Raw genomic sequence first — 52,095 nt, forward strand, 5'->3', positions numbered from 1 at the left:
GCGAGAGATTTCAACCCGTCAGCGGCGAGCTTGAAAGCTTCGGACGCGGTTTTCAGGACGCCGCTTTCTGCAATCGACACAAATAGATTTTCGACCGACGCTTCGAACTCGGCCCAATCGCCTACGATGCCTTTCATCATCGTTTTAGCCATGCGGTCGGTTGCGCCCTTCGAATTCTTCTCGACGTCGGACAGGGCCTTATCGAGATCGCCCGCGAGAAGCGTAATCAGTCGCGAACCCTGTCGAGCGTCAAAAATGCGGGCAATGTCGCCAAGGTCAGCACCCTTTTCGCGTAGCGCGCGGATGAAGCCGAAAAAGTCCACTTCCGAACCGGCGGCCGTGAGAACGTCCGTAATCGTTTCGGCGAGCTTCGACTTGTCGACGGCCGTGCCGTCGCCGCCGATGATTTCGGCAAGTTTGGCCGATAACTTGCTTAAAGACTTATTGAGGCTCGGATCGTTTAGAACCTGCTCGATTTGCTTCGCGTAGGAACTCGCGTCGATACCGTCAACGGCGAGCGATCCAATAATATCCTTCGCGCTGATCTGTCGGCCGCCCTTCACGAACTTGTTGATATCGACGTTGATCCGATCGAGGGCTTGAAGCATAGGCTTCGTCGGTCGGACCATGCGGACGAGAGCGGATCGCATCGCGACGCCGGCTTCGCTTGCCCGAATGCCGTTACGGGCCATGACCATTGAAGCGGCGGCAACCTGTTCAATCGACATTCCCGCAGCGGCGGCCATCGGGCCGACGTACTTGAATGTTTCGCCCATCATTCGAACGTCGGTGTTCGAATTCGACGCGGAATAGGCGAGGGCGTCATTGACGCGGGTCAGGCTGTCCGAAGCTTGCTCGACCGTCTTCATTGGTAGGCGCATCGCGGTCAGAATATTGGTGGCGATATCGGAGCTTTCTTTGATCGCAATGTCGCCAGCCAGCGCAAGGTTAAGCATGCCCTTCATGGAACCCATGATCTGGTCATACTTGAACCCGGCTCGGCCGAGTTCGTAAGCGCCTTTCATGATTTCGGAGTTCGTGGCCGGGAAAAGCTCGTTGAGTTCCTTCGCGTAGCTCTGGATCGACTTGCGCTGTTCGTCGGTTATGTCCGTAACAGCTTGCAGAGAGTTCGACGTCTTTTCGAAGTCATAGACCGCGCGCGCGCCAAAGAACGTCAGGAAACCAGCGGGCATTGAAAGCCCGGTGGTCATGTTGTGAAGGTTTCTCTTTAGGACTTGTGTTTGCTTGCCGACGTCGGAAACCATCGTGCTAACCGCCCCGCCAATGGCGAGGCGGCGCGCATTCGTGCTGTCAACGGCATTGCCGATACCCCGAATGGAGTTTGCCGCCGCGCGGGCGGGGCCTGCAACGGCATCGATCAGCCGAACCGTGAGAACGGAAGTAAGATTTGCCATTTAAATACGCCTCGGGGGTAGCTGCGATGCCGTTTCAAGCCAGTCGAGGAGTTCACCGACTGGCAGGTCGAGAAAGAACGTTAGGGGCGTGTTGGTAGCGTTGGCGACGAGGGCTATTGCTCGTCGCCATTCGTCGCCGCCCCACGCCCCGGAGCTTCCCCCGTGTTGAGGGCCTTTGCAGCGATATCTTGGAGGTCGGCGACGTCCAGTTCCGCGGCGGCCTCACCGATCCCGGTCAAACGACCGACGATGGAAATCATTGCCGTATAGACGCGACTGTCTGGCGGCGTCATCTTCGATGCGATCTTTTCGAAATCAGGCTCGGAACCGGCAAGCTCTGCCGCGACTTGCGCATTGTTGATTTCTTGGGCGGCCTTCGCGTTCGACGAATAGAAGCGCATCAGGTCTGCCACGTCGTCACCAATAACGACCATGTCGCCGCCCTTCGGCCTGCGGATCGTAACCGACGACACGGTCGAGCCGTTGATTTCGATCGGGTATTGAAGCGTGTGCTTTGTCATTTGGGAACCTGAAACAGAAAAAAGGCCCGCATGAGAGCGGGCCGGGAAGGAGAGCTATTCAGCGGTTAGCCGCCGTTGCTGATACGAAGGATATTGTTGAAGTCGGGGTCGGGATCGACCCCGCCTTGACGAAGCGTGTTCGTGAAGAAATCCCAATAGAATTCTTCCTTGCCATCGAAGAAAACTTCGTAATGCAGCACCTCATTGATGGAATAATCGTGTCCCATCGTTTCGCCGCGCTTGAAGGCTTCGGGTGCGACCTTGGAAAGACGGCCTTCGATAATGGCTTTTGCTTCCAGAGCGTCGCCCGTCTTTTTGTCCCGCACGACGCCGTAAGCGGTAAATACTTTCCGCTTTGTCGTTCCGAGGCCGAAGTCCCGCAGGAGCGGGGCGTCCCAACCCTTAAGCTTGAACGTCGGCTCAAGCTTCTGAACGCCGACGGCGAACTCGACGCCAACCTTGCCGCCGCCCGGAGTGTGGTCGACAAGCGTTTCCTGCAAGTCGGGTAGCTTCAATTCCTCAAGAGTGAGGAATTTCGAGTTCTTCGGATCGTGGTCGCCGACGAAAAGGTTCGCAGCCTCCATGATATAAATGTTCGACATGATTGATTTCTCCGAAATCGAGGAACAAGAGGAAGCGACGGCGGCCTAAGCCGCCGCGCGAACCGGGTTAAGCTGCGACGTCGAGGCTCGTAAGCAGGTCGTCGAGGAGGGCATCAAGCGCCGGGCGGTAGCGCGCCGACTGGATGCCGATGTAGCGCAGGACGGGCGGCTCCTCGGCCTGAAACGCCACGGTAAAGCGACCAAGGCGAAGCTGTTCGGGGCTGTTCGTGTCCTTACTGAACCCGACCCGGAAACCGAGAAGGTCGCCGGTTGCCTGAATGTCGCGAAGGCCGCCCTTCATCGTCGCGAGAATGTCTTCGATAGTCCCACGGTCGATATTGCGGCGGCCGAGGAAATAACGAAGCGTTTTGATAAACATCAGGTGGATATAATCGCGGCCGCGCACCTGATTGTAGAAGCGCCAAAGCGTGTCTTCGGAGCACGTGTCAGTGCCAACGTATACATATCCGCCATCCGCGATCGCGCCATCGGAGCTTTCGCCCCGGACGATAACGCCGATGTTCTTCGCGAGTAGCTGTTGACCTTCTGTCGCCCCGTCGAGGATCGAGAATTCGATCGGACGCGACGGCCCGACGATCCCGTAAATCGGCTGGTTGGCCCACGAGTGGAACGGACGTCCCTGAAACTCATGATCCCGACGAACGGCACCACCGATAATTGCAGGGGAGGCAGGAACGACGACGACTTCGCCGTCATCGTTCATGTACTTGACGCCGCCGTCGACCGCAATGATGCGCTCCGATTGAATGCTCTCGCGCCAAGCAATAGCGGCCGCCTGATTGGTCGACGGGCCATCGACAACCGCCACGGCGAGGAGACGGTCGAGAAGTGTCGGCAGTCCCGCAACGATGGCATTCGCGCTTGCGCCTTCCGCAATCTGTGACGTGTAGCCAGGCACGCAAATCAGGCGGGGCGTGAGGCCAAGTTCCGCACCGGAATTAAGAAGCGCATACATGCCAGTTCGGTCGTTGATGTTGCCGCGAAGGTTCGCAATCGTCGCGGCGACGTCTGCGCCTTCCTCAACGCGAACGCCGATGATCGTCGCGGCCGCCTGAAACTCCCCGAGTTGCTGATTGATAAGCTCAACCGCAATCGGGCCGGTGCCCGTCTTCCCCATCTTCGACAACATGGCAATGTCGTCAGAATAGAACTGCACGACGCGGTCATAAGGAAAGGCGTCTGCATCCGCTGCCGGCGCAGTGAACACCATTCCGACAATTGACATGTTGGTCAGGATCGCGGGCCGTGGCTCGTTATCTATGCGAGTAATCGAAAGGCCGAAGGTAGGGTCGCTCATTCCATTTCTCCTTTGTGAGCAATCCAGAAAACGAAAAAGCCCGGCGCGATGGCCGGGCTTCGGTGGTTCTTAAAAGTAAAAAGCCGATTACGGGCGGCTTTTAATGGCGTCAGCGGCGGTTGACATTTTCCCCGACACGATGGAATACGAGGCTTTATGGTCTAAATTTTAGATCGCGGGGGCCACATGACCAGACCAACGGTAGTGACGCTATCGTCTATTCCTTCACGCTTTCATTTGCTTGAGCCAACATTGAGGTCGTTGCTGTCGCAAAGCGTCAAGCCTCATGAAGTCCGCGTCTATATCCCGAAGACGTATCGGCGCTTCCCAAATTGGGACGGTACGTTGCCGGTGGTTCCAGCCGGAGTTCGCATTGTGCGATGCGACATGGACTACGGGCCTGCAACGAAGGTTTTACCTGCTGCTCACGACCTGAAGCACCAGAATGTTGACCTCATCTTTTGTGATGATGATGTGCTTTATGACCGGCATTGGCACCGGAGACTGAAAGAAGCCAGCGAGCTGCACCCGAATGCGTGTATCGTCGAGAAAGGCGATAGCTTCCCCGATATCGCTGACGAATGTAGGTCGCCGGAACGCTTGCCGCGCGGAAAGTCTCGCCCGAAGGACTGGCGGTATAGGTTGCAGCGTGCGCTTTATCTATACCGGTATAGGCCAAATCGAACGACTCCCGGTTTTGTGGATATGATTGCTGGATTTGCTGGCGTGCTAGTCCGTCCTGAATGGTTCGATGAAGCCTTTTACGAAATCCCCGATGTAATGTGGACTGTAGATGATGCGTGGCTGTCAGGACATTTGGAGCGGGTCGGTGTTCCAATCTGGATGACAGGCAAGGGTCTCCATGTTGTGGACAACGGCGCAGCCGGGATTGATGCTCTCACAGACTTGGTCGAAGGCGCGCATGACCGAACAAATGCCGATCTGCTTGTCATCGAATATTTCCGTACCCATTACGGAATTTGGAAGAAAGACGGGGCTATTGACCCAAAAGCTGTCCATCGAACCCGTTCAATGGCCGAAATGGCGAGAAGACGGGTACAGGAGTTGAGTGCTGATGTGTCAAAGTAAAAAGGTCTTCTCCAATTTAATTTGTAGTTGACAGCAAGGATTTAGTCCTAGTCTTCAAACCGAGCCATTTGTTTTGCGTTCTACCAGCAAAAAGCTTGTAAACTCCTCTCAACAATCTTTATGCGCTTCATTTAAGACAGTGCGGGCGGCAGCGCCGCTCCCGCAGTCCACATTATATCGATATCGTCCGGAGACTTACCCACTCCGGGTTCGGCCCCCAATTCATCAAAAAGTGGGTCGAGGCGGGAAAATTGGGTGACGCTTGCAAGCTTGTTCTTCGCAATTGTACTTTTTGGGTCGGGCCAATTGGCAATAGCGATATTAATTGCATCCCGAAGCCCCGGTTCAAGGTCGATGATCGTATCTACGCGCCACTTTTCAAGCAGAGGCATTTCGGCCCGCAATTGTTCCGGCGTTGGTTTCGGAGGCGCGACATATTCGAAGATCGAACCGTATTTACCGGCATGGGCGTCCTCCCAAAGCTTCCGGCCGTATTCCAAATCGTAATTCTCACGAACGCAAACTGGAACCGGGCCAAATTCTGTGGTGACTGCTGTCCCGCCAAGCATTGTGTGTTCAGGGTCGAGCCATTTTAGACCGATTACGTCGATAATTTTCATTTACCCTATCCTTTGGAACATTCCTGACGTTTTGCCGCCCGTAGCATGAGCGACGGAACGCCATGTGCCATAATTGACAAAGCTTCCCGGATAACTCCCTGACGAAGCCCATCGCATCACATTGCCACCGAACGTGTCGCCGGGGCCGTAGCCACCGTAGGGGTCTAGGAAAGCGTAGCCGCCGACTGGCACAAGTTCTGCCAACATGTAATCACGGGTGCGCCAGTAGGAACGGTCTTCAATGACCCCATTGATATGCGCCCAGCTTGCACCCCCCACAGTATTTGCGTTGCCTGCACTAGTTGCGTAATTCACGCTGAAGTTGGCGGGGTTCCATACGCGATAAATACCGGCATCGCCTTCGGCACCAGTGCCGCCCCAAACCCACGTAGGCTGACCGGGCTGACCGCTCCATTGAAATTGAACAGGGTGGCCGTCGGAGCGACGAGGAAAAGCGGAAGCACCTAGCCTTGCGGTGTTCAAGAAATCAGAAAGCTTGCCTCCCCATGCAGACCCGAAGACGTTGCCGTCGGTCTGCAAGTTGGCTTCACCGGCATATATCCAAGCGGTAGCACGAACATCACCCTCCACCTTTACGCCGGACGGATCATTCGTATTTCTGATAAATCTGATCGGGGACTTCAACCAAGTGCCCGTATCCGGGTTGTAGCCAGCCAGAAGCAAAGAACCATCTGTTTCGATAACGAATTTCCAGAGGGGGAAATCTTTATTGCTCCAACCCAATCCAAGAACATGCGCGCCACTGGCGTTGGTGCCGTTTCGAAAATGGGTTTCGCCGTTCACCTTTCCGCCAGTGATCGGAAGATATTCCATAGCGGGCAACTGGGCGGCTGGAACCTTGCCCGTGCCGTCGAGACTGGCGACACCGTTCGCCTTACCCTTGTCGACCGTCCCGAGAGCATCAAGGTTTCCGCGCCCTTGCGCCTTTTGTGCGAGCGAAAAGCTTTGCGCAGCATCGACCCGAACTCGCACTCCCAATGCGTTGCTAACTGTGGTCGCGAAATGGGGGTCGTTGCCAAGGGCGTCAGCAAGTTCTTTCAACGTATCGAGGGCAGCGCCAGAACCGTTTACCACCCCGTCAATTGCGGCCTTAATCGCGGCGGCAATTTCTGCGGCCGTCATGCCGTCAGTAATGCCGTAGCCTTCAAGCGTCGTCGGCTTGTCCAGCAAATCAGCAAATGAATGCTTGTGCGTGGATAGCGCCGTTTCCGCTTCCTTTACCTTTTTATCGATAGCAATAAGGGAGGCCGCAATTTTTGCGACCTCCTCCATTTGGATGCCTTTAGGGGACGGCAAAGGCCATTCGTAGTTTGCCGTGTTGGCCATTTATCACACCTTTGAAAGTAACATGCGCACCGCCGACAACTCCGGCCGCGCCGCTGGCGTGCCGGTAATCGTAATCAGCGTGCGCGCATCGAGGTTGGCCGCCGGGTAGGCGGATCGGATAAAGGTTTGCTCGACGAGGCCGTCGCCGAGTTGGGTTGCACTGGAAACCGGGATGTTCGGGTAGTCTCCCGGCATTCCAATTTGGACAGTCGCAGATGAACCGGCAGGCAAGCGGGCGTCGAGCGTCACCAAAACCCGATTTGCGTCGGTGGCGTCGATAGCTCGCGTTGCATAGTTCGCGGTCGGCTGTAACTCGCCCTCGATAATCTGGATATCGGGGAACAAGAATGGCGTAATGCGTTCGGTTCCGCGCAATACTGCCTCGACTTGGATATCCTCGTTCTGGATATACTCGTCGAACCGGATCGTTTGCGAAGGTGCCGAAGTGATGACCTCTCCGCTTGGACGGCGGAGCCGGATCGAAATGTCGACCGACGGGTCGGGGTATTCGACGCCAGCACGGATAATCACGTCGGACATTTTGTTCGCTTTGAACGTGCCAATCGGGATAACCCGTTCGACAGGATCAAACCGGCAGCCGAGCATTTCAAACCAGAGATCGGCCTCATTATGGACCGTCCAAGTCGAAGCGTTCGACGACGAAAGAAGTACGCCGACCGTGAACGGCTGTTCCGAAATCACCGCGTTAGTGTCGAGGTCGATCTTGCCAATCTCGGCCACAAACAACGAATGCTCCGCATCGTCTGTCAGTGCAACGAAAGCAAATTCCCGGCCGCCTTGCAGGAAAACCGGGAAGTTGAAACGAGCCGTAAAGACTTCGCCTTCGACAAGGTCAGTACCGGGAACGAATGCTTCGGCGAGAACGGTTTGCGTCGGCATGCCGACCTCAACCGTTCGAAGCTGCACCGCAATCGAGTTGCTTCGCGATCCCACTTTTGCGCACATCAACCGAATGCCCGAGAGGCACCACGATTGAGCGAGCGTAAAAGTCTGTGCAAGCGGATCGTGCCCGGCCCCGCCATCGCTACCGCCCTCGCGGCGGATTGGCGTGGAATTGTTCGCCGCAACGTTCGTCACGTTGGTGACATTCGTCACGTTATTGATAACGGTGTTGTTGACGACGGGTTGGGGCATCGTGTCGGTCGTCGTTTCGAGCGACGACGTGAGGCGATACTCTTCAACCGTGATCGATCCGCGGCCGACGTAAGTGCAGCCCGCTACCGTTCCGACAGAGCCTTCGAAGTAAATCGACTTTGAACCGGCCGGAACGTTGGGCGGCGTGGTGAAGTGCCCCGTAATCAAGCCGTCCTCGTCGGCCGGTCCCGACACAGTAGGCACAACGGGCACGCCGTCGAACTCGACAATCTCCAACGTTTCATTTTCGATAAAGCCTTCCAGCCGGAAGTTAACGTCGCGCTGCCGTATGAACTCGGCGTTGACCACACGCTCGCTGACTTTCTCGACCCTTTGTTCAAGCGAGATACCGCTAATGAACTCGCCTTCGCCGGCTTCAAAAGCCTGCGTTTCCGGTGACGTCCAAACGGTTTGTTTGTCGGTCCAAATGTCCGTTGAAGGCTCGACGCTCGCGCGCCCCGGCATTGGAGTGAACGTCTGATAAGGATTGATCTTCATCGCCTTGCTTCGCCGTGGCTGGCGAATGACGGCGACTTCGACGAAATCCAGATGACGGATGCCCACAAAGGCGGGGAATTCGTGCAGGCGAGCGTAGATCGGCAGCGTCATCTTGCCGCCGAACACGGCCGCCGTCTGTGCAATGCCCTGATCGCGCATAGCATCATTGCGCAGCGGATCGACAAACAGCCCTCGCTTTGCTCCAACATCGCGAGCCGACACATCGTTCTTAAGACGCTCCTGCGCGACAAGGTCGTACACGTCGAGGAGCATCGTTCGAATGTCCTGAATTTCGCTGTAGGGCACATTCCTGACGCCGGTTACCTCGACGAGAGGCTTTTGTCCCCAATCGTTCGATATCCGGGCAAGTTCGATCATGCTGTCCGATACAATCGGAGGGCGAGGGCGAGACACCGCAGAAGTGCCCGTCACGTAGACCATGGAGCCGGTCATATCCATGCAAACGGCATCAATGCGCGGTAGCTTGTACGCGTAATCAATAAGAACGTTCGTATCCTTGGCGGCCCCGGTCACAGTGACAGTGTCGCGAGTGACCTCGTCCGGCTGTACGTTCTCATTGTAGCGATATTTGACCGTGTAAGTCGTTCCCGGTGCGGGTTCCGGCCCGGATGGCGACCAGTCAATTTGCCCCTGCGAAAGCAACCAGCTTGCCGGCGAGGTGTAGACCGTATTTCCCTGTTTGATTTCAAGGATCGCGGTGACTGACGGGTGTTCCAGTGGGTCGACGACACCGGAGTAAGGCCCATGAAGAACGCTTTCGGTGACCTCCTTTTCCACCGTTACCCGACGAACGCTTGAAATCGGTGCTTTGGAAACCTTGAACGTCTGCGTTCCGCCGGTCGCCTCGGTAAAAGGGTGCGGCTCGGCGTCAACGTTGCGAAGGTCCGGCTTCTCCTCAACATCGAACGGGAATGATTGCCGCCGCACAATGCGGCGACCATTCACATAGGCCGTCCCCTCGGAAACAGAAAACGCCTGTTTGCCGTCGGGCTTCGGCCCGAGGGCGGTAATCAAGAAGCCGTTGAAGACATACGAGCCGTTGCTCTCGCGCGAATAGCCTTCGATCGCCTTGTAGATTTCCGAAAAGTCGATGTTTGTTGACGTTGTGAGGATAACGCCGTCCCGGACCTGATAAACCGAAACAAGCGGCTCGGGGTCGCCGTCCTGTGAATGCCCCCAAAGGACGGTAATTTCAATTCGGCTCGGCCCTTCCTCCATGTAGGCTTCTGTGCCGGGGATTGAACCTTTCAAATCCACGTCAACCACATCGGTTACGAGGACTTGCGAGCTTCTGACACCGATTGTCAGGTCGCCTTTGTTTGGAAGAACAAAGGTCGCGGCGGGCACGTCGTGGACGATACCTTCGATGTAAATCGGGCAGGCCGGGAGCCGCACGCGAATATGATCGTCATCCTCAATTTCGACGACCGGGTCTTGGCCGTCCATGACGCGGCCGTCTTGAAGGATATAGTCAAACCCACGGCGCATATGATCGATTTGCATCGACTGCAATTCGTTCAAATCGGTCGATTGAAGATAGATGCCCTTCTTGTCACGGCCGACGTCCTGAAACGCGATTGCGTGGCGACGTAGTGCGCGATCAAACCGATCGCCATAACCGGCGCGCTTAATGATGCTGTTCATGGCACCTCACATTGTCAGAACGAAAGTAAACGTTTGGCCGATCGAGCCATCGCGAATGATCGGCGAGAACCGGTCGACCTCGATCATTTTCCCAAGATCGACTACGTCGGCGAGGGGGACATACATCTGACCGGCTGGCACGCTTTCGGCCAATTTTGTACCGACATACATGCCCGTTTCGCGCAACGTGTTGCTGCTCGCGTCGTCGAGATCGAGTTGAAACCGTATGAAGACGTACCCGGTCGGCTCGGAGCTTTGCGAAAACTTCGCGCCGTCGGCCATGACGATTTCGCCGTTTGGATCAGGCACGACAAAAAACTTGTCGCGCGTCCTCGTCATGCCAACGGTATTTTCAAGGCCAGTCAGCACCGACCATGCGGCGTCTTGGGCCGCCTGTTCTTCTGGCGTAGACGGCCGGGGCTGATCGTCCCATTCCGGCAAGCCTTCGCCGACGGCAAGAAAGAGCGTCATGTCATAAAGCGCTTTCGCCAGTGCGACGCGCCCGTCTTGGGTAAAGACAGCCATTATTCAAATCCTGTTTGGACACGCGGCACCGGAGCGCCGAAAGGTTGATGAACAAACGGCGCATTCTGGAATGCGACCGTCGCGCGGTTGCGGTAATCGACCCGAACCGCCGCCAGCGACGCGAAGCGCGTCGAGTGCTGGCTCATTGGAATGATTGATTGGACGGTTCGAACCGTCTCAATGTGTTGAACGTCCTTGACGTCGACGCGCCCGCCAGTGGGGACAATCACCTGCTTGCGGTGATTGACGCGGATGGAAACAACTGGTCCGCCGGGTTCCTTTCGGGTGCCCGACCATGTGTTTAATCCTGCCCCGCCATTGAGCCGGTGCTCATTCAATCGGAACGCCCTTACGTCCCATCCCGCGGTCAGGCGGGCGAATTCCGAGCGCAAGGGCTTCGACGACTGGACTAGCTGCGTCGTCGGCCGCAAGAATTGGGTATTGGTCGGCTCAAATGGCAGGTGAATTTGAAACCACCACCATTTGCGCGCTGTCGCTGGAAACTCCTCGATATCGCCATCGTGGTTTATCCACCGCAAGGACTTATGGATCGCTGCGGGAGTTCCTATAATTCTCTGCCACTGGATGCCTTCGCGAATGACGTCGCGAAGGTTCGGAAGAAACTCGGCGACCTCCGACAAACCGTATTCCGCGACGAGGTAGGGAATAACCCTGTCGATCGGGTGGAACTTAAACCCGCGCAATTCGACGATGCCGGGTGACAGTTCCGGGGTTCGGTCAAGAGCCTCCGAAAATGCCTTTTCCAGCGCCGTCGCATTGCTCGGAAGCAATGCGATACGTTCGGACATCAGTAATCGCGCCCCATATAGTTGAGTTTTATCTCGCCGATGGCGATTGCGGTGCCCGGCGCGGCAATAAGAGGAGCGGTCGGACTAACCATTTCCACGCGCTGGACGCCTGACACGTGCAAGCGAGCCTCGATCCATGACGGCACGAGGTCGAACCCGATCCCGGTTTCCGTTGTCCAAGCCTTCCGAAGCGCATCTTGAAGCGGCGTCATATCCGCAATGGGAGCGGAAGGTAGTAGCCAGACATTCGCCTCGACGTTTGTCCGGTTCTGAACGGCCGCTTCGACGACGACGGTATCGTTTAGCGGACGAACGTCGTCGCTCGTGACGATTGCACGAACAGCGTCAAGCATGGCGTCGTCTGGAATGCCGTCATTGTCGCGTGAAAGCACGGCGACATGAATAATCGGCCAAAAATCCTCACGATAAACGGCGACGTCCCGGATACGGACGTCGGCGCGTCTGGCGGCCGCCTTGTACCAATTCGCGCCGCCCGCAGGCGAGCGCGCTTGAATAGCGAGAACGGTTCGGCTCCGAAGGGCTTCGTCATCTTCGCCTTGCAGGCGCTCCACATCGTAGAAGGCTGCGAGGTGGTCAAGATCGGCACCATTCGCAAACGCCAAAAGGTTCGCTCGCGCCGCATCATTCACGCGCGCGCGGAAAAGTGCTTCGCGGAACGATGCAACTTGCATCAACTTATTTGCGAGCGCGCTTTCGAGCGCCAGAGTTGGCGCGATGGCGGGAAACAATCGAATAAGCTCATTCTGCATGTCGGCGAGAATTTGCTCGAATGCAATTGTTTCGATCACGTCGGGCGAAGGGTAACTTTCGAGATTGATTGTCATATCAAAACCAGCCCCCGGCCCACGGCCCCGCTAATGGTTAAATGCTTCGGACTGCCCGACGTGAAATTGCCGATCAGCGCTAACGGGCGATAATCGCCCTCAATTCGAACCTGAAATTCTCCGCTTCGGTTTACGGAAAGCGGCGTTATCCTCGCGATCTTGAAGCGAGGCTCCCACTGGTCGATTGCTGACGTCACGGCCGCAAAGAACCGGACAATCGTTTCAGTGGTCAGATTTTCGCCCATCAACGGCGGAACGATCGATCCGTACCATTCCCGCATGACACGCTCGCCGAAGAATGTTGACAAGAAATCACCGATACATTGTTCAACATGCGCCCAACCTTCGATGATTTCCCCGGTTTGCCGATCAATATCGATGCCGAGGGCAGAGTTAAGCGACATGGCATATCTCCCGGCTATTTCTCGGCTTTTCGCCGCGGTTGCTTGCGTTCTTGTTCCGGCCGCTCGGCAGAGGGCGGGAGCGCGATTGTTCCTAAAGCCAACTCATAGGCGGCCTGACTGTCGGATAGGGCGATTTTGCCGTCCTTCGGCTTGCGCTGCCCGGCGATCCAGTCGCCCGCGCGTTCGGTCACAAGATAGGTCTTTTTCATGGCATCCTCTTTCTATGGAATGCGGAAGAACGTCCGCCCCGTTGTCGGGTGCCCGCACGTTGCAAGGTGCCCCTCCCGGCATACGGCAATGCCGCCCGCTCGAAAGGTTGGGGAACCTTCAGCCATGACCGGGCTGCTATGCGGGAAAATTCCATGCCCCGAAACCCGGTCGCCCTTGACCGCAATAGGTTGGCCGTTGATGCGAAACCAAGGCACTTGCAAGCCGAGTTGCACGCCCCCGGCCGTATCGACACCCACTAAAGCAATGCCCGGCATGGTTTACCCCTGACTAAAATCAAAATCGGGCGCGACAGCCTTTAGGCCCGCGCCCGTCAATTCCATTGTGGTGCCGTCGCACTCGATCAGCATTCGCGGCACTTTGACCACAAGCTCGTTTCCCCGAGCTTCGATCGTAAGCGCGCCGAAAGTGATGACGTTCTCGTCGCCCTTTTCGCTTGGTGACTTGTTGATGTCGCTCCATGTCATCGGAACGGCCAATCCTTGCCGGAAATCGCCAGCGCCACTTAGAACCGTCATTTGCTGCCCGACGGTTGGGGGAGCGTGAACCTTTAAGCCGCCGGCAACCTGCGCATACGGGATTGGAGGCGAAAGCATCGGCTCTTTGTCGCTTCCCCCAAGGCGAACGCGAACCGTCCCTCTTTTGGGGTCGACCTCCGCGACCGGGCCTTGCTTAATCATGCCGTCGAAGCGTCGCTCAATCTCGGCCGTTCGGCGAAGCACCTCGACGAGTAGCTTATCTATCCTCATTTCGGCTTCTCCGGCCCATCGACTTCGACGGCTTTTTGCTCGTCGACTGAAAAGCCGTCAGTCATTTCGACGGCAGCAAGCTGGACGATTTCGGATATCTCAACCGGCTTGCTGCCGATGATATCCGTCTCGTCGTTTGCAAGGCCAAGCTGGCCGCGTGCGAGTTCCCAAGGCAAATAGTCACCGCCTGTAATCTCGGCTTCGATTAGCTTCGCCATGTCAGCGAAATCGCGGTCGGCCTTCATGGCCGCAAGGACACGCCCCCAAGCGCTTCCCGGTGCGGGCGTTTCGCCCGGTGTCGGTTCGTTGATATGGTCGATTGAGTAAATGTATTGTCGGGCTGCATACCGTACGCCCTTTTCTTCGTCCGCACCGCGTCGGCTTGAAATGGAATGCACCTTTACGACCAACGTTCGCCAGAGGTCGCCCCATTCCCCGCCATCTGCGGAGAGGGCTTTTGCGATTTGCCAGCCAACAATGCCGACGGTCGCCTCAAGCCCGGCATCGCTCGCCGGTATTGATATGACTTCGGTCGTCGCGCCTTTGCCGACTGCCACTTCGATTTTTTGAGTAACGGCAACCTCAATCACTAGTTCGAGCTTATGATTGCCCGCGCGCAGGTCTCTACCTTCGATATCGACGTTGTCGTCATCCGTGGTGACGACGATTACCGGCCGAGGTTCGCCCTTTGCGACGAGGTTGACCGGATTTACCTTGCTGTCGAAAATCCGATCCTCGGCGAACGTTCGATCCTTCAAAGCTCGGATCGTGGCGAGGCGAACGGCGAGGGCTGTGAGGCTCATCGGTTTCCATCCAAAACAAGAGAAACGACAACGTCGCCACGGTCGGAACTTTCCGGCGCGCGGGATACTTCATAGGGCGGCTCCTTCGGCCGCTCGATAAGGAGAATTTGATCGCCTTCGCGAAGCTCGAATTTCAACGCTTCATAGACCGGAGGATCGAACCAAATGGCCGCCTCGCGCTGTGAAAGACGCGTTGACGTGTTGATCTTCGTGCCGCGTCGCGAGCCGTCGAAAGGTGCCGTTTCCGGCGTCAATGAAACGACGACGAAGACGTCTACAATTCGACGGTCAGGATCGGGAGAAGGGCCGCTATAATCGCTTTGAATGCGAGGTACGACCCGAACAAATTCCCCAAGCTCACGCTGCACCGCCCCGAAGGCGGTGCGCGCTGCGATGCTGTTGAGGCGCATGGCGGTTAGGTCCGCTTGCCCTTCAAGAGCACTTTTGGACGGGTGCAGTACTGGAGGGCATTCATCTGCGTATCCAGATTTCGGCCCTTGCCGTTCTGCATTGGCCACTGTCGGTTATAAAGGCGCTGGCCCATTGTATTGACAGTGTCCTCATAATCCGCAGGTGCGTAGGCTGTTTTGAACAAGCCAGGCACACCAACCGGAAACAGGTGGCAGCTATCGGCGTCGATAAAGGTCGCAGAACCGACAGAGCCGCGATAGTTCTCCCAAACGATGCCGCCGAACTCGAAAATGCCGTAGCTTGAGCGGTTCGGACCCACATAGCCGTCGCGAAGGATTTGCGCTTCGGACCACCCCTTATACGTCTCGCGAACTTCACGATGCGTCAGAAGGTCATCGAAGAAGTTGTCACCAACAAAAGCGTGCATTCCAGTGAACGGTACACCGCCAAGGCTGTCAGCGGTCCGGCGAACGACGGACGCACACTTCTTGCGAAGAATGCCTTCTCCGGGGTTTGCTGCGTCGAGATCGAAATCGATCGCCGCCGACTGCTGGACACCGAATTCCGTAAAGAGGTTCAACGTCGAACCGTCAGCGTAGGTAACTATACCCTGCACAGCCCCCATACGCGCGAATTCTTCGGTCGCAGCCATGCTATTGACATGCGTTACCTGCCGCTGTCCAACCTTCTGCATGACAGTCATCAACGCGCGCTCTTGCCCGAAAGCGCGGACGTTCTGCACTTCTTCCGCATAAATCGCGTCGTTGATTTCAAAATGCGGAACGATCAGCGAGCGCAGGTCGCGCTTTTCCTTGGCAATAGTCGTACCCGGGCCACCGCGAGGAGTTGGCGGCACGATAACCAGAATATCGCCCTTCTTCTCGATGGCGATCGTCGTCGTATCGACGCTTTCGACCGCAAACAGCCCCATTTCGCCGATGCGACCGGGAACGAACTTCAGTTCGTTGATAGCGTCGGTCAGGCTTGTGGTCGAAAACGCCGCGTCGTTAAAAATATCCAACATCTAAGTTGTCTCCAAATTTTCGGAATGTTGTGCGTTGCTGCGGCGGGATGCGTTAGCGAACAATGATGCCGAGGGCGGCGAGAGCGGAAATTGCGGCGGCCTTTTTCTCCGCCGCGATTACCTCCGGCCATGCGAGGCAATGAGTATTCACCTCGGCGTCACGGCGAAGCGCCGCAATCTTGACGGTTTCACCTTCGCCGGTGAGGGCTGGATAGATCGCGATGGCGGCGGGCTTTTCGCTCCCGTCATCTCCGTTCGGATTGTAGGCCACCGCCTGATAATCTCCGGCCTCAACGCCGACGTTCACTTCAAAGCGGTCGCCTGCGGCGAACGGAGTGCCCCCGGCCGCGATGGTGAACTTGACCTCCTTATTGAAGGCTGTTCCTACCGTGGCATTGCCGATGTTGACGCCTGTCGGGTCCTCAACTGCAAAGGCAGTGTCGGACGTCGCGATCGCGACATAGGTGCCGTTCTTGGCCTTGGACGATACCGGGGTGCCCGCCATCGTAAGCGTGCCGTTACCTGCATTTTCGGCTCCTGCAACGACCGTTGCGGTAACGCCGTTAGCCATCGCGAGAAACGCCAAAATCGTTCCTGCCTCAATGGCCTGTTCCGCAGCGACCGTCACGTTTTCGCGCGAGCGGTGGCCGTTGGCCTCGCTCAAGATAAATTCGCCCGCGTGGCGGGGTTCGACGAACACTTTCGACATTGTTCAATCTCCAATGAAAGCGATTTGGGAAAATGTGGGAGGGCGCTTGGAGCGCCCCGCGATCACATGCGAGCGTTGAGCTTGCTTGTGACTTCACCCCACGCGGCTTTTGTCTTTTCGGCCTTGCTCGACTGTTTGTCGGCCTTTGGGTCAAAGACTACGAGACCGCCGACAGCTTCATGCGAACGCTGACCTTCGATATCGGCATCGTTGTCAGGTTCTGGCTTCGATGCTTCCAGACCTGACAGAACGCCCTTGGCGGTTTCCGCCGAAAGGTCGGTCGTAAACGCAAGGTGCATCGCCGAAGCTTCGCGGCCTTTGGCTTCCGGCAGATTGAGAATTGCCTGAATGCGTGCCCGCTCTGCGGTTGCTCCCGCCTTTTCACCGGCCATCTGGCCTTCGGTGCGGGCGGCTGCTACGGCGGCATCATGTTCCGCGCGAGCGATCATTTGTTCATTCATGGTGTTGCTCCTGAATTTGGAGGTTGCGGAGGGGGATCGCCCGTCCAGTTCTTTGATGACCGCCTCGAAATTGCCGATGCGATCAGCCATTCCGGCCGCAACTGCGGCCGAGCCAATAAGCACGTCGCCGCCGCCAAACTTGGCGATCACGTCGTCGGGCTTTACGCCTCGGCCTTCTGCGACCGTGGCGATAAAAACGTCGGCGAGCGCATCAATCGTGCGCTGAATGCGCGCTCGCCCTTCGTCCGTTGAGAGGTCCGTCCGCTTCCCGGGGGATTGCGACGAAATGAACTCGATCCGCCCGGCCTCGGCGTCCTTCTTGCTCGTGTCCTGCAAGGCGGCACGGACGCCAATCGAGCCAAGCAAAGCAGTATCGGCGATCACGATTTCCGTTGACTGCGAGGCAAGCCAGTATCCCGCCGAGGCTGCCGAACCGCCGACATAACCGACAATCGGCTTGATCGCCTTCCCGGCGCGGACGGCCTTGGCTAACTCGTCGACGTTCGTCACCGAACCGCCGGGCGTGTCGTAAGACATGACAATCGCCCGGATCGACGGGTCGTCGAGGGCTGCTTGAAGGTCCCGGCGCAAAATGTCGTAAGACGTTGCGCCGGATATGGCCGTAAACAGGTTGGCGCGACTGACAAGCGGGCCGCGAACATCAAGAATGGCGACCGACCCGCGGCGGGTCAGGCGCTCGGCAGTGGGGACATGCTCGGCGCGATAGGCTTCAAGAGCATCGATCGAGACGTCATTTTCGCGAGCGGCAACGGAGAGGACGAGTTCTAGCCCTTCGGCTGTTATCGCCCATGGCTCCGCAAGCGCCGCCCGGAGGGCGCGCGTTGCTGGCATTGAGGTTTTCCTTGTGTTTTACCGGCGTCGTGAGCCGGCGACGATCGCAAAGCGACGGTTCAAACGCGGAAGTCCGTTAAGCTCGCGGCATTCATCTTCCGCCCTTTGCATTTCTTGCCGCAGCATCGCGAGATTGCCTTGCAAAACAGAAGTTTGGACCTCCTGTTCGTTGTCCCCGTGGCGGAAACGCACGCGTTGCGCGGTCCCTCCGGCAAGCCTGTCGAAATAGGCTTGCCGAAGTGCTTTTGCTCTCGCGCAAGGATCATCCCAATCAATGGCGACTGGTCCGATTTTTTCGACCATTATTTTTCATCCTCAACTATGAGTTTGTCGCCGACGGGATCGGGAACGATAGGCCCAACGTCGGGGAGGCCAAGCTCTTCCCGTTTCTTTCGCTCTCGTGCACGTTGTTCGTAAACGTCTTCCCAATCCGCACCCATGTCGTTGCAGATCATTTCATCGCTTACGACGCCGAGCCGTTGGTAAATCTCGTGCGCCTTGGCCGATTTGAGGTCGTCAGCTTGTGGCTTGGGTGGCCCGCGCCAGTCTGCGGAACAGGCTTCGGCCCGTTGCGCGCGAAAGGCCCGTGGCCCGCCCGGGAAAGGGATTGTTCCGCGTTCGATTTCTTCCTCGAGCCATGCCTCATAGACATGCTGTAAGAAACGGCCGCAGATATTTGCCCGCCGCGAAAGCGTGATGGGCCATTTTTCCGCCGTGGACATGCGCACCGACGAATATGTCGCCCCGGTGTAATCTCCCGTGAGAGTTTCCACGGTCATGCCGAGGCAAGCCGCGATTTCCCGCAGTAGAAACTTGGTGAAAGCCTCGTATGTGTCGTTCGGGTGCTCCGAACGGTTCATTTTGAGACTTTCGCCCGGGAACAGGTGGGCGATACGGCCGCCGACCCCGAGGTCGATTTTCGTCTGGTTGTACCAAGCTTGTTTGAAACCGAACAAGGTTTCGGCGGGGCTACTATCAGAGGTGGCTTGCTCCGTCGGGTCTTGCAATGCCTGCAAGAGTGCGTCCGTTGGTGCCTCGCTCTCGACAGTCGCGGCGAAAATAGACTGGATCAGCGCCGCGGTGAGCGTGGCGTCCGCAAGCTGGTCATACTGGCGAAGGACGCGAAGGATCGGGGCAAAGGGAGTTATGCCGCGAATTTGTCCCGGCGCGCCTTGGTAGATATGAAAAACCTGCGGACGCCCCGCTCCATCGCGGGCGGCAATATCGACAGTGTGCCGGAACACCCCGTCGCGCATGAAGCGATATGAGAGCGGAAAGCCGAAGTCGTCCGTTTTCACGCCCTGATAGAGTTTGGACAACGGTTCTGTGTCCTGCACCAATCGGTGAGGAAGAACCAATTGAACCTTTGTTCGGGACTGTGAAATGCTTCGACGAATGGACGGGAGCAATCCCGTCGCTTCGCCATAAGCGTACCACGTCTTAAGCTCCATTGCCGTAAGCTCGCCCATAGTGTGCTTGCCTGCGGCGTCGCACTCGACAGGGTTGTCGCTCCAAAGTATCCAGCGGCGTTCGACATGGCTTGACCACTCGTTCGCCTGCTTTTCGTCCCATCCAAGGGCGATGCGATCCGGGCGAGGCGAAAGTCGAAGCCCTGTCCCGATGGTGCTTGCGACTGCCTGTTCAATCGCCCCGGCAATCCAGCCGGAGTTATGAAGGGCATCAATCGCGCGGGCGGCCGCCTCGATGTAGGATTTCGCGACGTCGTCCCGAGCGTCACGAAGTGCCGGTCGCCAAGCGAACAGGGCCGCAGCGCCACCACTTCCCGGCGAACGGAAATATTCGGCTGAATGCTGTGGTGACGTCTGCGGAACAGCGCCCATAATGGTCCCGTCCGTGCCGACGCGAATGCGCGGTTTCGTTTGTGCGTTCATCGTCACAACCCGTTAAATCGAGCCGCGATTGAAGCGATGCGGTCGAATTTCGACCCTTTCGTTTCCTGCGGCTGTCCATTTGCATCGGGAACCGCAATTCGCGGTTCCGCTCGATCGTCGTCGTCGCGTCGTCGAGCATTCGGGCCGAGGCGGTGCGCATTGAGTTGGAAGCCGGCGGCGGCGGCCAGTGCCTCGCAGTCAAGTAAGTGGTTTTCGCGTGATCGCTGCACCCAAACCGGCGTACCGGAAGGTGACGTCGTGCGAGCTTCACTTACAATCTGCTGGCAATAGTCATCCGTGGTTTGGGAATGGAGATACCACGCCCCAAGTGCTGGACTGCCGTCCTCGGTTAAATGAGGATAGCGAAGTCGTTCATGCACCCAACTTTTCCAATGGTCCGTGTCGAGGAGGTGCAGCGTCAGGCCATACTTGGCCGACTTGCCGTCAGGTTTCACCTCGATTTTCGACTGAATGATCGGCTTTGACTGTGTGCGTCGCCCCTTTGTCGGGAAGACGAAACGCGGGAACCGCCTTGCAAACTCGTAGACGCGATGCTCCGGCACGGCAAATTTTTTGCCGGGCCGGAAGCCACTGTCGACGAACGCAAGCCTTATCGGCAGCCCGTCGATAGGTTGCGTAAGCAGGTCCGCAAGATCGTCCCAAACATCTTGCTGCGAGGTTTCACCCCAAAGATCGCCGCTATCGACAAGCCAAGAGGTCGCGCGCGGCCCCCATGCTCGTATGACAAACGGGAGGCGGTTTTTCTGGACGTCGACGCCGGCAGTCAAGAAAACTGCTTGATCCGGCAACGTCCGAGGCAGATACGGGGCCTTGAGCCTCGCGACCTCCTCCCATTCTGGCACGTCGCCGCCGCCGGGAGTGAAAACCTCGCCGAAACCTGCGTTCACGGCAGTTTGCACTTTGTCGCTATCGCCCGATGCAAGCGCCTTCAAATAGCTTTCGGCGCGCTCACCGAAGGAAACGAACGGCGACGCAAGACCAGAAACCCAAAACGAAAGCGTTGTCGTGTCGGGCGGGTCGCCGAAAACGTTGCCGTCCTCGTCGACCGTCTGGCCCGGCGCGACAAACACGCCGGTAGCGTTCATTTCGGCCTTGTCGCTCTCCTCAATCACGCACCCGTTGCGGGGGCATTCAAGGAAAGCCTCGCGACGAGCTTGCGCAGGCGTCGCACGCTTAGGCCATGACAAGCATTTGAAGCGCGGAACAAACCATTCCCGGCAGTGGGGGCAACGCCATGTCCAATGATGGCGCGTGCCCTCTTGCCATAGTTTCCAGATTGGCGACGCGACGTCGTCCGTCGGCGCGACCTTCCAGAATTCAAGGCCGGTTTCCTCGTCCATTTCCGTTTCAACCATTCCTTGGGAGGGTGTGGACGTGATGCCGGTCATGAAATCGGCGTAAGTGATGCCGCGAGCTTCGACGAGGCCGAGCGGGTCGCCTTGGCCTTTAACGTTCTTGAGCATTTCGTCGTACTCGTCGACGAGTGCCAAACCCGCAGGATCGGACTTAAGCGCGGTTGACGAACCGGCATGCGCGAGACGGACAGTCACGCCCGCGACCCTTTTCAAGGTTTTCTTCATTCGCTTTCCGCGCGAAAGTTTTGCCTTGAGTTTCGGGGCCTCGTCGAAAAGTCCCATAAGGCGCGGCTCAAACTGATCCGTTAGGAACTCCCGAGAGGGACCGACATACAGGATCGGCACCGGCCGCGTGTCGCAGCGGTGGCCGATCACATCGAGAATGCTTTCGGTTTTTCCGCTTTGCGCGCCGGTCACGAGGACATTGCGGGTGTACCGATGGTCGTCAAAACCTCGCGTGAACGGCACGGCGTAAGGCGTAAGGTACGGGTCGCGCTGTCCGGGCTTTCCCGAAGTGGGAGGATAAACCCGGTTTTCAGCGCCCCATTTGTCAGCCGTCGTCTTCTCTGTCGGCTCCCAAAGGATCGCGGCCAGATCGTAGAGCCTCGCTTGCCTCTCGGAACTTGTTTTGTGATCGAGCAAACGCGCCATTTAGACCCTTCTCAATCTCCTCGCGCAGCTTCACGTCCCGCGTAGCCGATGCGGGAAGCCCTGCCAGTTCGGCCCGGAGCGTGGCTAAGATGCTGGATGAAACGGCCTCGACGTCGTCCATTTCGACGAGCCGGCCTTCCTCTTTGGCGATACGAAGTTCGACTTCGCGCTGTCGCGCCGCCTTCAAGCCGTTGTCCGCCGCTGATTTTGTTGATCGCCGTTCCTCGTCTTTGAGGGAGCGGACATAGCCTTGCACCACTTCGACGAGCGGGTATTTCCCTTTGACCGCCGCCGGGACATAGCCATTCGCTGCCAACTGCCGGAGCCATTGCGTCGTAATTCCCAAGAGGGAAGCCGCCCCGCTGGCGGAAATCATCTCCTCGCCAGTCAAGGCAAACGCTCGCGGCGTCGGAGGGGCGACGGTTGGTTTTTTCGCCATGGCGAACATTCCTTCGGTGCAAAGCAAACCGCGATTTTCGAAAGCTGAAAAACGCGCAAATTCGGGGCTGCGGCGGCACCGCATGCCTTGGCCTTGGGGTACGGTCCCTAAAGGGGTAGGGGTGCCTCGCCTCGCAGGCGGTCACCCACGCGCACGGTCACCCCGCCGACACCGATTTGACGTCCGCGCGCTCTCGCTCTTCTACGGTCAAATTTGAGGCTTTCGACTGATCGGGGTCAGGAGAGCTTAAAGAGGCGCATGAGTTCATGCTCGACGCGGGTCATGACGAACCCACCGACCATGCGCCACTTCTCCGCCGTCGGGTCTTTGACGACCTCGCGGGCGATGTTGGGACCGAACAGCGGTTCGAGTGGTCCGCGCTCGCTGCCTTCACGCTTGAACACCCTGCCGTCATATGCGGGGACGATGAAGGTCGACTTGAAAACTCGGCGCTTTTTCCATGGGGCAGCGCTCACACCTTTCTTGCCTTGTCGGGCATTGAACAGGTTGAGGTTTGTCTCCCCGCCTTCCGCTTCCAATTTGTATTCGAGCTTGTTCGGGTGTGCTCGAATGGTTTTGACGGCCTTGTTAATCAGGCCGTACTTGATCCCGGTTTGAGCGACCAGCGAACGCTTGACTTGCGTGCGGGCTTGGTCACCACCGCGATTGAGTGCTCGGGCGAATACACGCTTTGCATCACGTTCGCCGATTGCTTCCAGCGCTTTACCATATCGCTTGAATACGCCGTCCGAGGTGATGACGATGCTTGCCATGGTTTCACCCGATCAGAACCCGGCATGAAAAAACGCGCGGTGCCGATAGGCATCACGCGCGCTCGCATGCGGATTTAAAATTTACAGATTTTCGATTTTAACGATGGATCAGAATAACAATACTAGATCGCTCGTCTCTCCGGGAGACTTGTCGTCTCCCGTCGCCTCGCTCTCGTCGGTGCTCTACGATCCGCGCGCGACCCCATCGTCTTAACGCGAGAGAAAGAGCGAAATTGTCTCACTCGTCAAGACGAAAATTTTCAAACGGACACGATTTCTTCTAACCGGACACGACGGCGCGGAACCTAAACCATTGATGTACCGTCGGTTTCGACCAGTGCCGGACAGGTGAAAATATTTTTGTCCGGTATGCGTGTCCGCCATCGCTTCAGTGCTTTGCAGCCGGACAATTCAATAAGCTATTGAAATTGCGTTTATAATTGGCAAGCCGGACAGTGGATTGTCCGCTTTCGCCCCTGTTTGTGTCCGGCTCTTAGCGCATTTTGTCCGGTTGCCGCATTGCTATGTCCGGCAGCGTCTTGCGTGAGCGGGGCGCAGTGCTTTGTGTCTGACGGGTGATTTGCAGGTGATTTGCCTTTAAAAAAAGTACGAAAAAATCTAACTTTGCTGTTGCGGAGTTAGATAAATTGTGTCAAATCATAATCACAAACAGCGATTTTATAGCCAAGCCAGTTAGAGAAAATTAGCGATGAATGAGACCCGCGAAGAACGCCAGCGCAAGCTTGATAAGCGAATAGCTGACCTCCGCGCTCGCGCCGATGCCAAAGAAGCCGAAGCAAAGCGCCTGCGCGGTTCCGTGAACGACGATCCGGCTTTCTGGACACAGCCAGCTTACGGCAACGCTGCGGGGCGCTCGTTCGCTCGGCACCGTGACCGTGAGCGCAACCGGATTATCAAGGCGGGCGCTATTGCCGCCGAGGCGAGAGAACTTCGCGAACGTGCCGACACGCTTGAAGCTCGTGGCGCGGTCATGGCAGGTGATGCCGCCGCAGTACGTGAGGCTAAGGCCGCGGCGATAACTGTCAGAGTGGGTCAGATCGTCAACACGGCCCACTATGGCCCTCGGAAAGTCCTCAAGGTCAACAAAAAGACTGTTCTCGTCGAAGGCAGCTTCGGGCCGCTCAAAATTGAAAAGCAGTTCATCGTTGCATGAGCCTTTCAGTTTCCCGCCTCTTTCCCTCCAGTCAGGGGCGGGTTTCTCAAATGTTCAAACGAGTTGGGAGACACCCGAAATGCCAAGTATCTTAGGAAAGCAGACCGAAGCTAGCGTAACGATTTACAGCGCTGGAAACAAAGACGCCAAAGGGCGCGTTGAAGGTGTCCGCGTTGAAGTGTGCGAAGTGACACTCATTGACCGCCCTGCCGATGTATTGACGTATTACGGTCTGGAACCGGGTTTCTATTTTGTCGCAAAGATCGACAAAACAAAGGACGGCGAATGTTTCGGCGCAACGCAGCCGCGTCAATTCTTCAAGACCGACGAAGAACGGCAGTCCGCGATTTTGAAACGCTTGAAGAAAGCAGGAATTTAAGCCTTCCGGTTTCCGCCCCGAAGGGCGGTTTCCCGAATGCTTAACCACCACATGAGGCATTATCATGCAGATTTTTGAAGTAGAATTGCCGCGGGTAAATCAGCGCCGAGAAGCGCTTAAGCGACCGCTACCGGAAGCTCAAATTGCAACGCTCCGCGAGGTGAGCGCCGCCTATCAGGCGCGATGCCCGTTCAAGGTAGGCGACATAGTCACCCCGAAGCCGACGTCGACCTATGACGACAAGGGCGTTCCGCATGTCGTCCTTGAGGTTGCGGCGAACCCGATCCGAGATTTCGAACCCGGCAACTGCCTTATGCAAAACTACGGTTGCCGTCTGGATATCCGGGTCGGCGTGCTGATCGGCGACGAGGTCGTCACGTTCTGGCGGGAAAGCTGGCAGCACCAATTCTATCCGGCCGAGTAAACGGCACCCAATCACTTCCTTGAAATTCTCCGCCGGTTGATCGCGCGTTTCTGCGCCACGGCGAAGCTATGTCTAATCGGAGATTGGCATTATGTGCGAACTCGCAATCACAGCCATTGAACATTTCAGGGCCAAAGGCCCGACGATCCGGCGCGTTTATAACCTGCCTCTCGACCTTCATGCCCGCTTGCTGAATTACATGGCAGCGACGGGCATCGACACGGAAGTCGAAGCCGTCCGCCGTCTTTTGTCCGACGAGCTTAACAACCACGAAACGGCCGATCAGGCTTTTTCCCGGCTGGCGATGATGCAAGCCGACGAGGCAGCTATTGCAGCGTGCGGTCACCCGCAGGTTGAGGGCTTCCGCTGGTCCGATAGCCGGGACGAGTTTGCAATCTTCCTGCGCAACGGCCGTGTTCTTCAATACGTCGACGGATTTGCCCGCATCGACAATCTGCCAGTGAGGGCGGTCCTATGACGATGGGCAAAACAACACCGGGGCCATGGTCCCAAGGCAAACTTCTGGCCACAGCCACAACACGGCGCTGGACGAAGGAAGTGCGCGACGAAGTGCAGGCTTCGGAAAGAGTTCGCGTTTTCGCGAATTTTAGGGCGGCCGACGAGGGGCGCGGCCGCGAACTGGTAGCGGTATTTCAGCGGCCGGAAGACGCGGCGCTCGGCGCGGCCGCTCCTGAATTGCTCGATGCCGTCTATCTGGCTTTGCCGTTTGTCGAGGATGCGCTTGAAAGCCCTGTGTTCACACCGGGTGTGGTCAAAAAAGCCGTCGCACAGTTGCGCGCGGCTATCGAGAAAGCGGAGGGGAAGTAATGTCCTTTAAGCTGTCGAAGGCCAAGATGAAGTGCCCAAAATGGATGAAGAGAGCGGACTTTGATCGCATCCTCCAGATGGACACGGAAGAAGCGCTCGACGAGGTTGAGCGGCTCAAGAACGAATTACGCGAATACAAGCGTAAATGGCGCGAAGAAAACCGGGAGAAGTACCGCGAATATAAACGCGAGTATGTCCGCCAATGGCGCAAGAAAAACCCGAAAAAGGCTAAGGAAATAGACAAGCGAAAGCAGGATAAAATAAGGGGCGATCCCGTACTACTCGAAAGGGCGAGGCAGCTTCGCCGCGAAAGTAGAGCGCGCACCGGAATATACACAAACAAAAACGAGCGGGCAATAAGAATGCGCCGATACTACCGCAACAAGTCTTTGAAGATGGCGCGGGAGAAGCCAAACGAATTGCGAGCGCTTATCCGTCCGATGGTCCCCGGCTATCTCGACCCATCGGCAAAGATGGATGTGATCGCGGCGGTTATGGAAATGGCCCTCAAGAACAGGGTCGAGTTCAATAAGCTGAATGAAGCCGTCAAAGCGGCAGTGACCGCCTACAACCGCCAGTTCGACCACTTCAAGAACGTCTCTATCGACGCCCCGATCGCCGGGACGGACGGCCTTACGCGCGCCGACTTGCTCGATAGCGAAACGTTCCATTTTTAGGAGGCATGCAATGTCCAAAACAGAACGCCTTATGAAACTCATTCGCGCGATTGAAGACGGCCGCCGCCACACCTCGGACAGCCTTGCTACGCTTTTGAACGTCACCCCGCGCACCATTTACCGCGATGTCAAGGTTCTTCGTCAACAGGGCTGGCGCATCCCCGGGGGTGCCGGTGTGGGGTACGTCTTTATGGGGCGGGCGAAAGTGCATGGCTTCCATGTGCCAACCGAACAACCGGAGGCAAGGCTGTGAAGACTATCGAGCAAATCATTCGTGACGATATCGGGCAGGGGGGGCCGCAACTTCCTTCGGACGAGTACGAGCAACGAATTGATAGCATCCTCGGGCAGATGAATTGCGCGGAATTGCTGACGCGAATTAGCAATGCAGTCGCAGAAATCGGGGGCGCGTCCGGCATGCGTTTGGTTTATTCCGGTCCGGTGAGCGCGCTTCGTAGCTCAACGAAAGAGGCTCCACCTGCGACGGTTTTCTATACGAACTATCGCGGGGAAACTTCGGAGCGAAAAATTACGCCTATCCGGCCTTGGTTTGGTTCGACAGAATGGCACCCGGAACCGCAATGGCTCTTGCGGGCCTACGATCACAACAAGGGTGCGGAACGTGATTTCGCTCTCAAGGATTTAGGCAGAAAGGAGTCATCCGCAGCGCGTGGGCTGGCGTTGGAGGAAGCGGCGCGCCTTATAGAAACACACGCTTATACTGTGTCGAATGCCGGACCGCGCCTTGAACCATCGAGAATGGCAAAAGATGACCAGCATCATGCCACGATTGCCGCCGCCATCCGCGCCCTATCCTCACCGGACCATGCCGACGCCCGCAAATTCCGCATCGGTGATCGCGTGACCAAGACCAAGGGATCGTCGTGGACTGGTCGTATCGTTGGTTTTTACAGCACCAAACTAACGCCTGTCGGATATGCCGTCGAAAGCGAGACTGAAATCGGCAGCGTCCAGATTTACCCGGAAGCAGCTTTGAGTTCTGCACCATCGGGAGGCGAACGTCATGGCGACTGATAGATCATGGTGCGCGATATGCCGTTATCCCGACAAAGATGCTTTTCTGCTGGGTACTGTAGTCACAAGGCATGACGCACCGATGCATGAAATCGAGCCGCTTATCTACGTCCTCATGGATAAGCTTTTCCCAACACGCCCTGCTCTCGTGAACATCATACCGGGCGCAGTCATCTTTGTACCGGAAAGCGACGACCATGGAGAGTAAACTAGAACCTTGCCAGATAGCCGACGCCCTCGAAAAATGCGATTGGGCGGGAGCATCCATCGGGAACAAAGCGATTGTCAGTCTGGCAATTGAAGCGCTACGCAACACGCGTCCCGCGCCTATAGAGGGTGTGCATACGCTTGACGAACTCATGAGCGACGCCGTCAAGGCGTGTAAGGCCCTGATGCCAGAGCAGCAACTCGAATTGATGGAAGAACAGCGGAAATCCTTCGCAGAAAACAACGTTGCTCTTACCCGCCCCGAGCCCGCAGCTACGAGCACGGGGCTGTTGACGGTTGGCTATGCACAAAGGGGCATAATCGGGCTTCTTATGGAGGGCGCGGTCGACGCGGCCGTTATCGTGCCAAAGCCCGGCGGGGACTTTGAAACGCCGGTCGTTATGCGTGAGAATGCCGACGAACTATTGGCGGAGAAGGACGTAATCATACGTTCCCATCTGGCTACAATTGCCAGCTTCGAAACAAAGCTGGCCGCATCGGAGGAGGCCCGAGGCGCATTGTCGGACGAGATAGAACAGGGGAATTGAACCCGGTCTAAATTCGAACTAGCCTCTCTCGCGACTTTGAAGCGGGAGAGGGCATATGAAGAAATCCGAAAAGCTTGCGACTATGGCCGGGGTATTCGGGGCCGTCGTGTGCGTTGGGCTGAATTATTGGCTCGGGTCCGAAGTCTGGCCTTGGTACGTTCACGCGGTTTTATGGGGGATTTCGGCGCTTTCTGCTTATAAGGCGCTCGTCGGGTTCGCCGTCGCCGACCGCCTGATCGATAATTGAACAGCGGGGAAAACCTGCGCTATTCCGCCGCTTGTATCGTTTCGTGAACTCGCCGCACATTGACGGTTGCCGAATTTTGTTCTCATGATGTTCTCATGCAGATTGAGACATTAGGAGACGCCTACACGCACAGCGTCCGCATTAGAATGCGGTGCGCGTGGGGTAAAAGAGACGCAATGAAGTCGGTTCGCGAATGCTTGTTTAGCGCGGAACTTGACGTTCAAACGCTCGTCTGTACGCGCGGCCGGGATATGCCGCTGACTTTTCTGCAGGAGCGCATGAAGTGCCCGTCCTGCGGGTCAAGGCGGGTTCGGCTCATGTTCGACTTCCCGAGCAATTCGGGTGCCGGAGCGGTTGCCGCTCCGCTACCGAAGACGGCGAGAGGATACTAAACGGGGGCATTCATGATTGAGGTTCTTCTTGCTGCGGCCATAATGACCAGCGCGCCGCAAGCATTGGACGGTGATACATTCGTCATTGATGGCGAGCATGTACGCATCGCGAATATCGACGCACCGGAAACCCGCAACGCGAAATGCGATGCCGAGCGACGCCTCGGGCGTGTCGCCAAGCGTCGGTTGCAGGAATTGCTTACTTCGCCCGGCTTTGAAATTGAACGGGGCGATCCGAAGTCCGGCCGCATCAAGGATCGGTACGGCCGCACGCTGGCGACGGCCTACGTCGAGGGCGTTGACGTCGGGGCAATCTTGATCGAGGAAGAACTTGCCCGCCCTTGGCGGGGCAAGCGTGAACCGTGGTGCATCAAATGAAGTCAGAACAGAAGCACGATATTCCGCCGCACGTCGCGCAATCTCTTTCAAAACTCGCAAGGGCCGGGACGTTTTCGGCGAAAGAATTTGCGGAAGCAAGCAGGAAAGCGGCACTCGCTACTCGGCAGGGTCTTTCCCCTGAATGCCGACAGCCAATCCCCGCGAAACCTCGCTAACTGCCCGGGCGGCTTCTGCGGCCGTCCAACCAGCCTTTTCCGCTTGTTCGATGATATCGACGACAGCGTCCGCGATAGCCTCCTGACAATCGATATTCCTGTCGGGATATCTCCCTTCGCGCTTCGGACCTATCACGGGTTTCAAATGTTCTGGCATGCTGGCGACCTCCCTCATTGACGAGGAAGGTAGGGCGATGAAATTAACCGTCCAGTAAATCGCCTGTTTCGATGGGCTGCATAGTGTCTTCGCCCTGATATCGGCTCGAATTGACATTCGTGGAAACGCGCCACGCCTGCAAGTTATCATCATTCGCGGGCTTCAATAGATCGACGCGCGGCTCGGCGAGCCAAGCGCGCCAGTCGTTTTCCTGCAAAATCACCGGCATGCGAGTATGGATTTTCTGCATGAAGGGGTTCGCATCGCAGGTGATTATTGTGCAGCTTGTAACCACCTCGCCGGTTTCGCGATCCTTCCAACGATCATGCAGTCCGGCGAACGTCAACGGCCGCCCATCCTTGGCCGAGATAAACCACGGCAAGCGCGCCTCTTTCGGCCCCGACCATTCGAAAAAGCCGGTCGCCGGGATTAGACAACGGGTCCGCTGTAGCGGCCCTTTGAACATGCCGCTTGTTGCCACGCCCTCGGCCCGAGCGTTGAAGGTGGAAGGCACTTTGTTAATTGGCTTGTCCCACCACGACGGCACAAGCCACCAGCGCATTTCTGAATAGGCCAGGTGCTCGCCGTCTTGCGTGATAACACCGACTTGCGTCGTCGGGGCAATGTTATAGCGAGGCTGGATATTTCGGGGCGTGGTCGCCGTGAGGTTATACATCGCATAGATTTCGGCCCACGTGTAGGTTTGCGTGAAACGTCCGCACATGCCGTTTTCTCCTCCTCTATGCGTCTAAGATTTCAATAAGTGCCTTCGCCCGGATGACGGAAGGGTGCATGCTGCCGTTCCCTTCGGCCATATCCAGCAAGTCGCGGATAATGCCTGTTAATTCGTCACGCTCGACGACGCGAAAACCAGCGTCGTCAAGATCATTGATAACCTTGCTTGCAAGAATATTGGGCGCGGACGACAGGCCCTCAAGGGCTTTGACGACCACCTCGCGCGAATTGCCGGGCATAATCATATTCAATCACCCCGCAGTCCAAGCTTGCCCGCGATTGTGTTGAAGTGAGCTCGGGTAAGCGCTTCCGCCGTGTCCTGATCGACATGAAAAGCAACCGGCTTTTCGCGATCCTCGTCCTCGAGGTCGTAAACTGAAAAGGCCCCGCCGATCTCTTTTTCGACGAAGTACGGTGCTTCCACTCCGTTATGCTCCATACACCAATCACCATTACGGCGCTGACGGATTTTCATGGCAATCCCACCTTAAACGAGTTCGTCGATCGTAACCTTAAGCGCTTCCGCAATCTTCTTCATTGCGTCGAGAGAGCCTTCGCGGACGCCCTTTTCAATCTGCGACAAGTAGGCGGCGCTGATACCGGCGGCATCGGCGAGCGCCTTCGCGCTCATGCCGCGATAGTCACGCCAAACCTTGATTTTGTTCTCGCCGTCGATCATCCGATTGACGAACTCGGCCGGGATCAATTCTTCTTCACCGGCGGCCAGCTTTTCGCGAAAAGTGCGGGCGGCTGCAATGTCCTCGCGGTCCTCGAAAGCTTCAAGCAGCTTATCGTAGTCGGCCTTGGGGAGAACTGCCATTTCCTCTCCCTGTGGGGTAGTGATGATTTGAACATTCATTTTCTTATTCCTTTCTCAGACCGCTAGTCCCAATCTTCACGGTCGGCCAGTTCTTCGGCATTCCAAGCAATCACGCGCTTTTGTTCATCGGTGAACGTATGCCAAATCTCGCGAAGCTGATCATTGATGTAGTTGCGCCAGTTTTGAACGCGGCCACCTTCCGCCCAAACGGGATTTAGATAATCGCCATATTTATCGAAAACGTCAGGAATTTCGTTGTGTGCCATTTCCGGGCCTCATTCATAAGCGCCGCCACGCGGCGCGATCTTGATAACTTCCAGAACGCGGCCATCTTCCGTGAAGATAACGCGCCAGTCGCCAACCCGCAGGCGAAGCAATCCTTCGCCGCCCTTGAGCGCCTTGACGTTATTCGCAAGGCTCGCCGGATCGGCTGCATACTGTTCAATCTTCGACCGGATCAGCTTCGCCGTGTTGGCTGGCATCTTGATCAAGGTCTTGGTTGCTTCGCGGGAGTAAGTGATCTGTTTCATGAGTTGAAGTTAGCAATATGCTAATCGAAATGCAACATAAAAATTAGCTAATAGCAAATAAAATGAAAGCCCCGACTTAGCGGGGCTTTCTTATTATGGCTCAAATCCGAAAGAGCGAGAAGGGGGCAATGAAGGAGTTCAGGAGTGATTGACTGATTTCCAGCCTCCGGCAAATCTCCCGCTGACTAACGCCCGCACGATGCATCCCTATCGCGGCCGCCTTAGCATATGGTCGCTTCTGAAACACGCGAACCGGGCAAGCCGCTTTTCGGGCGCGACGAATGAAGATTAGATTTGGCTGTGTCATCGGCGCGGAACCTCAATTCGATCGCGGTCCAATCCTTGGGAAATGGTTGATAGCGCTTTGTCGCGAAGGCGATAGGCCGTTGCGCGGCTCCATCCCTTATCGTCAACCGCATGCCCGAAGCGGTAACGGGTGCATTTGCACCGCAACCAGAGTTGCAGCACGCGGGCAGCGCCGTCGTTCCCCTTGAGGTAGTTCGCGGGCCAATGGATCGCCTTTTCGAGAAGCGAAACGCGGGCAGGCGAAAGCATCCATTTGCGCGAAGGGACGACATTTTCCGGGTCGAGCTTTTCAAGAATGCCGTTTCGGTCGTCGGCCGGGCCGGTGCGCCCGGCGCTGGCGATCGACCACTTAGCGGCATCGACAAGAACTTCCCCGACCAGTTTCGGGGTCCAAACATCATCGTAGTGTCTCAATCGGTCCCCCATAGCGCGGCCGCTTCTTCGACGGCCGCCATGTTGACGTTGCTTGGTTCTGCGGGTGTGATTGCCGGACGAACGTCCTCCGTTCGGACTAGCCGGCGCTTTGCTTTTGGAGTGAGCCAAACGAACGGGTTGTCGCGGGCAATAAGCCCCTTGTGGAACAGGCGCTCGCCACGGCGGCCGAGTTCCTTTCGACGCGCATCGAGCTTGCGCTGTCGCGCCTTCTCGTCGTCGTTCTTCTCAATGGCATATTCGAAATCCAGCTTGTCGAAAGCTTCGATGACCTTTTGCCAATGGACAATGCGCACGTCGCCGGGTAGCCCCATCGAAGGCGGCGCATCGGTGCCGTGTTCGGTTAGCGCGTTCTGGATCGCGGTCAGGAGAACATTTTCCTTGTCGGAAATGTTCGGCCGTTTTTCGGGTGCCTCGTCGGAGCCTTCGCCCTTTGGCGTGACGACGACACATGACGTAATGGGATCGCCGTCCTCGTCTTTGCCAATCTTGACCTGCGACAAAGCAAACCGGAACGTGATCCCGTCCTCGCCTTCCTTGTTTTTTTGCAGGAATACTTCACGGATTTGCCGCCCATCTTCGTCGTGCAACCCATCGGCCAAACGGACAATGAGAGCGTTTTCCAGATTGGCAATAAGCGAGGAGTGACCGCGAACCTTTGTGCCGTCCGCGTTCATGTGGTGCACAAACAGGACGTGGCAGTTCAAAGCTTCTGAAATGCGGCGACCGCGTTCTAACACCGAACCGACGTCTTTACCGTCGTTCTCATTCGCGCCGACTGTCGCCGTCGCCCAAGTGTCGATGACGACAAGCTCAAGCGGTGCATCGAAGGTTGACGCCCAATACTTGGCTTCTTCAATAAACTCGTTTGTCTGGTCGTCGTTCTGGTACAGATTGAGCCGGGCGGGCATGAATACGAACGGCAGATTGTCCGAAGCAACAAGGCCGTGCCATTGGCGATATGCCTTGATGCGTTTTCGGAGGCCCTTTTGACCTTCACCAGCCTGATAGATCACGCCGCCACGGCGAGACTTGCGGCCCATCCAGTTAACACCGCGAGCGACTGCCATAGCCGCGTCAAGGATCAAGAATGTTTTCCCGCTCTTTGACGCGCCTGAAACGATCGACACTTCCCCACGAGTGAGAATGCCCTTGATTAGATACTCGTGCTCTTGGGCCGGGGCGTCGAAGGCGTCCCACGGGACGGCGTTGAATTTTGACTTGAAGGCCGGGGGTGTGAATTTGGGAGCCTTGGCCGCGATCTGGTAAAGCTCCTCGACCGTGTGACCATCATCAAGCCAGTCGACGACGTCTTCTTTTTTCTTGTTATCCGTCAACTGGACGACGCGAACGTCCGAGGCTTTGCCGAGCAAGGAAGCTGCGACACTGTTCGCGTGATCGATCCCTACAAACTTCGGGCGGCCATCATCGTGAAACAGCGGCTCATTGGTCTTTTGGTGCCGGGCTTGCGGGTCGTCGTCCGCGAGCACGACAACGCGGGCACCCTTAAGATAGTCGCTAAGTTCCGCGAGCCATTTCCCGGCACCACGCGCATTCGTCGTCGCAGGAACGCCAAGGTCGAGTAGCTTGTCGGCCGCCTTCTCGCCTTCGACGACAAAAACTATGTGGTTTTTGTCCACGGCCTTTTTAAGATCGGGCAGCCGATAGGGAACCTGCCGGACGTCCTTCGTCGACCAGTTCCAACCTCCGGCCTTGGACGGATCGGGGCGGCGCTGCCGGTACGTCTTAACCGGCTTCCCGTCTTTCCCTGTTTCGCCGTTCTCAAGCCGCACGACTTGAAAAAGCAGGTCGCCTTTCTCGTCGACGTAATCCCACGTCTTAACAGGCTTCATGTTTTCGTCATTGCGGCGCGAATTGCCGTTGTCCGGCGCGTAGTCGCGATTACTGGATGACGCTTTGTCTTCGACGTGAAAACCTTTTTCTCGCAGCCAATCCACCGCCTCCCGGCCTTTGCGGCCGGTTTCTCTCTCTATGAGCGCGAGAACACCGCCGCCGGTGTTTTCGCCGTGGTCGAACCAAGTGCCCTTTTCGAGATCAACCGAAACTGATCCCTTACTCCCGAAGCGAAGTTCGCTCGATGTTGAAAGTTGCTTGTTTGGCTCGCCGAGGAGTTCGCGGGCAACCTCTCCGGCAAACCCTGCAAACTTTTCGCCATTATCAGCCATTGAAAGCCGCCCTTAATGTTCTGAATTGTCGGTTTGATTGTCTGGTTGCTGATCGGCGAACCCGGCTTGGCCGGGTTTCGCTCTCGCTCTGGCGACGGGTGCGAGGACTTTCGCGACGTCTTCTTTGACCGGGATAATCGTCGATATGAGATCGGCTATGTCGGTAAAGACGTCTGCTTTTGCGATCTGGTCGGGACACGGCTTATCGCGCATTCCATTGCGAACGAGCGCCTTTTGTATCCCGTAAATCCGATCCGCCTCGCTGGATGCCGTCTGCAACATGGTCCAAAGACCGGCGCGCTTTCGGCTCATGATTAGAACCTCAAATCGGCTTGCTTGTGCTCGAATAGCGGCGTCGTGTGAGCGGGGTTCACTTCTGGCGCGATGACGTTGCAGGCATACAGCCAGCCCGCGATTGCGTCCGAAGCGTTGTCGTCCTGCGGATCAAAGCCAAGCGCTCTCATTGCCCGCATGACCTCGGCTTTCGCCTTGCCTGTCGTCGGTTTGCGCCCGAGGACAAACTTGCGGATCGAAGCTTGAGCCATTTCGCGATAGTCGAAAACCTTCTCGTGGTACGCGGCCGAGGCCATCGCCCACGGCAGACATTGCAAGAGACGCGTAGTCTTATGGTTTGTCTTTCCGGCCATCGCCCCGGCGAAAACAGGAGCTTCCGCAATGATGACGTTCGGACGGTAGGTTTCGATTAGTTCGCGGATGAAGATTTGAGAATGAGCGACTATTGCGACCGGCGGGGCTTCCTCGGGAGCGAGGCGTTTTGAACCGTATTCGGGGTCTTCGCCTGGGCGACCGGCGCACCATCCGGTGCGGGTAGCAACGTCGAGAAACAAAATCATGCGTTGGGGGAGATTACGCATCGGCGGCAATCTCCTGCGAATAGACATAGTCGAAATGAACAGGGCAGATGACCGCAATGCCGTTCAAGCCGACAATGTGCGGTGTGCGCTCGACGGCCACGCGCGTGCCGTCTGCAATTTCGTTCGTCTGGATACGGTGGCCCTTTAAGCAACCGTCTTCGGCGAGCTTTTCGAAAACGTCGTCGAAGCTATCGGCGTCCGTTTCAAAGGTGAGTGAAATGTACTTGTAGGGATCGCGGCGAGAAGGGACGACCGTCGTCACTGAAAGACGCTGTATCGGCATGGCAGTTTCCTTGTGGTGGTTGGTAAAGCAAAGGCCGGGCAATGGATGCCCGGCCCGTAATCGGTGGCCGGTGCCTACAACGCAGGGAGTGTAGGAGCGGAGGCACCGGCCTTGATGTGCGCAGCCCGGTTGCAGAGGGCGCGCACTATCAATCTAATTCACGGTGGCGAGCGTAAGCGGAGCCTTTGCCTTTTTCGGAGCTTCCTCCTCGGCCGGGCGCTTCCCATCGACGATATTTGCCATCGTCGAAATGACGTCATCGAACATATCGACGTCGTCGAAGTAGCCCATCTTGTCGGCAAGCTCGATCACGCCCCGAAGGGTTGCTTGGCGCTTGGTGGTTTCCATCTTGGCGAGGCCGAGAATGAAGCGAAAAGCCTTCCGGTCCATGCCGTGGCGATCCAAGGCATTCTTGACGATTGAACCGGCCGCGCCGTTATGTTCGGAAGCCTCGGCCGTTTCGGTCATGAACTGGTTTACTACGCGGCGCAGTTCTTCGGCCGTGATCGACGACTTGCTCGACGTGACGTCAGCCTTTTTTGCTCGTCTTGCCATGCTGCATGCTCCTTGATTTCGGTCGGCGTCTTAGACGGCGACGGGCTGCGGGATATCCAAGGGCCATGCTTCCCCAACGGGCCATTCGGGATGAATGCCGCTAACGGGTTTCCGGTTCTCGGATACGAGTTTGAGGGTTTGAGCATCAAGGGTGGCGGGCTCCGGGCGCTCGACGCCCGCGGGCCACGCCACGCCTTCCGGCCATATCGCGGAAAACCGCGACATGATCTTGTCGTATGTCCCTGCGCGCATATCGACGCGGTCAATCGTCTGCGAAAACGTGCGATAGCCGGAGACAATTTCGTCGAGTTTCGTCTGTGTGCACCCGGTGGCTTTCCGGTATGCATCCATCGTTACTCGAATGTTGGTGCGGAAGAGATCAAGGTAATTCATGCACCATTTGTTAAGTTAGATTTTGTCTAACTGCAATAGGGTGCGATATCGAAACTGTCAGTAGACAGAAAATAGTTGATTTCTATGTGAAAAGTTTTATTTATCGTACTCGGGTGGACAGATTAGAAAAATTTGACCTATAAAAGCGTCAAAAAGGGGTTGCGTGAATGAGTGACGTTTTGCGGAAACGGGTCCAAGGGCGGCTTGATGCTCTCGGCATCAATGCGTTTGAAGCTGCCAAGCGAGGCGGCCTGACAAGAAATTTCTTCTATGAGCTTTTTCGTCTCGAAAACGGCAAGTACAAGAAAGATCGCTTCAACCCGAAGCACCTTGATGCGGCCGCCGCTGCGCTGGACTGCGACCCGGAATACCTCACGCTTGAACAGCGCACACCCCGACGGGGAGGCATCCCCGACGGCACCAAAGTTTCCGGAATTGCCGAGGCAGGGGCGCTAAGGTCGCCCGGTGCCGGGGTTCCGAAAGGTCTGTCAGCCGCAATCGAAACCGATCCACGATATCCAGCCGAGGCGCAAGCGGTCTATCTGGTTCGTGGCGGGCATGCTGTCGGGCTGAATATCCCGAGCGAGGCTTTCGTCCTAATCGCCAATACCGACGCATTGAGGGAGGTCGGCAGGGAGTTGATAGCGGGTGACGTCGTGGTCGTCTCCCGAACTGCCGTTGAGGACAAGGTAGAAATCACAGTCCGCAAGGTGGCCTTTGACGCGAAGGGCATAAGGTTTGACGCGCTTCCAGACGAAGGGGAGATAGAACCCCTATACGCTTCGGAGGAGGTGTCGGTGCTCGGCTTGGTGCTTCAAGCGATTATGGTTTTCTGATCCTTCGCGCTCGCGCGTGTATAGATATTTATATAATTAGATTAGGGACAGGGGGTTTATACCCCCTGTCCCATTTTTAATTTATTCACAATCTAACTGATTGATTTATTAAAACGAATAATCCTCCTGACAAAAAGTTAGAGATTTTCAAACTTTGTGGATTGCAAGGCCATAAAAGTTAGATTATTTCTATCTTCGTAAACGAATGGTTACGTAAGAGCAGGATACAACATGCCGATTATCTCCCCACTGCAATCAGCCTTGAATTCGAGTGAAAAACTGCACCAATCGTTTACGACGATTGCCTTTTGACCTGCGACGAATTCGCGAGGTTTAGACATATCTTCCTTGGTGAATTCAAGGAATTTCAGCGGCTTAAGAAGGCCAGACGGGAAAATAGGAAAGTTATCCTCACCCTCTGCCGCTCGTGTCAAAACCTATCCTTAAGGAACGCCGATTTCCTTTCGAAGCGTTAACGACAGCAGGAAACAAAATGACCAAAATTATTCAGGCAACCGGCGCGGTGAGGGCTTCTCTGGTCAGCATCATAAAGCGCCAAATGATTGATACGATTATCGAAAGCAATATCGACCCATCTGTTTTTGAAGACGTGGTCGAACAGTTGCGAAAAGCCAACTTCGGTAAACCAGCGATCGAGACATTGGCGGTTGAGGTAGCGCAGGCGGCGCTAGAGGAAATCGGGGCAGGACAGGCGATATGAAGATCGAACGGATCAACGTTAGGACAAGTGCCGAATGGCACGCTCGCAGGTCGCGAGACGTCACGGCGTCGGTCGTTGGGGCTTTGTTTGGGGTTCATGAATTCGTAACGCCTTATGCACTTTGGGCGTTCAAATCGGGTCGGGTCCAGTCGGACCCGGAGGAAACCCCGGCCATGCTTCGCGGCCAACTTTTGGAGCCAGTCGCGGTTAAGCTCCTGCGTCGTCAACGGCCAGCATGGAAAATCAAGCACAACACCAATCCCGGTGACTACTGGCGCGACAATGAAGTCCGTCTCGGGGCCACTCCCGACGTGCTCGCGGTGGATAAAAAACGCGGGCCGGGCATCGTGCAAATCAAGTCAGTGGAACAGGGCGTCTTTCGCCGGAAGTGGCTGGCCGGAAGCGACGTTCCAGAGCCGCCGTTCTGGATCGCCATGCAGGCAGTCGTTGAAGCTTACTTGACCGGCAGCAAATGGGCCGCTGTAGCGCCGATTGTCGTAGGCCATGGCGTCGATATGCCAGTCATCGAAATACCCATTCTTGAGGGCGCTATCGAGCGTATTCGCGCAAAGTGCGCGGAGTTTTGGGAATTAGTCGAAAGCGGTGCGGAAGTTGTTCCAGATTACAGCCTCGACGCCGGTCTTATCGAGCGAATGTATGAGCGGGAGGAAGGCGAGGAAATCGACCTCACGCGAGACAACCAGATTTACGAATTGATTGCAGAGCGTCACCGCCTGAAAGCGGACGTCACAGAAGCCGAAAGAAAGGTCGCGGCGGTTGAAGCCGAGATCAAGCACAAAATGCAAGGCGCTTCGATTGCGCATCTTGCGGGCGGGAAAAAGATTACGTGGCTGACGCAGAAGCGGGCCGGGTATTTCGCCCCGCCGAAGGAATTCCGCGTCCTGCGTACTCCTCCGCCTGACGCGTGAAGTGGACCGGCGGCTAAAGGCTGCAACCCAACGTCGCCGGTCCTGATGCACCCCTGAACCACCACGAACAGGAGGCACCATTCGCTATGGTAGCTGAAACGAATGAACGCGCCGTTATCGGCGGCAACAATCCCCCTATAAAAGAAGTTCTCGCGGATCAATACAAAGAATTGGTCGACCTGATCGAGCCAATCGCTGAGCGCGCCAATGCGCACCCGAGAAAAATAAAAAGCGACGATGACCTCGGGCCGCTCGGAGAGATCGTTCTCGATGCTAAGGCACTATCGAAGCGCATCGAAGCTGCCCGGAAGGTTGAGAAGGAACCTTTTGTAAAGGGCGGCCGTGAAGTCGACCAGTTCTTCCACCCCCTGATTGATCGCCTCGACCTTATCGTCGACGTGTTCGAAGCCCTCGCGTCGTCATATCAGCGCGATAAGGCGGAAGCGGAACGCCGTCGGGCCTCCGAAGAAGCGGCGCGCCTTCGCGCCGAGGAGGAACGCAAGCTCAAGGAAGCCCAAGAGGTTAAGCGGGAAAGCACTGCGGAGCGCAAGAAGGACGAGGCAGCAAGCCTCGGCCATCAAGCAACCAGTGCCGAACAGCGCACCACTGCGACCGCGGCCGAATTGACGAAGGTTCGCACGGGCAACGGTGTTACCGCTTCAGCTACGACGAAATGGGCCTTCCGCATTGTTGACCTGGCTGCGGTCGACCTCAACAGCCTGAAAGATTTCTTCCGTGTGGAAGATATCGAAAAGGCGATCCGGTCGAAGGTCGCCATTCACAAGGGCAACACGAAAATCCCGGGCGTCGAAGTCTTCGAAGACGTGAAAGCTACATTCCGCTGATCGCCGGTTAACCTATTCAACCGGCGCGGCCGGAAAGAGAAATCCCATGAAATATCTTGTTATCGACACGGAAACGACAGGCTTGTTTGACTTCAAGCAGCCGGCCGATGCCGAAGGACAGCCACGCCTCGCACATTTGGCGATGATTTGGGCCGACGCCGAAGGCAACGAACTTGACCGTCAGGACATTTATGTCCGCCCGAACGGCTGGACGATGCCGCAGGGTGAAGGTTCTGCGGGAGCCGTCAACGGTTTGACGGACGAGTTCTTGCTCGCGAACGGTGCGGATATCAGCGTCGTTCTCGAACAGTATCGCGAGGAAATCCTCCGGGGGTTGGTACTGGTCGCCTACAATGCACAGTACGACCTTAAGGTTATGCGCGGCGAAATGCGCCGGGCTGGCGTGCCCGACCTTTTCGAACAGACTAAAAACGTCTGCGTAATGCGCCCCATGATGAAGATTTGCAGAATTCCAAATGCAAATCGCGGCGGTTTCAAATTCCCCAATCTTGGCGAGGCTCTGGCCCATTTCGGGCATGACCTGAATGGCGCTCACCAAGCCATGAACGACGCCGAAGGTGCGCGCATCCTCTTGCGTGAACTCTTGCGCATCGGCGAGTTGCCGACGCCTGCGGTTCATTACGCCAAGGAAAAGGCAGCCGAAAAGCTTCCGAAAACGCGCCGCAAGGCCAGTGCCTCGGGCTTCCTCGGCAGCTTCTAAATCCGGCGCGGTAGCCGGAGGCCCGGCAAGTAGTCGCGGATCAGCACGTCGCTGCGAAGCCCGGGCCACTTTTCAACCACCACAGAAGGAAACGTCCAATGTCAGGACAGGAAGTAATCACAGCGGACGGCGAAGTCCTTTCCGGCTTTATGACGCCGGAACAGGCTTCACTTGCCATCCAGCTTTCGAGGGCGGAAGTCGACCAGAAGATTGCGACGGCCCGCGCGTATCCTCGACAGGTCACGAAGGCAATTCAGAACATCATGACGTTGGCAACGCTTGATGAAGAAACTGCCGAGGAATGTAGCTATGCGCTGCCACGCGGCAAAAAGCCTATCGTCGGGCCGTCTGCTCGTTTCGCCGAAATTGTCTATCAGAATTGGGGGAACTGCATTGTCGGCGCTCGCGTCGTGCATGTTGACCGCGTCGAGAAGTACGTCGAAGCCGAAGGCATTTACCACGATCTGGAAACCAATGCCTCAAAAACGGCCCGCGTGCGTCGCCGCATCGTGGATAGTCAGGGCCGACTTTATTCGGACGACATGATTATCGTTACGGGAAACGCCGCGTGTTCGATCGCATCGCGTAACGCTATCCTTTCCGGAGTTCCAAAAGCCGTTTGGCGCAAAGCTTACGACGCTGCTGAAAAGGTCGTAAAGGGCGACGTCAAAACGTTGGCGGAGCGTCGGGAAAATATCTTCAAGGCGTTTGCTGCGTTCGGGGTGAAGCCCGAACAGATTTTCGCTTCGCTTGGGATCGCGGGCGAGGACGATATTACCCTTGAACATATTCCCACACTCACCGGCATGCGATCCGCTCTCAAGAGCGGAGAGGCCACGGTCGAAGAAATGTTCGGGGGTCAAGCGCGTGGGGATGGCGAAAAGAAGTCAACTAGCCAGAAAATGAGCGATTTCGCCAAGGGCGAAAACGGGCAGGAAAAGCCGAAGGATAAGGCCGGCGCGGGCGACAGCAAGAAGGCCGAAACGAAACCAGCGGCCGAGAAAAAAGCTGACAAGCCTAAACCGGAACAGTCTGGCGACGAGGACACCGAAATCCTTCCGCCGACGTCCGACGATATCGAAATCGCTCGCGACAAGGGGCACGACGCATTCCACAACGGCATGCCCCGTGAAACCTGCCCGCGCGAATTCAACGCGAGGGGGCGCGAGGAGGAGCGCAACGCTTGGCTTGAAGGCTATGACGCCGCGGCCGAGGAAGAAGCGGAGGCACGCAATTGACCAGCGATCGCACCCATTACGCAAAGCTTATGGATAAGTGGCGCGAAGCCGAAGCCCTCGCGGAACTCTTTCGGCAGTTCGCCGACGAGGGAGGCCGTCACCGGCTTAAGATCAAGGTCGAACACCACGACCCTGTCGTCGCCGGGAACGCCGAGCGCGTCATCAACGATATGATGAAAAACAACGGCTTTGGGATGACTGTGCAAAAAGCTCTCGAACGGGTCGAGCGCAAGCGCGATGAAGCCCGAGAAGCGTTTTTGCAGGAGGCAGGGGCCGGCTACCTCGCGCCAACAATCACCGAACGCCAGCCCGGCGATTTGCTCCGCTACCCTCCGCCACCAAAGAAATAGCCGAACTTAGCACCGGCTGCGGCGACCACTGCAAGGGTCGCCGCCAATCTCCCCGATATCCCTAACCACCACTTTAAGGGACCGACATGCTTATTCGCGTTTTTGATTTCGAAACCACCGGGTTCCCTCCCGGCGCTGCCATCGTTGAGGCTGGTTGGACTGATCTACTTGTCGAGGACGGAAAGGCCGAGGTTGGCGGAACAACCTCGATGCTCGTCAATCCTTTCGAAGCTGCACCGCAGCTTGAAATGTCAATCGGCGCGCTATCCACCCACCATATTGAAAAGTCGGACCTCGTGGACGCTCCGGCTCCCGAAGTGGCCCTCCGAACCCTTTCGGATGCGGCCGACGCTTTCGCAGCGCACAATCTGGAATTCGACCAGCAGTTCTTTACCGGCGGCGGTCGTCCAATGATCTGCACTTACAAGGCTGCGCTTCATCTATGGCCGGATGCTGAAAAGCATCAAAACCAGTTCTTGCGGTATCTGCATAGCCTGCCGGTTGACCGTGAGATTGCCGAAATGTCTCACCGGGCAGGCCCCGATAGCCACGTCACCGCGCACCTCCTGAAATTCATCATCGATCAAGGCGTCGAGGTCGACACGCTGATCAACTGGACGCAGGGCGAGAAGCCTTTGCGTTTGTTGAAAGCGGTTCCTTTCGGCGAGCATCGGGGGAAACCGTTCAAGGAAGTGCCGAGCGATTATCTGAAATGGATAGTTCGCAAGGTCACCGACAAGCCGGACCTCGTCCATACCGCCCGCGTCCACCTGAAAAATCGGGGGGAAATGTGATGCGCGTTGATGAACTCAATAGCAAAATCGGAAGCCGCATTCGTGCATTCCGTATTCTTCGCGGCTTGTCGGCCGACGACTTGGCCGAAGTTATCGGCGTCAAGAAAAACTCGATTACGAGGATTGAAGCGGGACGCCTTTCGATCACGGCCGCGCAGTTGGTGCTGATCGCGCAAAAGCTCTCGACGACGTCATCGGTTTTGACGGGCGAACAGCCTGCGACGGAAGGGGGCGAGGTATGACAAGAAAATTTCTCGTCGCTGATCTGTTTTGCGGTGCGGGCGGGTCATCAACCGGCGCGGCGCAAGCGTTCAATGAACTCGGCTTAGAAATGGAATTGGTCTGCCTCAATCATTGGGAAACGGCGATTGAAACGCATCGCCGAAACCACGAACACGCGCGCCATTACATTCAAGATATCGCCGTCGCCCGCCCTACGGAGATCGTGCCCGAAGGATATCTTGACCTCCTTATGGCTTCGCCGACGTGCACCTACCATTCGGTGGCGCGCGGGGGGAAGCCGACCAGCGATCAACAGCGTTCCGACCCTTGGCACATAATTACGTGGTTGACCGAACTGCGGGTTAAGCGGCTGATAATTGAAAACGTGTGGGAGTTCTGCGGGTGGGGGCCTGTCGATCCAGAAACCGGCAAGCCAATAAAGGAACGGAAAGGCGAGTACTTTCACGCATGGATTGAAACGATCAAGCGGCTTGGCTTTGATCCCGAGTGGCGGAAATTAAACGCGGCCGATTTCGGAGACGCCACCACACGTCAACGCTTTATCCTTATGGCGCGATCAGACGGCAATAAGGTTCGTTGGCCGATGCCAACGCATCACAAGCGGCAGGATACGAAATCAGAGCTTTTCGAAGATGCTCGCCCTTGGCGTCCGGCCCACGAGATAATTGATTGGTCGATCAAAGGCCGCTCGATTTTCAACCGAAAGAAGCCACTCGCGCCGAAAACTCTTGCGCGCATTTATGCGGGCGCGATCAAGCATGAATGGCCGCAGCCATTTGTTGTTATTTTGCGCAATCACATGGCAGCACAAGGCATAGATGTTCCGCTTCCTACGATCACAGCAACCGGACGACACATCGGTGTCGCCGAGCCGGTCATCGTCAATATGAAAGGTAAATCCACGGCATCGGGTGTGGCTCAACCGCTTCCAACCCAAACGGCACACGCTCCCCATTTATATACGGCCGAAGCCATTATCTTGTCGCAACATAATAGCGGATCGCCGCGCCCTGTCCGCGATCCGTTGCCAACCGTTACGACGGGCGGGGCCGGCACAGCCGAGCGCCCGGGGTGCGCCCGGCCGATGTTGGTCGAGCCGTTCGTTCTCTCACAGGCAAGCTGCGGGTCGCCTCGTACGGTCAATGAGCCGTTGCCTACGTCGACAACCGGCGGGAGGGGCGGCGCTCACACTCTTATTGCGCCGTTTTATGGCTCCGGCTCCGGTGAGACGTGCACGAACACGGCCGAGCCGCTGCCAACGGTCACAACGAAGGATCGTTTCGGCATCGTCGTGCCGGTGACGCATAGCCAAGGCGGCAACGGTAGCCGATCCGTTGACGAACCTTTGCAAACAGTAACCACAGCCAAGGGCGGAGAATTCGCAGTTGTTTTGCCCGTCACGCATGACGGCGGGTTAAGTCGCGTCCAAGGCGTCAACGAGCCTTTGCCAACGATTACGGGCGCAAATCGCGGGGAGCTTGCTATCGCCGAAAGCATTTCTCGCGACAGGGGCGAACTCGAATTCGATATCCTTTTTCGAATGCTTGAGCCGCACGAACTCGCCTTAGCGATGGGCTTTGAAAACTACGAGTTTGCCGGAACGAAGACGCAGAAGGTGAAGCAAATCGGAAATGCCGTTTCCGTCCGCAAGCTGAAAGCGTGCGTTTACGCCCTCATGGCCGATGAAGCCCCGAGGAAAGAAAATCCCACAGAACCCGATTTCATGGAGGCGGCAGAATGAAACTGTCACCCCAACAAGATCAAGCCATCAAGGCGGTATCTACCTGGCTAAAAGACCCCGGCGCAAAGCAGACGTTCTATCTCGCCGGCTACGCTGGAACGGGCAAGACGACGCTTGCGCGTCGGCTCGCCGAGGATATCGGCCGTGTTTGCTTCGGAGCCTTCACCGGCAAGGCCGCGCTCGTCCTGCGTTCGAAGGGCTGCGAGGATGCGAGCACACTTCACAGCCTGATTTATAAGATCGAGAACCCGAATAGCCCGATACCTCGCTTTGTCAAAAATTATGACAGTGCGGTTCGCTATTCCGACCTCGTTATCGTCGACGAAGTTTCGATGGTCGGCGAAGAACTCGGCCGCGATCTTCTGTCGTTCGGAACGCGCGTTCTTGTTCTCGGCGATCCTGCACAGCTTCCGCCGGTCAAGGGCGAAGGGTTCTTCACTGCGGGCGACCCCGACTTCATGCTTACGGAAGTTCATCGGCAGGCGGCCGATAATCCAATTATCGCTATGTCAATGAAGGTCCGCCAACGGGAAAGCCTCGACTTCGGCGCGTTTGGCGATAGCCGCGTCATTCGTCGGGAAGAACTGGAAACCGATAACGTGCTCGCCGCCGATCAAATCCTCGTCGGCAAGAACAGCACTCGCCGCAACTTCAATCAACGCCTGCGAGAGTTGAAGGGCATGAAGGGCGATTTCATGGTCAACGACCGCGTTGTATGCCTGAAAAACAATCGCGAAATGGGCCTCTTGAATGGCGGTATTTGGAACGTCGACAAGGTGCTCCGGCAGTCTCGCGACACAACGACGATGTACGTCTCGCCGCTCGATAGCGGCATGACGAAACAGCCGGTCGAGGTCATCACGCACCACGCTTGGACGCGAGGTCAGGAGCGTGACCTCCATTGGAAGGATGCTCGGCGTTTCCAGCCTTTTGATTACGCCTATGCGCTCACCTGTCACAAGTCGCAGGGCAGCCAGTGGGACAACGTCATGGTCTTTGACGAGGGCGGGATTTTCCCGGAACCCGAGCGTTGGCTTTACACGGCCATTACCCGCGCGGCCGAGAAAGTGACGGTGGTACAATGACCGCAGCTTTCCCCCTTCACTGGCCACAGCACCGGCCGCGAACAGCTTCTCCAGTTCGTGCGACCTTCAACAAAAAGGTTGTCCGGCCCGGAAAGTCCTACGCGGAAACGCAATCGCTTTCGATCGCTGACGCGCTCGGCCGTCTTCAACGCGAAGTCGATCTTCTCGGCGCGAAACAGTACGTCCTTTCGAGCAATGTCGAGCTTCGGCTCGATGGTTTGCCACGATCTGGACAGGCCGAACCGAAAGACCGGGGCGTCGCGCTCTATTTCCACCTTGGCGACAAACCGCATTGCTTGCCTTGCGACCGTTACGACCGCGTTGCCGACAACATTGCAGCCATCGCAAAGCACATCGAAGCCACTCGGGCAATCGAGCGGTACGGCGTCGCAGATATGGCGGAAATGTTCGCCGGTTTTACTGCACTGCCACCACATTTCAACAAACGAAATTGGCGTGCCGTCCTTGGTTTTGCGGCCTTCGACCACGTCACGAATGAAACGGTCGAAGCGCGCTTCAAGAAGTTAGCCAAAGAGCGCCATCCAGACGTTGACGGCGGTTCGCACCAAGAAATGGCCGAACTTAACCAAGCCCGCGAAGAAGCGCTTCGGGAGGTCAGCCGATGAAAATCGATGGCATCATCCTGCGCGTAATCGGCACATTCGGAGTTTGCCGGTGCGCTTTGATCGTGAGCGCAGAGTTCATTCATCGGGATTGGACGGTCGCCCTCGTGATTGCGGGCATGACGGCAGCGTCGCTCGCAGTCCTTTGGGCCGACGAAAAGTTTCACTGAATTCAGACGAAGCCGCGCACGGACGCGGGCTTCGCAAGAGGAAAAATCATGGCAGGCATTAACAAAACCATTCTCGTCGGTCGTGTCGGGCAAGACCCGGAAGTCAGACGGTTCAACAGCGGCGACCAAGTCGCCGAGTTCTCGCTCGCCACGTCGAAGGAATGGCGGGACAAGAATACCGGCGAGCGCAAGTCGAAAACGACTTGGCACAAAATCAAGGTGTTGAATAACTCCCTGATCGAGAACGTCATCCGCCCATACGTCAACAAGGGATCGCTTATCGGTATCGAGGGCGAGCTTGATAACGAGGAATGGGAAAAGGACGGCCAGAAGCGACAGGCGACGAAGGTCGTCGTTGGAGCGTTTAGCGGCTCTCTCTATCTCCTCGGCAGCAAAGACGACAACGGCGGGGACCGTGGGTCGCGCGGGCGCGATGACGATCGCGGCTCGCGCTCGTCCGGCCGGTATTCAAGCAATGACAGGGGGCAATCGTCCGGCGGCTATGGCGGGGGCTTCTCGCGCGATCTGGACGACGAAATTCCGTTCGCGCCCGAATGGAGGGGCTAGTCATGACCAAGCTTCAAAAAATTCTGATGGCGGCCGCCGAAATAGAAACAATGCCGGAAGCTTGCACCGAAGATGAGCACGCCAATTGGGCGCTCACTACGGAACACTTGCAGCATTTGACGCTCAACGAAGCAATGATCGCCACAAAGCTTCATGAGATCGCCAGCGACTATATCGAGGCGTCACAATGTCCGAGCGCGTGAATTGTTGCGTCCCGTTCTGCACGCGCACGCGGCACAACCGGGACAACACTTCGGAATGGATATGCGGGACGCACTGGCGACTTGTTCCGCAACACCTGAAACGCCGGAAATTCAAGCTCTTTCGCCGATACAAGCGGCTTTTCGGCAATAGCTCATTTTGGTGCTTCGAAGCCGGTAGCGAAAAACGAATTCAGGCTGTTCGCCTCGATCGTCTTTGCGGGATCGCATGGGATCGATGCAAGGCCGCAGCAATTGAAAGGGCCGTAGGGCTATGACCGAAGACGAAAGAATGATTTCCGAGCAAGCGCAAAAGTCGGCGAACGATATTCGCCGCCTCCTGTCTGGTCGGGATATGGCTTCCTCATATGTCGCGCTTGGTATGGTAATCGGAAAAATCGCGTCGGAAGCCGAAAGGCCAGACCTGCACGGGGTAATGCCGCATATCACCGAACAGGCTTTTCACACGTACCTCAACAATTTGGAGGTAAAGCGCCGTGGCTGATCTTCCTATCCTTTTCAGCGCGCCCATGGTGCGCGCAATCCTCCGGGAAATCGAAAATCCGGGCACCGGCAAGACGCAAACACGCCGGATTATAAAGCCGCAGCCGACAGCATCGGGAACGGTGACGTTGGGCGACCGCGTGATTGAAGCCGCGGAATGGCAAATCCGGGAAGGGAAGTTCATTCGGATCAATGAGGGGGACCGCCTTTATGTCCGCGAAGCGTGGCGAGTTTCGCGCATGCACGACCGAGTAGCGCCCCGCGATCTGAAACCGCGCACGATGACGGTTTTCTTTGAAGCGGGCGGCTCAATCGCAAATCAGGATGCCCAAGGCGATTGGAAGCCCGCTGTTTGGCCGGAAATCGGAGAACGGCCGGATTGGGCCGGGAAGTTCCGGCAGGCGATGCATATGCCCCGGTGGGCATCCCGGATCACGCTTGAAGTGACCGGCGTCAAGGTCGAGCGGTTGCAGGATTGCAGTGAGGCCGACGCATTCGCGGAAGGCATCGCAAAAATCGGTCGGTTTTATGGTGTTCCCGAAGCCGAGTGGGACAGTGCTTTGACACGGTCCGCCGTCGACGCCTATGCGAACCTGTGGGACGAAATCAACGGCCCCGGCGCGTGGAATAAAAACCCATGGGTAGCCGCCTACACTTTCCGGCCGATCCTCGGAAACATCGATCAAATTGCGAGGGCAGCATGATTGACGGGAGCCGTTTTCCAGAAGCTCGATATGCAATCGCTCGGCTTTTCGTTCTGCTAGCGTGGCACGCACTACCCAAGCATGCAGAATGGCCGAAAGAACGTCTATGGGGCGTGAACAAATCGATAAGGCAGCGACTTAATAACATTCGAAATGGTGTTTCACCATGACGCGAACTGACCTTTTCGGCCCAGTTCCTCGCAAGCCCCGCGTCGTGAGAATGCATGCGGTCGACCATGGCGAAGCGCCCGGCTTAATGCCGGGCTGGCGAACTGCGCAGGGCGGGCATTTCAAATGCTCCCGGTGCGGGCATGATGCGGGATGGCAGTTCAATTTAACCGCAACCGAAATCCGACGGGGGCTTCCTTGCGCGGTTTGCAATTCCAAAGAGGTATGAGAATGAGAAAGGGCGACCATGCACAGCGATACGCACCGCGCGGCATGTCTCGCGCGGCTGCCGCTCTTTACATTGGTGTTGGGACGACAAAGTTTGACGAAATGGTCAAAGATGGACGCATGCCACAACCGAAAAGAGTGGATGCGCGCGTTCTTTGGGACAGGGAGGAACTAGACATTTCGTTTGATAACCTTCCTAGTGAAGACACCCAACCGACAAAGAACGTTTGGGATGACTTCTAATGAAGGAAAAACGAGCTATGCAAATTGAGAGTAAGTATCTGATCCGTGAAAAGGATCGATACGGGAACATAAGGCTATACTATCGAAAGAAGCCCGGTGCCCGTATTCGCATCCGAGAAAAGGAAGGGACGCCCGAGTTCGTTCGCGCTGTAGCGCTCGCTATGCAGGGCAAGGACGCTACCGGAAAGATTGTCTCGCAAGTCCCTGAAAAACCAGTCGAAGGTACGATTAGAGATTTGATTGTCTCATTCTACAATTCGGCTGAATTCAAGCAGACAAACGACGCGGATAGTCGCAGAAACATCAAGTATGCGCTGGATAAGTTTTGCCTGTCCAAGTCACCAAGCGGAAAACTGATCTGCGGGCAGCTTCCCGTTGCCGGGCTTGAGGCTCAACATATTCGAGCCATACGCGATCAACGCGTCGATACTCCGTCCGCTGCCAATCAATTACTTGGTTTGTTGCGGAGAGCGTTTGCTTACGGCCTTGAGGCGGGGTTGCCATATGTAAAGAGCAACCCGGCAAGGGACGTGAAGAACCTAAAAATCAACTCAGACGGTCACCATTCTTGGACGGAAGAAGAAGTGCTGCGATTTGAGGAAAAGCATCCGGTCGGGACGATGGAACGACTTGCGCTAGGTCTTCTGCTTTATACAGGCCAGCGCCGTTCTGACGTGATACGATTTGGGCCGGAAATGGTCAAAAACGGCTGGCTGGTTTTTACGCAGCACAAGAACCGGAACCGGAAGCCCGTCGAAATGGCGCTTCCGTTCGTTGAGCCGCTTCGGAAATTGATTGAAGAAACGCCGGGGGCTGGTGAAACAACGTGGCTCTTGTCACCCCGAAAGAAGCCTTTTGTTGGAGACAATTTTTCTTACTGGTTTCAGCAGGCTTGTCAGGAGGCCGGAGTTCCGGGTAGGGCGCACGGGCTTCGAAAAGCGGCCGCTTCACGGCTGGCTGAATTGGGATGCACCGAACGCGAGATTATGGCAATAACGGGTCACACCACTTCGAAGGAAGTCGACCGTTATGCTAAGTCTGCACGTCAAAAAGTCCTCGCAAAGTCTGCTATGGACAAGATGCTTAAGCCCCATTTGCAACTCGTTTCGAACGGATAGTTCCGAAGCATTTGGGCCGCACTGGCTAAAGCGGGCCGCACAGGTGCGACAACCAATTGAAATTACTGCTTTTTCAAATTCGTAACATTCGGCTGCGATATGCGGGATATGGCCTATAAGATCGACGATTTGCCGTTCGAAGAATTTTTCGTCTCCGTCAGCAGGGCTACGGCAGCTCTGGTGCGGCTCGACGAGCGGCTTGCGCGTTCGCCCATACGTGAAGGTATCGTTGAGCGCATGCATATGCACGATGCGATTGCATCGATGTGGCTTGAGGGTGAACTCGTGCATATGGAAGACTTGGTCTTGCACGATGCCTTGATGGATAGCCGGATGCCAAGCCATGCCTTGACGATTGCGCACGCGGTCTTGCGGATGCGTCGGCAGATTGCTGGAAGGCCTCCAGATTGGGCTCTGGGCTCAGCAGGTATTCAACAACTGCTCGGACGCGCGTTCAACGCCACGCCTGCTGCGGAGGCCGAACCGTTCACGACGATGGACGGGGATACTGATCCGCTGTTCAACGATATTGACAGCTTGCTTGCGCGGACCGATGCACTTTTGAAAGGCGCAATCCCTGACAAGGCCAAACCGGAGACCGCCTCACGCGATGCGTTGCTTTATGACGATGACTGGGACGAGGACGCGCGTTTGCAGGAGTGGCGGGATTGTGTTGCGGCCACAGGACATTTGCCGCCCCTTATGCGCGCCGCACTGATCCACGACGCGTGGTTTTCCCTGGAGGTTGTGCAGCGGTCATCCTGGATTGGACGGTTGCTGACTGCGGCCTTCCTGCGACATAGCGGGCTCGTAACGGGCCATTTACCGGTAATCAGCCTTGGTCTTCGCGCAAAACGACCGGACGAACGGCGTTCGCCCAACCGCCTGATCCGTCTTCGGGCTTTCTTTGAAAGCATCGAAGACGCTGCGGATACGATCATGAAGGAACATGACCGGCTGCTTCTGGCGCGTGAACAGATGCAGCGCAAACTCAAGGGACGCAGATCCAACTCGCGATTGCCGCAACTGATGGATATGGTTCTGCGCAACCCCGTTATTTCCAGCCAGATGGTGGAAAAGGAACTGCAGGTCACGCAGCAAGGTGCTCTGAAATTGATCTCAGAACTCGGTCTGAGAGAGGTCACGGGG

Annotated in this window: 71 protein-coding genes (2 of these 71 cut by a window edge); 33 read left to right on the plus strand and 38 right to left on the minus strand. The window is 56.7% G+C overall.

Annotation, left to right across the window (positions count from 1 at the left end; genetic code table 11):
• From AC0TOF_RS12040 to AC0TOF_RS12055, 4 genes are all read right to left on the minus strand, one after another.
• On the minus strand, positions 1-1,415 hold the 5' portion of the coding sequence (locus AC0TOF_RS12040; protein WP_473768406.1) for a phage tail tape measure protein. 859 nt of this gene lie to the left of the window's left edge; the window shows 1,415 of its 2,274 coding nt (coding positions 1-1,415); it begins with the start codon at positions 1,413-1,415; the stop codon falls past the left edge of the window.
• A gap of 113 nt (positions 1,416-1,528) precedes the next feature.
• Positions 1,529-1,936: a phage tail assembly protein gene (locus tag AC0TOF_RS12045; protein ID WP_473768407.1), complete on the minus strand. Its 408-nt coding sequence runs from the start codon at positions 1,934-1,936 to the stop codon at positions 1,529-1,531.
• 65 nt (positions 1,937-2,001) lie between these two features.
• A complete protein-coding gene (locus AC0TOF_RS12050) occupies positions 2,002-2,538 on the minus strand; it encodes a phage major tail tube protein (protein WP_006472360.1) in 537 nt (178 codons plus the stop codon).
• A 67-nt stretch (positions 2,539-2,605) separates the two neighbouring features.
• Positions 2,606-3,856 carry a phage tail sheath family protein gene (locus AC0TOF_RS12055; RefSeq protein ID WP_473768408.1) on the minus strand — a complete coding sequence of 417 codons (1,251 nt, stop codon included), beginning with the start codon at positions 3,854-3,856 and terminating at the stop codon, positions 2,606-2,608.
• A 186-nt stretch (positions 3,857-4,042) separates the two neighbouring features.
• Here AC0TOF_RS12055 and AC0TOF_RS12060 point away from each other — a divergent pair, with 186 nt between their 5' ends.
• Complete coding sequence (locus AC0TOF_RS12060; protein WP_473768409.1) at positions 4,043-4,945, plus strand: glycosyltransferase family A protein; 903 nt, start codon at positions 4,043-4,045, stop codon at positions 4,943-4,945.
• 131 nt (positions 4,946-5,076) lie between these two features.
• Here the strand turns inward: AC0TOF_RS12060 and AC0TOF_RS12065 are convergent, their stop codons facing one another.
• The 20 genes from AC0TOF_RS12065 to AC0TOF_RS12160 all read right to left on the minus strand — a co-directional run bounded on the left by AC0TOF_RS12065 (position 5,077) and on the right by AC0TOF_RS12160 (position 23,181).
• A complete protein-coding gene (locus AC0TOF_RS12065) occupies positions 5,077-5,565 on the minus strand; it encodes a hypothetical protein (protein WP_473768410.1) in 489 nt (162 codons plus the stop codon).
• On the minus strand, positions 5,566-6,912 hold the full coding sequence (locus tag AC0TOF_RS12070) for a hypothetical protein (RefSeq protein ID WP_473768411.1): 1,347 nt from the start codon (positions 6,910-6,912) through the stop codon (positions 5,566-5,568).
• 3 nt (positions 6,913-6,915) lie between these two features.
• A complete protein-coding gene (locus AC0TOF_RS12075; RefSeq protein ID WP_473768412.1) occupies positions 6,916-10,230 on the minus strand; it encodes a DUF4815 domain-containing protein in 3,315 nt (1,104 codons plus the stop codon).
• 6 nt (positions 10,231-10,236) lie between these two features.
• The gene (locus AC0TOF_RS12080; RefSeq protein WP_006472985.1) at positions 10,237-10,755 is read right to left on the minus strand and encodes a hypothetical protein; all 519 of its coding nucleotides are present in this window, start codon (positions 10,753-10,755) and stop codon (positions 10,237-10,239) included.
• Positions 10,755-11,564 (minus strand): phage tail protein, encoded by an 810-nt coding sequence (locus AC0TOF_RS12085; protein ID WP_473768413.1) that lies wholly within the window; start codon positions 11,562-11,564, stop codon positions 10,755-10,757. The genes AC0TOF_RS12080 and AC0TOF_RS12085 overlap by 1 nt, the downstream gene beginning before the upstream one ends.
• Positions 11,564-12,409, minus strand: a complete 846-nt coding sequence (locus AC0TOF_RS12090; protein ID WP_151657829.1) for a baseplate assembly protein — start codon at positions 12,407-12,409, stop codon at positions 11,564-11,566. The genes AC0TOF_RS12085 and AC0TOF_RS12090 overlap by 1 nt, the downstream gene beginning before the upstream one ends.
• Positions 12,406-12,813, minus strand: a complete 408-nt coding sequence (locus AC0TOF_RS12095; protein WP_473768414.1) for a GPW/gp25 family protein — start codon at positions 12,811-12,813, stop codon at positions 12,406-12,408. Before AC0TOF_RS12095 ends, AC0TOF_RS12090 begins: the two co-directional genes overlap by 4 nt.
• A 14-nt stretch (positions 12,814-12,827) precedes the next feature.
• On the minus strand, positions 12,828-13,022 hold the full coding sequence (locus tag AC0TOF_RS12100; RefSeq protein WP_151657831.1) for a hypothetical protein: 195 nt from the start codon (positions 13,020-13,022) through the stop codon (positions 12,828-12,830).
• 12 nt (positions 13,023-13,034) lie between these two features.
• Positions 13,035-13,298: a PAAR domain-containing protein gene (locus AC0TOF_RS12105; protein ID WP_473768415.1), complete on the minus strand. Its 264-nt coding sequence runs from the start codon at positions 13,296-13,298 to the stop codon at positions 13,035-13,037.
• Positions 13,299-13,301: 3 nt separating this feature from the next.
• Positions 13,302-13,790 (minus strand): phage baseplate assembly protein V, encoded by a 489-nt coding sequence (locus AC0TOF_RS12110; RefSeq protein ID WP_473768416.1) that lies wholly within the window; start codon positions 13,788-13,790, stop codon positions 13,302-13,304.
• The gene (locus tag AC0TOF_RS12115) at positions 13,787-14,593 is read right to left on the minus strand and encodes a hypothetical protein (protein ID WP_473768417.1); all 807 of its coding nucleotides are present in this window, start codon (positions 14,591-14,593) and stop codon (positions 13,787-13,789) included. Before AC0TOF_RS12115 ends, AC0TOF_RS12110 begins: the two co-directional genes overlap by 4 nt.
• Complete coding sequence (locus AC0TOF_RS12120) at positions 14,590-15,003, minus strand: hypothetical protein (RefSeq protein WP_473768418.1); 414 nt, start codon at positions 15,001-15,003, stop codon at positions 14,590-14,592. Before AC0TOF_RS12120 ends, AC0TOF_RS12115 begins: the two co-directional genes overlap by 4 nt.
• 5 nt (positions 15,004-15,008) lie before the next feature.
• Positions 15,009-16,028 carry a major capsid protein gene (locus AC0TOF_RS12125; RefSeq protein ID WP_473768419.1) on the minus strand — a complete coding sequence of 340 codons (1,020 nt, stop codon included), beginning with the start codon at positions 16,026-16,028 and terminating at the stop codon, positions 15,009-15,011.
• A gap of 52 nt (positions 16,029-16,080) precedes the next feature.
• Positions 16,081-16,737: a head decoration protein gene (locus AC0TOF_RS12130; protein ID WP_473768420.1), complete on the minus strand. Its 657-nt coding sequence runs from the start codon at positions 16,735-16,737 to the stop codon at positions 16,081-16,083.
• A 62-nt stretch (positions 16,738-16,799) separates the two neighbouring features.
• Positions 16,800-18,050, minus strand: a complete 1,251-nt coding sequence (locus AC0TOF_RS12135; RefSeq protein ID WP_473768421.1) for a S49 family peptidase — start codon at positions 18,048-18,050, stop codon at positions 16,800-16,802.
• An 18-nt stretch (positions 18,051-18,068) separates the two neighbouring features.
• Positions 18,069-18,353 carry a hypothetical protein gene (locus AC0TOF_RS12140; protein ID WP_063882031.1) on the minus strand — a complete coding sequence of 95 codons (285 nt, stop codon included), beginning with the start codon at positions 18,351-18,353 and terminating at the stop codon, positions 18,069-18,071.
• Entirely contained in the window at positions 18,353-19,942 is a 1,590-nt protein-coding gene (locus AC0TOF_RS12145; RefSeq protein WP_473768422.1) for a phage portal protein, read from the minus strand. The genes AC0TOF_RS12140 and AC0TOF_RS12145 overlap by 1 nt, the downstream gene beginning before the upstream one ends.
• A gap of 2 nt (positions 19,943-19,944) precedes the next feature.
• Entirely contained in the window at positions 19,945-21,969 is a 2,025-nt protein-coding gene (locus AC0TOF_RS12150; protein WP_473768423.1) for a terminase gpA endonuclease subunit, read from the minus strand.
• Positions 21,869-22,408: a hypothetical protein gene (locus AC0TOF_RS12155; protein WP_473768424.1), complete on the minus strand. Its 540-nt coding sequence runs from the start codon at positions 22,406-22,408 to the stop codon at positions 21,869-21,871. Before AC0TOF_RS12155 ends, AC0TOF_RS12150 begins: the two co-directional genes overlap by 101 nt.
• A 236-nt stretch (positions 22,409-22,644) precedes the next feature.
• The gene (locus AC0TOF_RS12160; protein ID WP_473768425.1) at positions 22,645-23,181 is read right to left on the minus strand and encodes a phage tail protein; all 537 of its coding nucleotides are present in this window, start codon (positions 23,179-23,181) and stop codon (positions 22,645-22,647) included.
• Between the two features lie 709 nt (positions 23,182-23,890).
• On the opposite strand from AC0TOF_RS12160, the gene AC0TOF_RS12165 reads away from it, so the two are divergent.
• The 12 genes from AC0TOF_RS12165 to AC0TOF_RS12220 all read left to right on the plus strand — a co-directional run bounded on the left by AC0TOF_RS12165 (position 23,891) and on the right by AC0TOF_RS12220 (position 29,470).
• Positions 23,891-24,355 carry a hypothetical protein gene (locus AC0TOF_RS12165; protein WP_473768426.1) on the plus strand — a complete coding sequence of 155 codons (465 nt, stop codon included), beginning with the start codon at positions 23,891-23,893 and terminating at the stop codon, positions 24,353-24,355.
• Positions 24,356-24,434: 79 nt separating this feature from the next.
• Positions 24,435-24,734, plus strand: a complete 300-nt coding sequence (locus AC0TOF_RS12170; protein WP_473768427.1) for a hypothetical protein — start codon at positions 24,435-24,437, stop codon at positions 24,732-24,734.
• 64 nt (positions 24,735-24,798) lie between these two features.
• Positions 24,799-25,158 (plus strand): hypothetical protein, encoded by a 360-nt coding sequence (locus AC0TOF_RS12175; protein WP_473768428.1) that lies wholly within the window; start codon positions 24,799-24,801, stop codon positions 25,156-25,158.
• Positions 25,159-25,249: 91 nt separating this feature from the next.
• A complete protein-coding gene (locus AC0TOF_RS12180; RefSeq protein ID WP_473768429.1) occupies positions 25,250-25,636 on the plus strand; it encodes a hypothetical protein in 387 nt (128 codons plus the stop codon).
• Positions 25,633-25,986, plus strand: a complete 354-nt coding sequence (locus AC0TOF_RS12185; RefSeq protein ID WP_473768430.1) for a hypothetical protein — start codon at positions 25,633-25,635, stop codon at positions 25,984-25,986. The genes AC0TOF_RS12180 and AC0TOF_RS12185 overlap by 4 nt, the downstream gene beginning before the upstream one ends.
• The gene (locus tag AC0TOF_RS12190) at positions 25,986-26,663 is read left to right on the plus strand and encodes a hypothetical protein (RefSeq protein WP_473768431.1); all 678 of its coding nucleotides are present in this window, start codon (positions 25,986-25,988) and stop codon (positions 26,661-26,663) included. The genes AC0TOF_RS12185 and AC0TOF_RS12190 overlap by 1 nt, the downstream gene beginning before the upstream one ends.
• A gap of 10 nt (positions 26,664-26,673) precedes the next feature.
• A complete protein-coding gene (locus AC0TOF_RS12195; protein ID WP_473768432.1) occupies positions 26,674-26,916 on the plus strand; it encodes an HTH domain-containing protein in 243 nt (80 codons plus the stop codon).
• A gap of 506 nt (positions 26,917-27,422) precedes the next feature.
• The gene (locus tag AC0TOF_RS12200; protein ID WP_473768613.1) at positions 27,423-27,698 is read left to right on the plus strand and encodes a hypothetical protein; all 276 of its coding nucleotides are present in this window, start codon (positions 27,423-27,425) and stop codon (positions 27,696-27,698) included.
• Positions 27,688-27,906, plus strand: a complete 219-nt coding sequence (locus AC0TOF_RS12205) for a hypothetical protein (protein ID WP_473768433.1) — start codon at positions 27,688-27,690, stop codon at positions 27,904-27,906. The genes AC0TOF_RS12200 and AC0TOF_RS12205 overlap by 11 nt, the downstream gene beginning before the upstream one ends.
• Positions 27,896-28,453, plus strand: a complete 558-nt coding sequence (locus AC0TOF_RS12210; protein WP_473768434.1) for a hypothetical protein — start codon at positions 27,896-27,898, stop codon at positions 28,451-28,453. Before AC0TOF_RS12205 ends, AC0TOF_RS12210 begins: the two co-directional genes overlap by 11 nt.
• A gap of 55 nt (positions 28,454-28,508) precedes the next feature.
• Positions 28,509-28,700, plus strand: a complete 192-nt coding sequence (locus AC0TOF_RS12215) for a hypothetical protein (RefSeq protein WP_473768435.1) — start codon at positions 28,509-28,511, stop codon at positions 28,698-28,700.
• Between the two features lie 404 nt (positions 28,701-29,104).
• The gene (locus AC0TOF_RS12220; RefSeq protein WP_151657853.1) at positions 29,105-29,470 is read left to right on the plus strand and encodes a thermonuclease family protein; all 366 of its coding nucleotides are present in this window, start codon (positions 29,105-29,107) and stop codon (positions 29,468-29,470) included.
• A 117-nt stretch (positions 29,471-29,587) separates the two neighbouring features.
• Here AC0TOF_RS12220 and AC0TOF_RS12225 read toward each other — a convergent pair whose 3' ends face one another.
• The 14 genes from AC0TOF_RS12225 to AC0TOF_RS12290 form a co-directional block, all read right to left on the minus strand.
• Entirely contained in the window at positions 29,588-29,803 is a 216-nt protein-coding gene (locus AC0TOF_RS12225) for a hypothetical protein (protein WP_473768436.1), read from the minus strand.
• A 43-nt stretch (positions 29,804-29,846) separates the two neighbouring features.
• Complete coding sequence (locus AC0TOF_RS12230; protein ID WP_473768437.1) at positions 29,847-30,527, minus strand: SOS response-associated peptidase; 681 nt, start codon at positions 30,525-30,527, stop codon at positions 29,847-29,849.
• A 16-nt stretch (positions 30,528-30,543) separates the two neighbouring features.
• Positions 30,544-30,783: a hypothetical protein gene (locus tag AC0TOF_RS12235; protein ID WP_473768438.1), complete on the minus strand. Its 240-nt coding sequence runs from the start codon at positions 30,781-30,783 to the stop codon at positions 30,544-30,546.
• A 2-nt stretch (positions 30,784-30,785) separates the two neighbouring features.
• Positions 30,786-31,013: a hypothetical protein gene (locus AC0TOF_RS12240; protein ID WP_473768439.1), complete on the minus strand. Its 228-nt coding sequence runs from the start codon at positions 31,011-31,013 to the stop codon at positions 30,786-30,788.
• A 12-nt stretch (positions 31,014-31,025) separates the two neighbouring features.
• Positions 31,026-31,358 carry a helix-turn-helix domain-containing protein gene (locus AC0TOF_RS12245; RefSeq protein WP_473768440.1) on the minus strand — a complete coding sequence of 111 codons (333 nt, stop codon included), beginning with the start codon at positions 31,356-31,358 and terminating at the stop codon, positions 31,026-31,028.
• Positions 31,359-31,420: 62 nt separating this feature from the next.
• Entirely contained in the window at positions 31,421-31,624 is a 204-nt protein-coding gene (locus tag AC0TOF_RS12250; protein ID WP_473768441.1) for a hypothetical protein, read from the minus strand.
• Positions 31,625-31,633: 9 nt separating this feature from the next.
• On the minus strand, positions 31,634-31,888 hold the full coding sequence (locus AC0TOF_RS12255) for a type II toxin-antitoxin system RelE family toxin (RefSeq protein WP_259030089.1): 255 nt from the start codon (positions 31,886-31,888) through the stop codon (positions 31,634-31,636).
• 303 nt (positions 31,889-32,191) lie between these two features.
• Positions 32,192-32,608 carry a hypothetical protein gene (locus AC0TOF_RS12260; protein ID WP_473768442.1) on the minus strand — a complete coding sequence of 139 codons (417 nt, stop codon included), beginning with the start codon at positions 32,606-32,608 and terminating at the stop codon, positions 32,192-32,194.
• Positions 32,605-34,812, minus strand: coding sequence for an AAA family ATPase (locus AC0TOF_RS12265; protein WP_473768443.1), 2,208 nt, complete (start codon positions 34,810-34,812; stop codon positions 32,605-32,607). The genes AC0TOF_RS12260 and AC0TOF_RS12265 overlap by 4 nt, the downstream gene beginning before the upstream one ends.
• Positions 34,813-34,824: 12 nt before the next feature.
• Entirely contained in the window at positions 34,825-35,124 is a 300-nt protein-coding gene (locus AC0TOF_RS12270; RefSeq protein WP_473768444.1) for a hypothetical protein, read from the minus strand.
• A gap of 2 nt (positions 35,125-35,126) precedes the next feature.
• Positions 35,127-35,687 carry a hypothetical protein gene (locus AC0TOF_RS12275; protein WP_473768445.1) on the minus strand — a complete coding sequence of 187 codons (561 nt, stop codon included), beginning with the start codon at positions 35,685-35,687 and terminating at the stop codon, positions 35,127-35,129.
• On the minus strand, positions 35,680-35,970 hold the full coding sequence (locus AC0TOF_RS12280) for a hypothetical protein (protein WP_473768446.1): 291 nt from the start codon (positions 35,968-35,970) through the stop codon (positions 35,680-35,682). Before AC0TOF_RS12280 ends, AC0TOF_RS12275 begins: the two co-directional genes overlap by 8 nt.
• Positions 35,971-36,123: 153 nt before the next feature.
• The gene (locus AC0TOF_RS12285) at positions 36,124-36,525 is read right to left on the minus strand and encodes a hypothetical protein (protein WP_473768447.1); all 402 of its coding nucleotides are present in this window, start codon (positions 36,523-36,525) and stop codon (positions 36,124-36,126) included.
• Positions 36,526-36,555: 30 nt separating this feature from the next.
• On the minus strand, positions 36,556-36,918 hold the full coding sequence (locus AC0TOF_RS12290) for a hypothetical protein (protein WP_473768448.1): 363 nt from the start codon (positions 36,916-36,918) through the stop codon (positions 36,556-36,558).
• A gap of 167 nt (positions 36,919-37,085) precedes the next feature.
• Here AC0TOF_RS12290 and AC0TOF_RS12295 point away from each other — a divergent pair, with 167 nt between their 5' ends.
• From AC0TOF_RS12295 to AC0TOF_RS12390, 20 genes are all read left to right on the plus strand, one after another.
• Positions 37,086-37,754, plus strand: coding sequence for a hypothetical protein (locus tag AC0TOF_RS12295; protein ID WP_473768449.1), 669 nt, complete (start codon positions 37,086-37,088; stop codon positions 37,752-37,754).
• A 493-nt stretch (positions 37,755-38,247) separates the two neighbouring features.
• Positions 38,248-38,475: a hypothetical protein gene (locus tag AC0TOF_RS12300; RefSeq protein ID WP_473768450.1), complete on the plus strand. Its 228-nt coding sequence runs from the start codon at positions 38,248-38,250 to the stop codon at positions 38,473-38,475.
• Entirely contained in the window at positions 38,472-39,404 is a 933-nt protein-coding gene (locus tag AC0TOF_RS12305; RefSeq protein ID WP_473768451.1) for a YqaJ viral recombinase family nuclease, read from the plus strand. The genes AC0TOF_RS12300 and AC0TOF_RS12305 overlap by 4 nt, the downstream gene beginning before the upstream one ends.
• 86 nt (positions 39,405-39,490) lie before the next feature.
• Positions 39,491-40,249, plus strand: a complete 759-nt coding sequence (locus tag AC0TOF_RS12310) for a hypothetical protein (RefSeq protein ID WP_473768452.1) — start codon at positions 39,491-39,493, stop codon at positions 40,247-40,249.
• 46 nt (positions 40,250-40,295) lie between these two features.
• Positions 40,296-40,970 (plus strand): 3'-5' exonuclease, encoded by a 675-nt coding sequence (locus AC0TOF_RS12315; protein WP_473768453.1) that lies wholly within the window; start codon positions 40,296-40,298, stop codon positions 40,968-40,970.
• Between the two features lie 98 nt (positions 40,971-41,068).
• Positions 41,069-42,208 carry a hypothetical protein gene (locus AC0TOF_RS12320; protein ID WP_473768454.1) on the plus strand — a complete coding sequence of 380 codons (1,140 nt, stop codon included), beginning with the start codon at positions 41,069-41,071 and terminating at the stop codon, positions 42,206-42,208.
• Positions 42,205-42,558, plus strand: a complete 354-nt coding sequence (locus AC0TOF_RS12325; RefSeq protein ID WP_313665580.1) for a hypothetical protein — start codon at positions 42,205-42,207, stop codon at positions 42,556-42,558. Before AC0TOF_RS12320 ends, AC0TOF_RS12325 begins: the two co-directional genes overlap by 4 nt.
• A gap of 86 nt (positions 42,559-42,644) precedes the next feature.
• Positions 42,645-43,352 carry a hypothetical protein gene (locus tag AC0TOF_RS12330; RefSeq protein ID WP_473768455.1) on the plus strand — a complete coding sequence of 236 codons (708 nt, stop codon included), beginning with the start codon at positions 42,645-42,647 and terminating at the stop codon, positions 43,350-43,352.
• A complete protein-coding gene (locus AC0TOF_RS12335) occupies positions 43,352-43,594 on the plus strand; it encodes a helix-turn-helix domain-containing protein (protein WP_167522164.1) in 243 nt (80 codons plus the stop codon). The genes AC0TOF_RS12330 and AC0TOF_RS12335 overlap by 1 nt, the downstream gene beginning before the upstream one ends.
• On the plus strand, positions 43,591-45,336 hold the full coding sequence (locus AC0TOF_RS12340; protein ID WP_473768456.1) for a DNA cytosine methyltransferase: 1,746 nt from the start codon (positions 43,591-43,593) through the stop codon (positions 45,334-45,336). Before AC0TOF_RS12335 ends, AC0TOF_RS12340 begins: the two co-directional genes overlap by 4 nt.
• A complete protein-coding gene (locus AC0TOF_RS12345) occupies positions 45,333-46,421 on the plus strand; it encodes an ATP-dependent DNA helicase (RefSeq protein ID WP_151651084.1) in 1,089 nt (362 codons plus the stop codon). The genes AC0TOF_RS12340 and AC0TOF_RS12345 overlap by 4 nt, the downstream gene beginning before the upstream one ends.
• Entirely contained in the window at positions 46,418-47,047 is a 630-nt protein-coding gene (locus AC0TOF_RS12350; protein ID WP_473768457.1) for a J domain-containing protein, read from the plus strand. Before AC0TOF_RS12345 ends, AC0TOF_RS12350 begins: the two co-directional genes overlap by 4 nt.
• Positions 47,044-47,214, plus strand: a complete 171-nt coding sequence (locus AC0TOF_RS12355) for a hypothetical protein (RefSeq protein WP_473768458.1) — start codon at positions 47,044-47,046, stop codon at positions 47,212-47,214. The genes AC0TOF_RS12350 and AC0TOF_RS12355 overlap by 4 nt, the downstream gene beginning before the upstream one ends.
• A gap of 48 nt (positions 47,215-47,262) precedes the next feature.
• Positions 47,263-47,781: a single-stranded DNA-binding protein gene (gene ssb / locus AC0TOF_RS12360; protein WP_473768459.1), complete on the plus strand. Its 519-nt coding sequence runs from the start codon at positions 47,263-47,265 to the stop codon at positions 47,779-47,781.
• A 2-nt stretch (positions 47,782-47,783) separates the two neighbouring features.
• Positions 47,784-47,984, plus strand: a complete 201-nt coding sequence (locus AC0TOF_RS12365) for a hypothetical protein (protein WP_473768460.1) — start codon at positions 47,784-47,786, stop codon at positions 47,982-47,984.
• Between the two features lie 271 nt (positions 47,985-48,255).
• On the plus strand, positions 48,256-48,486 hold the full coding sequence (locus AC0TOF_RS12370; protein WP_473768461.1) for a hypothetical protein: 231 nt from the start codon (positions 48,256-48,258) through the stop codon (positions 48,484-48,486).
• Positions 48,479-49,189: a hypothetical protein gene (locus tag AC0TOF_RS12375; protein WP_473768462.1), complete on the plus strand. Its 711-nt coding sequence runs from the start codon at positions 48,479-48,481 to the stop codon at positions 49,187-49,189. The genes AC0TOF_RS12370 and AC0TOF_RS12375 overlap by 8 nt, the downstream gene beginning before the upstream one ends.
• Before the next feature lie 399 nt (positions 49,190-49,588).
• Positions 49,589-49,828, plus strand: coding sequence for a helix-turn-helix transcriptional regulator (locus AC0TOF_RS12380; protein WP_473768463.1), 240 nt, complete (start codon positions 49,589-49,591; stop codon positions 49,826-49,828).
• Positions 49,828-50,946 carry a tyrosine-type recombinase/integrase gene (locus AC0TOF_RS12385; protein ID WP_473768464.1) on the plus strand — a complete coding sequence of 373 codons (1,119 nt, stop codon included), beginning with the start codon at positions 49,828-49,830 and terminating at the stop codon, positions 50,944-50,946. Before AC0TOF_RS12380 ends, AC0TOF_RS12385 begins: the two co-directional genes overlap by 1 nt.
• A gap of 108 nt (positions 50,947-51,054) precedes the next feature.
• Positions 51,055-52,095: the 5' portion of an RHE_PE00001 family protein gene (locus AC0TOF_RS12390; RefSeq protein ID WP_473768465.1), read on the plus strand. The gene runs 33 nt beyond the window's last position; only the first 1,041 of its 1,074 coding nucleotides appear in the window; it begins with the start codon at positions 51,055-51,057; its stop codon lies beyond the right edge, outside the window.

The sequence above is a fragment of the Ochrobactrum sp. PL_is501 genome, assembly GCF_055816895.1.

What these genes read in the sequence shown, in the direction of transcription:
- AC0TOF_RS12045 (WP_473768407.1), bottom strand. Translation starts at nt 1,936, where the DNA reads ATGACAAAGCACACGCTTCAATACCCGATCGAAATCAACGGCTCGACC.
- AC0TOF_RS12050 (WP_006472360.1), bottom strand. Translation starts at nt 2,538, where the DNA reads ATGTCGAACATTTATATCATGGAGGCTGCGAACCTTTTCGTCGGCGAC.
- AC0TOF_RS12055 (WP_473768408.1), bottom strand. Translation starts at nt 3,856, where the DNA reads ATGAGCGACCCTACCTTCGGCCTTTCGATTACTCGCATAGATAACGAG.
- AC0TOF_RS12060 (WP_473768409.1), top strand. Translation starts at nt 4,043, where the DNA reads ATGACCAGACCAACGGTAGTGACGCTATCGTCTATTCCTTCACGCTTT.
- AC0TOF_RS12065 (WP_473768410.1), bottom strand. Translation starts at nt 5,565, where the DNA reads ATGAAAATTATCGACGTAATCGGTCTAAAATGGCTCGACCCTGAACAC.
- AC0TOF_RS12070 (WP_473768411.1), bottom strand. Translation starts at nt 6,912, where the DNA reads ATGGCCAACACGGCAAACTACGAATGGCCTTTGCCGTCCCCTAAAGGC.
- AC0TOF_RS12075 (WP_473768412.1), bottom strand. Translation starts at nt 10,230, where the DNA reads ATGAACAGCATCATTAAGCGCGCCGGTTATGGCGATCGGTTTGATCGC.
- AC0TOF_RS12080 (WP_006472985.1), bottom strand. Translation starts at nt 10,755, where the DNA reads ATGGCTGTCTTTACCCAAGACGGGCGCGTCGCACTGGCGAAAGCGCTT.
- AC0TOF_RS12085 (WP_473768413.1), bottom strand. Translation starts at nt 11,564, where the DNA reads ATGTCCGAACGTATCGCATTGCTTCCGAGCAATGCGACGGCGCTGGAA.
- AC0TOF_RS12090 (WP_151657829.1), bottom strand. Translation starts at nt 12,409, where the DNA reads ATGACAATCAATCTCGAAAGTTACCCTTCGCCCGACGTGATCGAAACA.
- AC0TOF_RS12095 (WP_473768414.1), bottom strand. Translation starts at nt 12,813, where the DNA reads ATGTCGCTTAACTCTGCCCTCGGCATCGATATTGATCGGCAAACCGGG.
- AC0TOF_RS12100 (WP_151657831.1), bottom strand. Translation starts at nt 13,022, where the DNA reads ATGAAAAAGACCTATCTTGTGACCGAACGCGCGGGCGACTGGATCGCC.
- AC0TOF_RS12105 (WP_473768415.1), bottom strand. Translation starts at nt 13,298, where the DNA reads ATGCCGGGCATTGCTTTAGTGGGTGTCGATACGGCCGGGGGCGTGCAA.
- AC0TOF_RS12110 (WP_473768416.1), bottom strand. Translation starts at nt 13,790, where the DNA reads ATGAGGATAGATAAGCTACTCGTCGAGGTGCTTCGCCGAACGGCCGAG.
- AC0TOF_RS12115 (WP_473768417.1), bottom strand. Translation starts at nt 14,593, where the DNA reads ATGAGCCTCACAGCCCTCGCCGTTCGCCTCGCCACGATCCGAGCTTTG.
- AC0TOF_RS12120 (WP_473768418.1), bottom strand. Translation starts at nt 15,003, where the DNA reads ATGCGCCTCAACAGCATCGCAGCGCGCACCGCCTTCGGGGCGGTGCAG.
- AC0TOF_RS12125 (WP_473768419.1), bottom strand. Translation starts at nt 16,028, where the DNA reads ATGTTGGATATTTTTAACGACGCGGCGTTTTCGACCACAAGCCTGACC.
- AC0TOF_RS12130 (WP_473768420.1), bottom strand. Translation starts at nt 16,737, where the DNA reads ATGTCGAAAGTGTTCGTCGAACCCCGCCACGCGGGCGAATTTATCTTG.
- AC0TOF_RS12135 (WP_473768421.1), bottom strand. Translation starts at nt 18,050, where the DNA reads ATGCCAGCAACGCGCGCCCTCCGGGCGGCGCTTGCGGAGCCATGGGCG.
- AC0TOF_RS12140 (WP_063882031.1), bottom strand. Translation starts at nt 18,353, where the DNA reads ATGGTCGAAAAAATCGGACCAGTCGCCATTGATTGGGATGATCCTTGC.
- AC0TOF_RS12145 (WP_473768422.1), bottom strand. Translation starts at nt 19,942, where the DNA reads ATGAACGCACAAACGAAACCGCGCATTCGCGTCGGCACGGACGGGACC.
- AC0TOF_RS12150 (WP_473768423.1), bottom strand. Translation starts at nt 21,969, where the DNA reads ATGGCGCGTTTGCTCGATCACAAAACAAGTTCCGAGAGGCAAGCGAGG.
- AC0TOF_RS12155 (WP_473768424.1), bottom strand. Translation starts at nt 22,408, where the DNA reads ATGGCGAAAAAACCAACCGTCGCCCCTCCGACGCCGCGAGCGTTTGCC.
- AC0TOF_RS12160 (WP_473768425.1), bottom strand. Translation starts at nt 23,181, where the DNA reads ATGGCAAGCATCGTCATCACCTCGGACGGCGTATTCAAGCGATATGGT.
- AC0TOF_RS12165 (WP_473768426.1), top strand. Translation starts at nt 23,891, where the DNA reads ATGAATGAGACCCGCGAAGAACGCCAGCGCAAGCTTGATAAGCGAATA.
- AC0TOF_RS12170 (WP_473768427.1), top strand. Translation starts at nt 24,435, where the DNA reads ATGCCAAGTATCTTAGGAAAGCAGACCGAAGCTAGCGTAACGATTTAC.
- AC0TOF_RS12175 (WP_473768428.1), top strand. Translation starts at nt 24,799, where the DNA reads ATGCAGATTTTTGAAGTAGAATTGCCGCGGGTAAATCAGCGCCGAGAA.
- AC0TOF_RS12180 (WP_473768429.1), top strand. Translation starts at nt 25,250, where the DNA reads ATGTGCGAACTCGCAATCACAGCCATTGAACATTTCAGGGCCAAAGGC.
- AC0TOF_RS12185 (WP_473768430.1), top strand. Translation starts at nt 25,633, where the DNA reads ATGACGATGGGCAAAACAACACCGGGGCCATGGTCCCAAGGCAAACTT.
- AC0TOF_RS12190 (WP_473768431.1), top strand. Translation starts at nt 25,986, where the DNA reads ATGTCCTTTAAGCTGTCGAAGGCCAAGATGAAGTGCCCAAAATGGATG.
- AC0TOF_RS12195 (WP_473768432.1), top strand. Translation starts at nt 26,674, where the DNA reads ATGTCCAAAACAGAACGCCTTATGAAACTCATTCGCGCGATTGAAGAC.
- AC0TOF_RS12200 (WP_473768613.1), top strand. Translation starts at nt 27,423, where the DNA reads ATGGCAAAAGATGACCAGCATCATGCCACGATTGCCGCCGCCATCCGC.
- AC0TOF_RS12205 (WP_473768433.1), top strand. Translation starts at nt 27,688, where the DNA reads ATGGCGACTGATAGATCATGGTGCGCGATATGCCGTTATCCCGACAAA.
- AC0TOF_RS12210 (WP_473768434.1), top strand. Translation starts at nt 27,896, where the DNA reads ATGGAGAGTAAACTAGAACCTTGCCAGATAGCCGACGCCCTCGAAAAA.
- AC0TOF_RS12215 (WP_473768435.1), top strand. Translation starts at nt 28,509, where the DNA reads ATGAAGAAATCCGAAAAGCTTGCGACTATGGCCGGGGTATTCGGGGCC.
- AC0TOF_RS12220 (WP_151657853.1), top strand. Translation starts at nt 29,105, where the DNA reads ATGATTGAGGTTCTTCTTGCTGCGGCCATAATGACCAGCGCGCCGCAA.
- AC0TOF_RS12225 (WP_473768436.1), bottom strand. Translation starts at nt 29,803, where the DNA reads ATGCCAGAACATTTGAAACCCGTGATAGGTCCGAAGCGCGAAGGGAGA.
- AC0TOF_RS12230 (WP_473768437.1), bottom strand. Translation starts at nt 30,527, where the DNA reads ATGTGCGGACGTTTCACGCAAACCTACACGTGGGCCGAAATCTATGCG.
- AC0TOF_RS12235 (WP_473768438.1), bottom strand. Translation starts at nt 30,783, where the DNA reads ATGATTATGCCCGGCAATTCGCGCGAGGTGGTCGTCAAAGCCCTTGAG.
- AC0TOF_RS12240 (WP_473768439.1), bottom strand. Translation starts at nt 31,013, where the DNA reads ATGAAAATCCGTCAGCGCCGTAATGGTGATTGGTGTATGGAGCATAAC.
- AC0TOF_RS12245 (WP_473768440.1), bottom strand. Translation starts at nt 31,358, where the DNA reads ATGGCAGTTCTCCCCAAGGCCGACTACGATAAGCTGCTTGAAGCTTTC.
- AC0TOF_RS12250 (WP_473768441.1), bottom strand. Translation starts at nt 31,624, where the DNA reads ATGGCACACAACGAAATTCCTGACGTTTTCGATAAATATGGCGATTAT.
- AC0TOF_RS12255 (WP_259030089.1), bottom strand. Translation starts at nt 31,888, where the DNA reads ATGAAACAGATCACTTACTCCCGCGAAGCAACCAAGACCTTGATCAAG.
- AC0TOF_RS12265 (WP_473768443.1), bottom strand. Translation starts at nt 34,812, where the DNA reads ATGGCTGATAATGGCGAAAAGTTTGCAGGGTTTGCCGGAGAGGTTGCC.
- AC0TOF_RS12270 (WP_473768444.1), bottom strand. Translation starts at nt 35,124, where the DNA reads ATGAGCCGAAAGCGCGCCGGTCTTTGGACCATGTTGCAGACGGCATCC.
- AC0TOF_RS12275 (WP_473768445.1), bottom strand. Translation starts at nt 35,687, where the DNA reads ATGCGTAATCTCCCCCAACGCATGATTTTGTTTCTCGACGTTGCTACC.
- AC0TOF_RS12280 (WP_473768446.1), bottom strand. Translation starts at nt 35,970, where the DNA reads ATGCCGATACAGCGTCTTTCAGTGACGACGGTCGTCCCTTCTCGCCGC.
- AC0TOF_RS12285 (WP_473768447.1), bottom strand. Translation starts at nt 36,525, where the DNA reads ATGGCAAGACGAGCAAAAAAGGCTGACGTCACGTCGAGCAAGTCGTCG.
- AC0TOF_RS12290 (WP_473768448.1), bottom strand. Translation starts at nt 36,918, where the DNA reads ATGAATTACCTTGATCTCTTCCGCACCAACATTCGAGTAACGATGGAT.
- AC0TOF_RS12295 (WP_473768449.1), top strand. Translation starts at nt 37,086, where the DNA reads ATGAGTGACGTTTTGCGGAAACGGGTCCAAGGGCGGCTTGATGCTCTC.
- AC0TOF_RS12300 (WP_473768450.1), top strand. Translation starts at nt 38,248, where the DNA reads ATGACCAAAATTATTCAGGCAACCGGCGCGGTGAGGGCTTCTCTGGTC.
- AC0TOF_RS12305 (WP_473768451.1), top strand. Translation starts at nt 38,472, where the DNA reads ATGAAGATCGAACGGATCAACGTTAGGACAAGTGCCGAATGGCACGCT.
- AC0TOF_RS12310 (WP_473768452.1), top strand. Translation starts at nt 39,491, where the DNA reads ATGGTAGCTGAAACGAATGAACGCGCCGTTATCGGCGGCAACAATCCC.
- AC0TOF_RS12315 (WP_473768453.1), top strand. Translation starts at nt 40,296, where the DNA reads ATGAAATATCTTGTTATCGACACGGAAACGACAGGCTTGTTTGACTTC.
- AC0TOF_RS12320 (WP_473768454.1), top strand. Translation starts at nt 41,069, where the DNA reads ATGTCAGGACAGGAAGTAATCACAGCGGACGGCGAAGTCCTTTCCGGC.
- AC0TOF_RS12330 (WP_473768455.1), top strand. Translation starts at nt 42,645, where the DNA reads ATGCTTATTCGCGTTTTTGATTTCGAAACCACCGGGTTCCCTCCCGGC.
- AC0TOF_RS12335 (WP_167522164.1), top strand. Translation starts at nt 43,352, where the DNA reads ATGCGCGTTGATGAACTCAATAGCAAAATCGGAAGCCGCATTCGTGCA.
- AC0TOF_RS12340 (WP_473768456.1), top strand. Translation starts at nt 43,591, where the DNA reads ATGACAAGAAAATTTCTCGTCGCTGATCTGTTTTGCGGTGCGGGCGGG.
- AC0TOF_RS12345 (WP_151651084.1), top strand. Translation starts at nt 45,333, where the DNA reads ATGAAACTGTCACCCCAACAAGATCAAGCCATCAAGGCGGTATCTACC.
- AC0TOF_RS12350 (WP_473768457.1), top strand. Translation starts at nt 46,418, where the DNA reads ATGACCGCAGCTTTCCCCCTTCACTGGCCACAGCACCGGCCGCGAACA.
- AC0TOF_RS12355 (WP_473768458.1), top strand. Translation starts at nt 47,044, where the DNA reads ATGAAAATCGATGGCATCATCCTGCGCGTAATCGGCACATTCGGAGTT.
- ssb (WP_473768459.1), top strand. Translation starts at nt 47,263, where the DNA reads ATGGCAGGCATTAACAAAACCATTCTCGTCGGTCGTGTCGGGCAAGAC.
- AC0TOF_RS12365 (WP_473768460.1), top strand. Translation starts at nt 47,784, where the DNA reads ATGACCAAGCTTCAAAAAATTCTGATGGCGGCCGCCGAAATAGAAACA.
- AC0TOF_RS12370 (WP_473768461.1), top strand. Translation starts at nt 48,256, where the DNA reads ATGACCGAAGACGAAAGAATGATTTCCGAGCAAGCGCAAAAGTCGGCG.
- AC0TOF_RS12380 (WP_473768463.1), top strand. Translation starts at nt 49,589, where the DNA reads ATGAGAAAGGGCGACCATGCACAGCGATACGCACCGCGCGGCATGTCT.
- AC0TOF_RS12385 (WP_473768464.1), top strand. Translation starts at nt 49,828, where the DNA reads ATGAAGGAAAAACGAGCTATGCAAATTGAGAGTAAGTATCTGATCCGT.